This window comes from Thalassospira sp. MCCC 1A02898, assembly GCF_001618185.1.
Lineage (GTDB): Bacteria > Pseudomonadota > Alphaproteobacteria > Rhodospirillales > Thalassospiraceae > Thalassospira > Thalassospira tepidiphila.
This window is the reverse complement of record NZ_LPXK01000010.1, coordinates 1-57671: the sequence shown is the minus strand read 5'-3', so window position 1 is coordinate 57671 and position 57671 is coordinate 1. Positions and strand designations below refer to the sequence as shown.

Below are 57671 nucleotides of genomic sequence, written 5' to 3'. Positions count from 1 at the left end.
AATTCAAAGGCTTAGAGGTTCGCCCTCTAAGCCTTTTTTGGTCTAGGTAGCAAAAAAAACTGCCCTATCCGGGGACATCGGAACGTGGGATGATGTCGCATTCTTGGCCAAGGTTTTCTCGCTCATACTGCCGCAAAGCCTTGATGCCGTATCGGATTGCGCCGGCGGCCTTCACTGGTTTGGGGGCCGTGCCTTCGCTTCGCCAGAAGGCCAGGGTCGCAGTTGAGATCGGCTTATTACATCTTCCAAGAATACCAGCCTGCGCCCAGCGGTCAGAAACTTGCTGCGATGTCAAAAACAAAGGTGTGCTCATGCAGAATTTCCTTTTGCGGGCTCGTGCTCGGGCGCTAGCCATTTTGGTCTTTTCGCCTCGGGGCTACAGTTTGGTCACTCCGTGTTCTCTCATTAGGGGAACGCCGAAACGTGGAAGTGAATTTTCTTTTTTCGAGAGCGAAGCGGCGATCGTCTTTTTTCTCTTTGCAGATTTGCTTGCCGTCCGGGAGTACCTGAATGCTGAATGCGGCGTTTGAGCATATCTTGGCTCTGCTTTTACGCCGAAGCACTACAAACTTCGCAGATATGGTCTCCTTGTAACCTCCATTTTGTTGGTTCGAGCATCTCCGAGATGCAGAAACCAACAAAATAGGAGAACATCTGATGTTGTGAATTTATTAAGTTTGGGGGCTTTCTGTTGCTCGGAACCAGCTCTGATATCCAAATTTCGACCTATCTATAGTCACTCCCCATCTTTTGGGTGGTTGCGTCAATGTGATTGATCGGTATTGTTTCTAATAGCAAAAATAAAAAGTCTTGGGGGAGTCACCGACAGTTTTTTGAGGGGCTCCGCACAAAATGAAAGAACCTCAGGTTCTTAATGCCGGTTTGGATACGGGGGTGGCGTCGTTGGCTTTGGTGCTAGCGATGCAAGGCTATTCTTCTGATCCGGATCAAATCAAATATGATGCCGGTTTGGGTGAAGCCAAACTGGGATGTGCAGATATTCTGCGGCTTGCCAAGCAGTATGGTGCGCGCGCAAAGCAAATCACGCTTGCGGCCAAGGATTTTGCGAACGCTACCCTGCCACTGATTGCGTTGATGAGTGACGACAGTTATGTCGTCGTCGCACGTCAGGCAAATGATGGCAGGTTGCTGATACGTGATCCCCGTCAGGAAAAGCCGGTTCTCGTTGATCAAGAAGCTTTTCTGGCAGAGTTTTCCGGAACGGCACTGCTGATCGGGCGCAGCAAGCGTGCACCGGATCAGGATGGGGCGCTTGGCCCAAGTCAGCCATTCGGGTTTAAATGGTTTCTTCCGCTTCTTAAAAAGCATCGGGCGGCATTGTCGCATGCCATGGCGGCATCGCTTTTCATTCAGATTTTTGCGCTGATCACACCGCTTTTCGTCATGGTGATTATCGACAAGGTGCTGAGTTCCGGCAATATGTCGACCCTTGATGTGCTGGTGATCGGCCTTGTCGCGATTGCAGTGTTTGATCTCGTGATTGGTGGCTTGCGGCGTTATGTCTTTTCACTAACGACCAACAAGATTGACGCAGAGTTGGGAGCAGCTGTTTTCCGGCATCTCACCCGTCTGCCCATGGCGTATTTTTCGGGCAAGCGCACCGGAGATACGGTCGCGCGGATCAAGGAGCTTGAATCCGTTCGTGCCTTTCTGACCGGCTCGGCACTGACCGTTTTTGTCGATTTTGGATTTACCGCGATTTTCCTGATCGTGATGTTCGGCTTTGCACCGATCCTGGCAACCATTGTGGTCGGGTTCGTCGCGGCCATCATGATCATTTATGGACTTATCGGGCCATTCATAAAAGACAAGCTGCAAGAGCGTTTCAAGGATAACGCAGACTCCCAATCCCTTCTGGTCGAGGCGGTTTCGGGGATGGAAACTGTTAAGGCGCTTGGGATCGAACCCCAGATGCAGCGGCATTGGGAGGATCAGGTTGCAGCACGCACAGATTCTGCCTATGGCGCGGATAAGGTAAGCTCCGCGACACAGCAGGCGGCCGGATTCCTCAATAAGGTGCTGATTGCCCTGACCCTGTGGTTGGGTGCGCGGATGGTGATGGATGGCGGGCTTACCGCCGGGCAGCTGATTGCGTTTAACATGCTGGTCGGGCGTGTCACTGCACCGGTAATGCGCATCGCCCAACTGCTTCAGCAACTTGCACAAACCAAGGTCGCCTTGCGACGCGTGGCGGACATCCTTGATGCGGTACCGGAGCCGGGACGAAATGCCAGGCGCTCTCAAATGCCACGCGTTTCGGGTGGCGTGAAGTTTGAACATGTCACGTTCCGCTATGCGCCCGATGGTCCGAAAATCCTTGATGATGTCAGTTTTGATATCAAGCCGGGGCAGGTGATCGGTCTGGTGGGTGTTTCAGGTGCCGGTAAAACATCGCTTTTACGACTGATCCAGCGCTTCTATCCGGTCGAGGGCGGCCGTATCCTGATCGACGGCATGGATATCGCCGCTGCTGATCCTGCCTGGCTTCGTCGCCAGATTGGTGCGGTGCTGCAGGACAACTTCCTGTTTAACCGAACCGTGCGTGAAAACATCGCGATCGCCATGCCCGGTATGCCGATGGAACGTGTGATTGCTGCTGCCAAACTTGCAAATGCGCATGAGTTCATCAGTCAGCTGCCACAAGGCTATGACACAGTGATCGGGGAGCGCGGCGGTATTCTGTCTGGCGGGCAAAAGCAACGCATTGCCTTGGCGCGCGCCTTGGTCAGCAATCCGGCAATCCTGTTGCTGGACGAAGCCACCAGTTCGCTTGATAGCGCGTCGGAGCGCGCCATCCAGACCCAGATGCAGGCAATCACGAAGGGACGCACCGTGTTTGTCGCAGCCCATCGTCTTTCAACCTTGCACCATGCTGATCGCATTCTTGTGCTGGATAACGGGCGCTTGGTCGAGAGCGGAACGCATTCGGATCTGCTTAAGCTTGGCGGGGCCTATGCAAGGTTGCATGCCATTCAGGCCGGGTTGAACCGGAATACTAATCCAGACAAGGCTTCGGCAAAATCGACCAAGAAAGCACAGGAGGCGGCAGAATGATCAAACAGGATCACAGCGCTTTCATGCCGGGCATCCTTGAAGTGACGGAACGTGCCCCAAATCCGGTGGCTTGGGTGCTGCCAATCGTTCTTATGGTCTTGTTCCTGGTTGCGGCCCTGTGGGCATGGATGTCCGAAGTTGCCATTGTCAGTCCGACACAAGGAACCTTGGTGCCAACCGGCAAGGTCAAGGTCATCCAGCCGTTTGAAATCGGGGTCGTGCGGGAAATCAATGTTCGTGATGGCCAGCGGGTCAAGGCGGGTGATTTGCTGATCGTTCTGGACGGCACCGATAGTACTGCTGACCTGACAAGGACAGAGCAGGATCTTGCCAGCACGGGGCTCAAGCTCGCGCGTTTGAATGCGTTGCTTGCTGATATCAATAAACCGGCCAGCCATTTCCTGCCACCAGCAGAAGCATCGGAACGTCAGGCAATTGCCGAATTTGACGCCATGATCGGGCAGGCCCGTGCGCAGCAACAACGTGTTGAAACGCTTGAACAGGAAATTCTTCAGCTTCGTGCCGTCCGTGATGGCATTGCGGTGTCGATTGATCGGGTTGAAGCGATCCTGCCGCTGATCACGGAGCGTGTTGAAGGCCGCCGATCCCTGGCATCGGACGGATATGCCACCCGAACATCGCTTCTGGAGCTTGAACAGGAACTGGTCGAACGCCAGCAGGAGCGCCGCCAATTGCAATTCGATCTGCAAAAGGCCAATGCAGATATCGCAATGGCGCAGGAACGCCTGCAAAGCACAGTGGCAGACTTTGAAGAAAGCCTGTTTGATGAACGTGCCCGGCTTGATCAGGAATACGGATCATTGGTGCAAGAGCGCATCAAAGCCGAACGCCGCCGCGATCAGCAGGTGCTGCGTTCCCCGATTGATGGTGTGGTCCAGGAGCTGGTCGTCACTACCATAGGCGGCGTGGTGGAAGCCGCGCAAACCCTGATGAAAATTGTCCCGGATGACAGCAAGCTGGTGGCCGAGGTCAAACTCGCCAACCGTGATGCCGGATTTGTCGATATCGGCCAGAAAACCCGGATCAAGGTTGAAACCTTTGAATTCACCAAATTCGGCGCAATTGATGGGACGGTAATTGATGTGTCGCCGGATGCGGTGATTGATGAAAAACTCGGGCCGGTTTACTTGGCTAAGGTCGAGTTGGCGCAACAATACTTGACGGTGCGCGGGCGCGAAGCGCCTTTGCAGTCTGGTATGACGGTTACGGCTGATATTCAGACTGGCGAACGGCGTTTGCTGGAATACGTTTTGGGACCGATGTTGCGGTACCGGGATGAGAGTTTGAGGGAGAGGTAATGTGTCGAGATTTGTTGTGAATATTCTATTGTTTATTGCATTTATGTTTTCCCCTGCGTTTTATATTTTAACTTACAGTAAAAATGGAGGGTTATCATATCAGTTTATTTTGTCTTTCGTTTTTTTTAATTGTTATATGTATGTTTTATTTAAGTTTGGTTTTTTTGTAAGTGTTTTGAGAAGAAATAAATTTAATAAATCAAATTATTTGTTTTATTTTGTTTTCTTATGTTTCTTGTTTTTGTTTGTTTATGGTGTTTTTTATGGTGATGTTTATGGGGTTTTTCTGGGGAACTTTGGGGTATTATCTTCTTTTTTTATTTATATGAGTATGAGGCGTCGTGCGTAGGAGGGGATAACTATTTTTTCTGTTCGGGCTTAAAATTAAAAGTTTGAAGGTGTTTTATTATGTCCCATGGCTCTTTTGGTTCAGGTGACTCTAGTCGAGGTGACTATAGTAGAGGAGATACCACGGCTGCCAATGGCGGAAGGGGAGACGGAACAAGGGGGTCCGGGGACAGAAGCGGGAACTCGGGATCCGACGGTCAGGATGAGTTTTCCGAGGCAGTTTGTGTTGCAGAAGAAGAACATATTGGAGAGCTTTCAGCACAGGATTTGCTGTCTGAACTGTCTGAGTACGCACCAGTTGGCGTTAACATTGCAGGCTCTTTGGTCGGCTACTGGGGGACGACAACAGTTGAGAATTACTATGAGTCGGTGAAAGGTTATAAGACTTTCCAGCCTGGCTACAAATGGGGAGGGGTGATTAATGAAAATCCACTCTCCATGGCGAATTCTAGCCAGCTTGGGCTTGGAAAGGCGGCCAAGTTTGCAGGGCCAGTAGGTGCCATTGGCAGTTATGGTTTGGGGGCTTACGGAGCTTACGAATCAGGAGGTTGGGAGGCCGTCAAAGATTATTCTGCGGATGCAGGTGTGGACTTCGGACTTTCTATGCTGGCCTCAGGACTTGGTACATTGGTTGGTGGACCACTGGGTGCTTTGGCTGCCAGTGTCGCCTATTCATACTTAGACGCAAAATATGATCTCTCAGGAAAAGTTCTAGGTTTTTTTGATCCAGTGCTTCTCGATCTTTCGAACGATGATTTCGAGCTAATAGATCTTTCTGAGAGTGCTGCTTTTTTCGATTACGATGCTGATTCTTATCTTGAAAACGTCGGTTGGGTAACGGGAAATGACGGAATCCTGTCAATTGACTTGAATGGTTCAGGCACGATTGACGAGGCGTCTGAGTTCGTTTTTGCTGGTGAAACCCAGGCTGAAGATACGGACCTTGAGGCGCTCGCGGAACTATATGACAGCAACGACGATGGTGTCCTGAATGCCGAGGATGAGGCATGGGAAGATTTTCGTGTTTGGCAGGACTGGAACGGCGATGGACAGTCACAGGAAGGGGAAGTCAGTACCCTTGAAGAGCTGAACATTACCGAAGTCGGTCTGGTTTCTGATGGGATCGAGGAAGAAATCGCCGGCAATACTGTTCACGGTCGGGCAACTTTCACGCGTGAGGACGGTACAACTGGTGATGTTGGTGACGTTTCCTTCAAAGCTTCCAGTTACGGGTATCGCGAGACCGATGACGGGATCGAGATTGTCGATGGCGATGCCCTGATCGTTGAAGGCAATGATGATCAAATCCGTGACTTGGCTGATAGTGACTATGAGGGGCTGATCACCGGTGGGGGCGACGATACTCTTGCCAATAGTTCCGGCGAAGATGGCTATCTTTCATCTGGTGCTGGGGACGACACCGTTGTTGGAGGAGACGGAGACGAGTGGCTCTCGGGCGGGGAAGGTATGGACACCATTCTCGCTGGTGGTGGGCATGATGTCTTGTTTGTTGATGCGGATGATACCATTGACGGTGGTGCCGGGTTCGACGTTGTTCTGGGTCAAGGGGAAGAAGATCTTTCTATTGACCTCGGTGCGACCAATACCGAGGCCGTTTATGGTGCCAAAGGTAATGATGATCTTCGTGCCGGTAATGGCCAGCATGTAACAATTGATGGCGGTGCCGGTGATGATCAGGTCATTGGTGGGGATGGAAATGACCTTCTGTCGGGCGGAGAAGGTGCCGACACCCTGCGCGGCGGTGCCGGGAACGACACGCTTGTCGTCGATGAAAATGACGATTTCAATGGCGGTGCAGGTGAAGACCGCGTCATTTTCATGGGCGATGCGGACCTTGATATCAACATAACCGACTATGAGATTGAAATTTTCAACTCGGGTGGTGGTGATGACATTATTCGGACTGATCAGACCCATGAAGCAGCCATCGATGGCGGTGAAGGCAATGATACCATTTATGGCGGTTGGGGCGATGACTGGCTAAGTGGTGGTCATGGCAGTGATAGCCTTTTGGGTGGATATGGCGATGACACCTATCTGTTTGGTCGCGGCGATGGATCCGATGCGATCCGGGATTTTTCCCACAATACGAGAACAGATACGATTTACGATCTGTATTCTGATGGCTCTAAAAGAAACGTTAGACACCGCACCGTAGATGTTCACCAAGATGCGGGCAATGACACAATCCTGTTCGGGCCGGATATTGATCCCGATGACCTGATGGTCAAGGCCGATGGTCAGGACATTATCATTGCGCTCAAGGATTCGGATAATCCCGATGCATCGTTTGATGAACTAAGTGACCAGTTGCGGCTGGTGAATTGGCAAGATTCCCGCGACAGGATTGAGGGCGTTGAATTTTCCAATGGTACTGCGCTTGATCTTACAGCCATGCTGGGAAACCTTGGCTTTGCAGCAGACGGAACGATCCTTGATGTCGGTGCAGCGATGGCAGCGAAGCTGGGTGACTTGGCAGCGGCTGTTGGCGTGGACGGGATTGGCCTTGCCGGGGCCTCTGCCGACGAGGTTTTGTCTGGCGGTGAAAGCGATGATGTTATCGCTGCAGGTGGCGGAGATGACCTTGTTGCCGGCGGTGAGGGTGATGATCAGCTGTATGGTCAAGACGGTGATGACATCATTCATGGCGGCGAAGGTTCAGACCTTCTGGATGGCGGGGCAGGTGATGATGTTCTGCTATCAGATGGCGATGACACCCTGCGCGGTGGTGCCGGGACCGATACTGTAGAGTTCTCCAACAACGATGGTGTTCAGTTTGATCTGAGTGATGCCGAGGTCGAGAGCGTTCTGGGCTCGCTTGGCGATGATGAGCTGAGCGCGCTTGGTCTAGAAGAGGCCATTTACATTAACGGTGGTGCGGGGAATGACACCATTACGTCCGGGGCCGGCAACGACAGTTTGCTGGGCGGTTCGGGCGACGACGTGCTTGATGGTGGCGCTGGTGACGATGTTCTTGATGGTGGTTCGGGCAATGATACCTTTGTCGGGAATGTTGGTGCGGATCGCCTGATTGGTGGCGATGGCGAAGATGTTGTTGATTATTCCGCTGGTGACGAAGGCGTTGATCTGTCACTTGAAAATGGTGGAACAGGTGGTCTTGCTGCCGGTGACAGTTTTGATGGCATCGAGAACGTAATTGGCACGAGCCATGACGATGAGATCGCCGGTGATGATGGTGCCAACACGCTTGATGCAGGTACGGGCAATGACAGCCTTTCAGGTGAAGGCGGCGACGACCTCTTGCTGGGTGGTGATGGCGATGATGTGCTCGACGGTGGTACAGGCGATGATACGCTCGATGGCGGAGCAGGTGACGATATCCTCGAAGGTGGCGCGGGTCAGGATACGATCTCTGCCGGGGACGGGAATGACGAAATACATGCCCTTGGTGATGGTGACGTAATTGATGGTGGCGCGGGTCAGGACACGCTGGATTACAGTGCGGCGGTGGATGGTGTTCGCCTCGATATGTCCGACACCACTGGCTATCAGTCTGACGAGACGGAAGACCGTGCGGCAAATGTTGAGCATGTGATTGGCTCTGATGCCGGCGATGATCTTGCAGCCAGCGGAGGCAGTGACGAAGTCGCTGGTGGTTCCGGAGATGATGTTCTTAGCGGTCGCTTGGGAGATGATGCGCTTTCAGGTGATGCTGGTGACGACACGATCCTGGGTCAACAGGGCGACGATACGCTTTCCGGTGGGGATGGTAACGATATCCTCAGTGGCGGGAGCGGCGATGATATCCTGCTTGCGGGGCAGGGCGATGACCTGATCTTTGGCGGGGAGGGCGAAGACACGGTTGTCTTTGCCGGTAATCGCGATGATTACTTGCTGTCGCGGGATGGTGACACCCTTGTTGTTATCGGTGAAAACGGGTCTGCACGAATCGAAGATGCTGAAACCATCCGGTTCGATGACGGTGAATTTGCTGTTGAAGATTTGCTTGACGACGATGATCTGCCAAGTGTGACGGATACATCACGCCAGCGGCGCGATGAAATGTATCAGACGTCGTTTGCTGCCTCTGTGGCGGCTGCGGCGGCCTTGGGTGGACTGGCAAGCAGTTTTGATAACACCGCGCAGGCAGCCGAGCTTTTGCAGGCTGCCGCAGATGAAGATGCAGCCAATGCAGATGAAGGTAATATCTGGTTGGTGACGCCACTCTCAGAGGAAAATGGTGCGAGCGGTGCAGATGCAATCAGCGGCGGCAGTGATGGCGATGTACTGGTAGGTGCCGAAAATGGTGCGCAGGATGTGATCGCGGCCTTTGGCGAAACAGACAAGTTTGCGGCACTAATTGGTGATATAGTCTTAAGCAGCCAGAATAGTAGTGGTGTGCCGGTTGCACCTGTCTTTGCCGAAGAGCAGTTGCAAGCCGCATTGTATGAAATTGATGCGGATGACGAGGGCGCGCAAACCGCTTCAAGCGCCAGTGATGGCTCGGAAGAGGATGAGGGACCTGGTGGCGTTTCTGATGAAGCGTCCGATGAGGATAGTCTTGCAATTGGCGAGGAAAGTAGCTCCAGTCTGCCGGGGACGGCAGTCGACTTTGATAACGCTGCGCCAAAGCCCGTTGCAGATCATGTGTTCGGCCTCGAAGATCAACAAATCCGGGTTTCCATTGCTGAACTGCTTGCCAATGATTTTGATCGCGAAGCCGATCGGCTTATGTTCGATGGGATCGTCTCTGTAGAAAATGGCACGGTTTCGGTCGAAAACGGGTACATGATCTTTACCCCGGATGCTGATTACAACGGTACAGCAAAAGTGACCTACCGGGTGCATGACGGCATGGGAAACCATGTTGAGGCGCAACTGAACGTTCACTTGTCACCGGTAAACGACGCACCAGAAATAACGACTGAAAGTGCGCGCGCTCATTACGCGACAACGGTGAGCTTGTCCGATTTGATCGCAGCGACGGACCGCGATGGAGACGCAGTTTATGTTGATCTGCGGGATGCCAGTGGCCTTGGGCATTTTGAAGTGGATGGTGTCTCGGTTGCCGATGACACCACCGTGCGCGTCTTGGCCTCGGAACTTGATCGGGTACGGTATATTCCTTCGCAAAACCTGAATACCGCAGAGACCCTGATCGCACGGACCTTTGACGGCGAGCTGTACTCAGATTGGGTGTCATTCGATATTACTGCTGACAACACGCGTCTGGGCAGTGACGGTGATGATGTGCTCAATGCGGGTGCCTTGGGCGATATTCTGGATGGATTTGCCGGGAATGACACCCTTACAGGTGGGGATGCCGACGACCTTCTTCTTGGCCGCGCAGGGAACGATACGCTTGATGGCGGTGAAGGAAACGACACTCTGTATGGTGGCGATGGAAACGACAGTCTGATTGGTGGTGCAGGGGACAATACCCTGTTTGCCGGTGATGGCGACGATACGCTTGAGATTATAAATGTTGCCGACTTGGACCGGATTTTTGCTGGATCTGGACGTGATCGTTTAATCATTCACAACGTGAACGACCTGACGCTCAATCTTGCGGATTACGATCTAGAGGAAGTCGTTGCAGGTTCAGGCGATGATTATCTTTATTCCTCTGAAGATATTGACCTTTATATCGATGGTGGTGCCGGGAACGACGTGCTTCTCGGGGGTGATGGCAACGACACTTTGATTGGCGGATCCGGCAAGGACAGGATCGAAGGTGGCGCGGGTGATGACCTCATTGAGGTCGGGCTGGGCGATAACATGGCCGATATCGACGGTGGTTCTGGAAACGATACACTGACGGTTGCAGACGGCATCGACATAACCATCGATATGACGGGCAGCAACATCGAGAATGTTGTCGGCGGCAGTGGCTCGGAAACCGTTACCGATCTTGCCGCGGATGGGGGCAGGGTTTCCCTTGGTGGCGGCGACGATACCGTTTTCGCAGGTTCAGGCGCTGACAGCCTAGATGGTGGTGAGGGTTCTGACACGCTGGATTACAGTCAATCTGCAAGTGCTGTTCAGATAGATCTCGGAACCAAGACAGTTTCGGGCGGAGCAGCCGAAGGCGATACGATCTCTAGCTTCGAAAATGCTAATGATTCGTCATTCGATGATGTGATTGTCGGCAGCGATAAGAATAACCGTCTGTACAGTTCTTCTGGCAACGATGACCTTACGGGCGGCAAAGGTGCCGATACGTTTGATGTTAATATTGGACCTTCGGGGGCTGGAGTGGTGCGCATTCGCGATTTCACGCCGTCCAAGGGGGATGTCTTTGCACTATCAGGTGTCGGTGGGGCAACCCTGATTGCTGCAGCGACCAACGCGTTGGCAAATCAGACAATGGATGCGGATGGCAATGTTTCGGTCGTGTTTGATAACGGGCGAGAGGTTGTGTTTGAGGGGCTGGGCAAGCCACTGACGGCCGAGATGCTTGATGCGCCGGTCGTTGTTGCGTCCGAAACGATTAGTGACGAGCAGACTGGCGAAATGACGGTTGCAGTTGAGCTTTCCAAGCCGGTCGATGAGGATGTAGTCTTCGACTTCTCGCTTTCGGATGGTAGCGGCACTGTTGCGGATGACCTTCTTGCTACAGGCGGTGCTATTTCCGTTACGGCCGGTGAAAGCAAGGGCTCTAAAATTATTGGTACAAATGTTGACGGCTTGGTTGAAGGAACGGAAAGCTTCGGCGTTTCAATCGATCAAGTGTCGTCTGCATCACAATCTGCCATAGATATTGATGATGTGACGTCGACAGTCTATCTGGTCGATCAGGGCAACACGGATAATCAGGTTGAACAATCGGATTACGGTTTGGATGAGAGCCAGGTAAAGGAAGAATTTGCCGAAGGTGAGAATACATCAGTTGGCGTGATCTATTCTGGATATGTTGATACGGATCATCCCGTCGGTATTTATAGAGTGGTCGGCTCGACAACCGGTGAGATTGAAGCTGGCGGAGCAGACTCGCTAGATTTCGACTATCATTTTTACATCTCGAATAACTATCATTGGACCAGTGGCCGCTTCCATGCCTATTACCGCTATGAAAACGAGGATGGTTCAGGATGGTCCGATTGGAACTATACCGGCGTTATAAGAAGCTATGGCGGTGCTTGGCAGTCGATTAATTTCTCTGGCAACTACCATATGGACTTTGGCGCGGTTTTGCCGATGGGGGCTACGGTCGAAGTTCGTGTCGATTACTATCATGATGGTGTCAGCGGGCGCGGTAATTACCAATTAGGTGGCGGGTTCCTGGATATTGGTACGATGCACAGCGAAGTGCAGGTTTCCAATCATGTGTTTAGTGTTGGTGACCTCAACGGCGATGGCAGGTCAGATGTTGCTTACTTCGATTACAATCAGGGTAAGTACGTTTTCAAATACGCTGAAATCGGAGCCGCGACTTCAGATGCATTCAATGTTGTGAATGATACTGGCGATGATGTCTCTGGTATTATTGGGCATTCCAGCAGTACCGAAGAACATGTTTCTTATATTGCAGCAGGCGACAAGCTATATGTTGTCCTTCCGCCAGATGGCACAAGTGATCTGAACCTTTCTGAGCAGCCCTACGTCACATTCGGAGCTGCCATAAAATCTCTGATGCTTTCCAAGGTAAGTGAAGCTCAGAGTGAAATGATCCTGGTTGGGCTTGATGGAGAGAACGGCCTCAAAGAGATTTTGCAACTTTCTCCCGCCTCAACTCTTTCACAAGAGCAAGTAGATAACGCCTCGCGCATAGAGCTTGGTGCTGGTTACTCCGATATCGTTGATATGGGAGATCTGGATGGGGATGGTATATCTGAAATTGGTTTGCAGAGCGAAGGCGGCGTTGTTCGGTTACCTAAGTCTGCATTTTCCAATGAAGGTATGATTGTTCGGATTGGTGCTATTGATGGCGATACGCTTACCTCTACTTTGCTGGATGAGGTACTGGTGGGAGTTACTGGAGATGACACATATTCCTTCTCCGGTAGCTTTGGGCATGACATCATTGACAACACTTCTGTCGGCACTTTCGACGCTGATGAGCTCGCTTTCGGCGCGGGGCTATCAGCCGAGAAGTTGTGGTTCTCCAAGTCCGGAGATGATCTGCTGATCGAAGTCCTTGGGGGTGATCAGTCAATTACCGTCCAAGATTGGTATGGTGACAACGTAGCAGCCAAGATGGATCGCATTAGCTTCGAGGATGGCAAAGAGTTGATTGATTACGAGGTCGAGCAACTTGTATCTATCATGGCTGGTATAGAGCGTTCGGGGGATGAGGAACTTATTAGTGATATCCTCTCGCAAGATGTCGTTGAAAATGAAGTAGAGCAACTCTGGTCGGCCTAAAGCTTCTTTCTGAGTTGTGCGTTCCGTACGGAATTTGTGAAAAGGTCAGGCAGAAATGCCTGGCCTTTTGTCTTTTGCGCGCCTGTTTGCCGCGGCCCCGGTTGCCTTTGACGGGTGATCGACTAGACTGCCCGAAAATATCAATGTTCGGGGCGATATGGGGCGGCATGGCGAAGCTCAAAGTTGATCAGGCAATGAAGCGCGCAAAGGCGCATATGCGCAAAGGCGAAATGGCCGAGGCGCGCGCCCTTTATGAAGCCATCCTCGCCGATTATCCAAAAAACGAACGGGTCAAAACAGCCCTTGCCGAACTCAGCGGTCCTGTGAAGGTACCTGCCCCTTCAAAGGGGGCTGCGTCCGGCGCGACCGAGCCACCGGCCGAAGTGTTTGCCAAACTTTCGCAAGCCTATCAGGCCGGTCGTTTGCAAGATGTGCATGCCATGACAGGCCAGCTTTTGGGGCAGTATGGCAATTCCGGCAAGCTTTGGAACTTTCGTGCCGCGGTCAGCAGCAATCTGAACCTGCTTTCCGATGCCGAGCAGGCCTTGCGAAACGTTATCCGTCTGCAGCCCGATATGGTGGCGGCCAAAAGCAACCTTGGGGTCATTCTGGAACGTCTGGGTAAACTCGATGAGGCCGAGGAATGCTATCGCGCGGTGATCGCGCACACCCCCGAATTCGCCGAGGCGCATAACAATCTGGGCAATATCCTTAAAAATGCCGGCAAGCTTGCAGAGGCGCAAGCCTGTTACCTGAACGCGATTGCGCGCAAACCCGATTATGTTGACGCGCACTATAACCTTGCCAATACGCTGCGCGAACGTGACCTGCTTGAAGACGCCAAGCAGCAATATTTCAAGACGCTTAAGTTGCAACCGAAATTGGCCGAGGCCTGGTATGGGCTTGGTCAAACCATGGCCGTCCTTAAATCCCTGCCAGAGGCGGTCGAGGCCTATCAACGCGCACTGGCGGTCAAGCCGGGCTATGTCCCGGCCATGGTCGAACAATTGCGCGAACAAAGCCATCTGTGCGACTGGCGGGCCTGTGATCTGTTTGCGCAACATGCCACTCAGCTTGGCATCACGGGCGATGCGGCCCTGCCATTCCCGCTTCTGCCGTTTGAAGATAATCCGGCGCATCAGCTTGCCCGGTCGCGCAACTTTGCCAAAAGCCTGCTGCTGCCAGCAGCCCCGGTTTCAACGATCAAGCCAACGTCGCCAGAGGGCCGCAGAATCCGGCTTGGCTATTTCTCGGCCGATTTTCATGATCACGCGACCATGTTCCTAATGGCAGGCATCTTGCGCCATCATGACAGATCAAAGTTCGAAATCTTCGTGTTCAGCTATGGCAAGAACAAGGATGGTGCGCAGCGTGATCAGGTGCTTGATAACGTTGATCAGTTCTTTGATGTGCGCGATATGTCCGACAGTGATCTGATCACGCTTGCGCGGGCGCAAAACCTTGATATCGCCATTGATCTAAAGGGCTATACCCGCGACAGCCGGCTGGAGCCGTTTGCCGCTCGTCTCGCACCGCTGCAAATCAGTTATCTTGGCTATCCCGGCACGCTTGGATGCGATTTCATCGATTATATTGTGGCCGACCCAGTCGTCATTCCGCCCGAACAGCGCAGCGGTTATCATGAGAAGATCATTTATCTTCCCGATTGTTATCAGCCCAATGACAATACCCGCGAAATATCAAGCAAGCCAATGACACGGATCGAGCTCGGCCTGCCCGAGGATGGCTTTGTGTTTTGTTGTCTCAACAACAATTACAAGATCATGCCAACCGAATTTGCCATCTGGATGCGGGTGATGAAGAAGGTGGAGGGCAGCGTGCTCTGGCTTTGGTGCAACAATGATGTGGCCAAGGAAAACTTGCGGGCGGCTGCGGAAAAGCATGGTGTTTCGGGGGATCGGTTGATCTTTGCCGGTTACATGCCGCAATCCGAACATCTCGCCCGCCTGCGCCACGCCGATCTGTTTATTGATACCTTCCATGTCAACGCCCATACCACAGCCAGCGACGCGCTTTGGGCCGGATTGCCGGTGGTGACACTGGCTGGGAAACAGTTTGCGGCCCGCGTTGCTGCCAGCTTGCTGTCGGCGGTCGGTCTGCCGGAACTGATCACGGATACACCCGCGGCTTATGAGGAACTCATCCTCAAGCTCGCGCAAAATCCGGACATGCTGTCCGATATCCGCACCAAACTTGCCGCCAACCGCCAGACCAAGCCGCTGTTTGATACCGAAGGCTACACGCGCGGGTTTGAGCAGGGGCTCGAGCGTGCCTTTGCGCAAAGACTGGTAGGAGAGGCTCTTTCGGATATCGCGGTGAATGCCTAGGTCCTCACCGGGGGCTTGTCCGATTGTGATCCGATGTCACATTCCTGACGAATTAATTCCAGATAAGAGATGCGTCTTCTAGCTTGCTTGGCTGGAAGGATGAGTGCGCATGTGATCCCGACCGCCAAGGACTGATGAATATGCCAAGCGACAGACGCCACCCGATGCTGACCCGCCGTGCCTTCTCAGTAACCCTTCTGGGGGCTATGGCCACTCCCTTTGTGGCCAGGGCCTTCGCACAAACACCAAGCGACATCCGTTCGCATGTTGCTAACATGTCCCAGCTTCATGCAATCATGGTGCAACGCGGGGAAGAGATCATTGTTGCCGAAGCACCGCGCGGGCCGGGCCTGGATCGCGTTGCGAACATCAAGTCCTGCTCGAAAAGCATCATCGGCCTGCTGACGGGCAACGCGATCGCGGAAGGCGCGATCCCCTCGGTTAACGCCACCATCGGCGAAATCGCGCCGTCTATCATTCCGTCCAATGCCACCCCCGGTGTGGAAGACCTGACCATCGAAGATCTGTTAACGCTCCGGGCCGGGCTTGAAGGCACATCAGGGCGTAACTACGGCGCTTGGGTCAATTCCGATAACTGGGTTTCCTTTGCGTTGCGCCGCCCGATGGTCGCAACACCCGGCAGGCGGATGATCTATTCCACCGGCACCACGCATATCCTTGGTGCGGTGCTAACGGTTGCGACAGGAAAAAGCTTGCTGGAACAGGCGCGCGCGGTCCTTGGTCGGCCGCTCGGCATTGAAATTCCATCTTGGACACAGGATCCGCAAGGCTATTATTTCGGCGGGAACCAGATGGCGATGACACCGCGCGGGATGTTGCGCATTGCGACCTTGATGCGGGACCAAGGTCGGTTCGATGGTGACCAGATCATTCCGGCCGATTGGATAGACCAATCAACCCAAGCCCATACGCGATCACCTTACTCGGGCCTTGCGTATGGCTATGGCTGGTTCCTGAGCCGCAGCGGCTTCATCATCGCACGCGGCTATGGCGGTCAGATCATCGCGGCACATCCGGAAAAGGACTTGGCGGTGGCCATCACCTCTGATCCGACGTCACCCGCACGCTCAGGCGGATATTTCGGGCAACTGATGGATCTGCTTGAGGGCCCGGTGCTTTCGCTGGCCTGACGGAAGCGACGCAGCACCTGAAAATTGGTGGAAGGCACTTTCGGAAACACTCGAAATGCATTCTTGCCCATGCCGCTTTAACATTCCCAATTCCGCGCCAATCTGCTAGGTAACGCTCCATATTTCCCAAACGGGTTCATTGCTTGCCAGGAGATCGCCGCATGTCGACAAATCGCATTACCCTTCGCCGTCCCGATGACTGGCATTTGCATTTGCGTGATGGCGAGATGTTGAAAGGTGTGATTGGCGAGACGTCCGAGCATTTTGCCCGCGCGATCATCATGCCCAATCTGGTGCCGCCGGTGGTCAAGACGGCTGATGCGGTGGCCTATCGCGACCGGATTACGGCGGCCATCCCGTCGGGCCATGATTTTACGCCCTTGATGACGCTGTATCTGACCGAGGGCAGCAATCCCGATGATATCGAGGAGGGCTACAAGGCCGGAGTAATCACTGCACTCAAGCTTTATCCGGCCGGGGCGACGACGAATTCGGACAGTGGTGTGCGCAATTTCGATAATGCCATGCCAGCGCTGGAGCGCATGGCAGAGCTTGGCATTCCGCTATGTGTACACGGCGAAGTCACCGATCCGGAGATCGATATCTTTGACCGTGAAGCAGTGTTTATCGACCGGGTTCTCGATCCGCTGCGCAAGCGTCTGCCGGAGCTGCGCGTCGTGATGGAGCACATCACGACTGAAGACGGTGTCGAATATGTCAAAGCCAATGACAAGAATTTGGGTGCGACGATTACGACCCATCATCTGATCATTAACCGCAATGCGATTTTGGTCGGCGGCATTCATCCGCATATGTATTGCCTGCCAGTCGCCAAGCGTGAAAAGCATCGTTTGGCGCTGCGGGCGGCGGCAACATCGGGTGATGTGCGTTTCTTCCTTGGAACAGACTCAGCGCCGCATACCGATGAACGCAAGGAAAGCCCGTGTGGCTGTGCCGGGATCTTTACCGCCAACAACACCGTGCAGCTTCTGGCCCACGTGTTTGAGGAAGAAGGGGCGCTCGATAAGCTTGAAGGCTTTGCGTCGATCCATGGCCCGCAATATTACGGCCTGCCGATCAATGGCGATCAGATCACGCTGGAAAAACGCGCTGAACCCGCCAAGTTCGCTAAGAAGATCGAAACCGGCGAAGGCCCGGTAACGGTGTTTAATCCGGGCTTTGATGTGTTCTGGCATTACGCCTAAGCGCAAACGCACAACAAAACAAAAGCGGCTCCATGTGGGCCGCTTTTTTGTTGGAGTATCGTCATTTCGGACGGTGCGCAGCGACGGGCCGGAATCTTTATGTTGTTGCCGATAATGGATTCCCGTACCCGCCTTCGCGGGCAGAGGCTCTGTGCTGGAATGACGGGGGAGGTAGTTCGGATGCTAACCACTGAGATCCACTTTGCCCGGCGCAGCATTGAGGCCAAGGGCCATGCGATAGCTTTCTGCCGCAGCACTGGCCTGTGAGGCGATCATTGCCGATATGTTCTTTGATGCGCCCTTGGCGACATTGAAATCAGCCGCCGAACTTCCGGGCACCGATGCCGCGCGCGAAATGGCGGCCTGATTGGCGATGGCTGCCACACCATCAAGCCCCTGAATGGGGCGGATGCTGACTTTGCCGCCGGTGGCGTAAAGCCGCCCGTCGGGGCCTGCGGTATAGCTATAGCTGATCATGCCAGCATTGGCCCCGGCAAGGGTTTGGTGGCTTTCTTCCTCTGTCCGGACAATCGCATCACGCGCACTGAGTTCGCGCACAATCTCGCGCTCCGACGCGGTCAGGAGGGCCGGGTTTGAGGTGGGTTGGCGCGCATTTTCCGGGGTGGCTTCGCGTTCCTGCTGCTGGCGCTGTGTCGGGCTTTGGGTGTCCGCTTCGTCCGGTGCAGCACCATTGATATCGCGCGGATCAAGCTGTTGGATGATGGTCACAACCGAGGCCGCACTGTTGACCGGCGCGGTTTGCGCAGGCGCAGGCGCTGGTGGCGGTGCCGGTTGGCGCTCGCCCGTGCTGGAGGATTGCGACGGGTTTGCTTGATCTGTCCGTGCCGAAGGTCCGTTTGCCGCGGCTTGTGTGGCGGCGATGGTGCTCGAGAGCGGGACAAGCGCAACGGCGGCTGGCAATGTTTGCGGCGCAGACGCAACCGATCCGCCCGACCCGTTGGTCGGCGGTTGGCTCCCGGAGCCGAGCAGGGCGCGTGTGGCAATAATCTGACCAAGTTGCCCGCCACTGCCGGGGATAACCTGTATTGCACCTGCCTGTATCATGACGCCCAGTATAACCCAACTTGGGGTTAAATGTATATAAGCCGATCAAGGGGATGACCGGGCGATATGATAGTGATCACGCCGGTTTGATGCGCCGGTTTTGCCCGCAGCGGGTAAGGTGGGATCAGATATGTTGAAATCTGGTTTGGTGATCATGCGTGCGTTAAGTGTTGCCCTGTCTTTTTTGCTGATTGCTGTCGCGGTTGTTGCGCCTGTGCGCCCCGTGCACGCTGCGCCAGATGCCGATTTGTGGCCGGATTGGCAGGCGCATGATCCAAGCAGTACGGTCGAGATTGACCATGGCGATTGGCAGGCGGTGCTGGATCGCTATGTCACCCAGCATGAGCCGGGGGCGACCAGCTTTGATTATGCGGCGGCCAGTCGTGATGGCGGGGCGGGGATGGTCGCGGGCTATGTCGATGCCATGACCAAGGTCAACGTCGATGCGCTTAACCGTGACCAACAATTTGCCTATTGGGTGAACCTGTATAATGCGCTGACCGTTAAGGTGGTTCTCGATCATTATCCGGTCGAAAGCATCCGCGATATTGATATTTCGCCGGGGTTATTTTCTTCTGGCCCATGGGGCAAGAAGCTGATCACGGTCGAGGGCAGGACGCTTAGCCTTGATGATATCGAACATCGCATCCTGCGGCCGATCTGGCGCGATGCACGCATTCATTATGTGGTCAATTGTGCGTCGATCGGTTGCCCGGCATTGGCACCGGATGCCTTTGACGCGGATAAGCTTGAAGCGCAGCTTGATCAGGCGGTGCGCGATTTCATCAATCATCCGCGCGCGGTGCGTATCAATGCCGATGGCGGCCTTGTGCTTTCAAGCCTGTATGACTGGTATCGGGATGATTTCGGGAAAAGCGATGCGGAATTCATTGCGCATCTGAGAAAATTCGCCGGAGCGGAGCTGACGAAAGCTTTGGGCGATATCACGGAACTTGATATCGCCGACTACGAATATGACTGGGCGTTGAACACCCGATAGCACCGCCAAGGTGGGGCAGGTGCGTTACGCCGCCGTGTTGTGTAGCCCTGGTTTGACCGGGTTGGTCGGTGCCCATGCGTCGGCATGTGCGTCCTCAACCGGATTTTCTGGCCGATTCTGATTTACCTGCTCGATCGTGTGACGAACATCACTGGCAGAGACGCCATCATAGCGCATTAATGTTTGAACGATCGGGTCGGCAAGCATGTCTTCGACCGTCAATTCCTGATCAACATAACTCATCATCTCATATCCCGATTTTTTTGTTATGCGCAATGTAATGCAATTGCAATTCATTCGCAACAACTATTCTATGTCGATGGTGACTTTTTTTCATTTTTATCTCTGAAACGCTTTGATCTGCCTTAAGGCAGGGCATCTATGCGAGAATTTCGCAAACTGCATTCGGCGGCCTGCAGCGTGCTGTTATTGGGGCAAAATCTGTGAAAAGGTATTTCCTTGATTAAAAAGCGTATGGGTCTTAACGCTTGATCTGGTCTGTTCGTCATCGCGATAAGGCCCAATAAGTATGGCAAAAATGGGCTGATAAAATGAAACGTCCGGGAATTCGTGAATACGGCTTGCTGTTGCTGCTGGCATTGATGTGGGGGAGTTCATTCACCTTCATCAAAATCGGCGTGCATGCCTATTCGCCATTGGTGGTGGCCTGTGGCCGTTTGTCCTTTGCCGCCCTTGTTCTGTGGTGTTTCGCGGCTATTCGTAAATCCGAACTGCCCAAGGGGCGGGGCGCCTGGATTTCGACCTTTATGGTGGCGCTGATCGGCAATGCCATTCCGTTCTTTTTGATCAGTTTTGGTGAAACACAGGTCGATGCCGGATTGGCGGCGATCCTGATGTCGACCGTGCCGCTGACCACGGTGGTTCTGGCGCATTTCTTTACCCAAGATGAAAAGCTTTCAACCGGCAAGGTCGTCGGGGTGATTTTGGGAACGATTGGCGTGATTGTGCTGGTCGGGCCGGAAACGCTGTCGGGACTGGGGGGCGAGTTCCTGTTCCAATTGGCCATTCTGGTTGCAGCGATCGGTTATGCGATCTCATCGCTTGTGGCGCGCAATCTGCGTGATCAGCCGCGCATTGGATCGACGGCTGTGATCCTGACATTTGCCGCACTAATGCTGATGCCCTTTACCCTGATTATCGATCAGCCCTGGACAATGGACTGGGACCCTGAAGGCGCGCTTGCCATCATGTATCTCGGCATGTTTCCGACCGGCATTGCCATGTTCCTGATTTTGCAGCTGATTGCGGTGGCCGGGGCCAGCTTCCTTGTGTTTAACAATTATCTGGTACCAGCCGTTGGTGTGGTCATCAGCTTTATCGTGCTGGGCGAAGTGCCCCAGCCAAATGCATTGATTGCCCTGGCGGTCATTCTGGGCGGGATTGCCGCATCACAGATGCGTTTTGGCCGCAAACCAAAGGATGTCGAAGGGCCGGTTTTGAAGTCTGATCCGATGACACCGGTCATGGAAGTTCCCAAAGGCGACAAATCGGGCGGAAAGTGACGGTTTTATATGCCGGAAAATCCGCGAATTTTCGCGAAATTTCGAACTTTATTGCCCAACCTTGCGCGATAGGATTTGTCAATATTGTTTGTGCGGGACAAACCTGATACTTTCCGCCTTTCTGGTCCGGCATGTGCCTTCAAATAGGTGTATGTCACGCCGATTGAATCATTTCTGATCAAGCGTTTAAGAGGTCACGGCCTTTGTCCACCAAAGAGACCAATCCCGAGAACCGCGATATCTTCCCGGTTTCCATCGAACAAGAAATGCGCCGCAGCTACCTCGATTACGCGATGAGCGTGATCGTCAGCCGCGCACTGCCTGACGTCCGAGACGGTTTGAAGCCGGTACATCGTCGTATTCTGTACGCCATGCACGAGAACGGGTTTGAATATAACAAGCCGTTCCGCAAATCGGCCCGTGTGGTCGGGGACGTGATGGGTAAATATCACCCGCACGGCGACAGCGCGATTTACGATGCCATGGTCCGTATGGCGCAGAATTTCTCCATGCGCCTGCAACTGATTGACGGGCAGGGCAACTTCGGGTCCATGGATGGCGACAAGGCCGCCGCCATGCGTTACACCGAGGCCCGCATGGCCAAGGCCGCGCACTTCCTTCTGGATGATATCGACAAGGATACGATTGATTTCCGCGATAACTATGACGAAACCACCAAGGAACCGTCAGTTATCCCGGCCCGTTTCCCCAACATGCTGGTCAACGGTGCCGGTGGTATTGCGGTTGGTATGGCAACCAACATTCCGCCGCATAACCTTGGCGAAGTCATTGATGGCTGCATGGCCTATGTCGATGATCCCAATATTTCCGTCGAAGGTCTGATGGAATTTGTCCATGGTCCGGATTTCCCGACCGGTGGCCTTATTCTTGGCCGTTCGGGCATCCATTCGGCATTCAAGACCGGCCGTGGTTCTGTCGTCATGCGGGCACGTACCCATGTCGAGGAAATCCGTGCCAACCGCGAAGCCATCATCGTGACCGAAGTTCCCTATCAGGTGAACAAGGCGACCCTGATGGAAAAGATCGCCGAACTGGTCCGCGACAAGAAGCTTGAAGGCATTTCCGATCTGCGTGACGAGTCCGACCGTTCGGGCGTGCGCATGGTGATCGAGCTTAAGCGTGATGCCAATGCCGACGTCGTCCTGAACCAGCTGTTCCGCTTTACAGCGCTTCAGACCTCGTTTGGTGTCAACATGCTGGCACTGAACCGTGGCAAGCCGGAACTGATGAACCTGAAGGAAATCATTCAGGCCTTCGTCGAATTCCGCGAAGAAGTCATTACCCGTCGTACCATCCATCTTCTGAAAAAGGCGCGTGATCGTGCCCATGTCGTGGTTGGTCTGGGTATTGCGGTATCGAATATCGACGAAGTCATCAAACTGATCCGTAATGCAGCCGATCCGACTGTTGCGCGTGAACAGCTGATGGAACGTGATTGGGCGGCGGGCGATATTGTTCCGCTGATCGAACTGATTGCCGATCCGAACCAGGTTGGTTCAACCGATGGCATGTATCGCCTGTCCGAAGCACAGGCACGTGCAATCCTTGAGTTGCGTCTGCATCGCCTGACCGGTCTCGAACGCGACAAGATCGCGGGCGAATTGACCGAGTTGGGTGAGAAGATCAAGGACTTCCTTGATATCCTTGCCTCGCGTGAGCGCAAGCTGACGATCCTCAAGGATGAACTGACCGAAATGCGTAATGAATTCGCCGACCCGCGTCGCAGCGAAATTCAGGAAGCAGAGTTCGAACATGACATCGAAGACCTGATTGCCCGTGAAGACATGGTCGTGACCGTGTCGCACAGCGGCTATATCCAGCGTGTTCCGCTGTCGACCTATCGCGCACAGCGTCGCGGTGGTAAAGGCCGTTCGGGCATGGCAACCCGCGAGGAAGATTTCGTTTCCAAGCTGTTTGTTGCCAATACTCATACCCCGGTTCTGTTCTTCAGCTCCGAGGGGATGGTCTACAAGATGAAGGTCTGGCGCCTGCCGATGGGTACGCCGCAATCACGCGGCAAGGCGCTTGTGAACCTGTTGCCGCTGTCAGAAGGCGAATATATCACCACGGTCCTGCCGCTTCCCGATGAGGAAGAATGGCCGAACCTGCATGTGATGTTTGCGACCTCGACTGGTAACGTCCGCCGTAACAGCCTTGCCGATTTCGTGAATGTGAAATCAAACGGCAAGATCGCCATGAAGCTTGAAGAAGAACGTGGTGACAAGCTGATTGCGGTTCAGACCTGTACCGATGATGACGACATCCTTCTGACAACCCGTCAGGGCAAGTGCATTCGTTTCCGTGTTGGTGACGTGCGTGTCTTTACCGGCCGTAATTCGGTTGGTGTGCGTGGTATCCGTCTGGCCGATCAGGACGAAGTCATCGCGATGTCGGTGCTGTTTGGTAACCATGTTTCGATGGAAGAGCGCGGTGAATACCTCTCTATCACCGGCAAGTTGCGTCGCGAGGAAATCACGGCTGATAACCTTCCGCTCGAACTGCTGTCCGAAGAACGCTATCAGGAAATTCTTGGTGGCGATCAGATGATCCTGTCGGTTACTGAAAACGGTTATGGCAAACGGACGTCTGCCTATGAATATCGTGTGACCGGCCGTGGTGGTCAGGGCTTTGCCAATATCGAGATGTCGGAACGTAACGGTAACGTCGCTGCGTCCTTCGTGATCGAAGAAGGTGACGAGCTGATGATGGTCACCAATGGTGGCAAGGTCATCCGTATGCCGACCCATGACATCCGTATTGCCGGGCGTAAGACCCAGGGTGTGACGCTGTTCCGTACTGCCGAAGACGAACAGGTCGTCGCAGTCGAACGTCTGTCAAACCTTGGTGATGAAGATGATGAGATCATCGATGGCGAGGAAGGTGTGATCGAGGGTGCCGAAGGTGCCGTTGAAACCGCCGACCAGGCCCCGGAAGCATCTGATGAAGATGCGGCCGAGGCACCGGCATCTGATGAAGCGGACCGCGACGAATAACGGGAAGTTCGATGACTGAAACGTCTTCTACCGTATCGCGTATCGGGATTTATCCGGGCACCTTTGATCCGGTAACCCAAGGGCATATGGATATCATTCGTCGTGCGACCCGGATCGTCGATCAACTGATTGTCGGCGTTGCGATCAACGCCGGCAAAGGTCCGATGTTCGGGGTCGATGAACGCTGTGCACTGGTTGAAGGTGCGCTCAAGGCTGCGGGCGGTGAAGTTGCCGCCCGTACCTCAGTTAAGCCATTTTCATCGCTTCTGATGCAGTTTGCCCAGGAAAACGGATCCAGCACGATTATCCGTGGTCTTCGGGCGGTATCGGACTTTGAGTATGAATTCCAGATGGCCGGGATGAACGCCCGGCTGTCGCCGGAAGTTGAAACCGTCTTTTTGATGGCATCAGACAAACAACAGTTTGTCTCTTCGCGTTTTGTGAAGGAAATCGCCCGTCTGGGCGGGAATGTCACTGAATTTGTGCCGGCAAACGTGCTGAAACGGCTGCACGAAAAGCTGGCAGAAGAAAAGGAATAACGCAGGCCATGCGTCTTTTTCGTCTATTTTCAATTATCGCTCTCGTACTAGGATTTATCACCATGTCCAATGGAAACGACGCTGTCGCTCAGGATCTGGAAAACACGCTTTATCTTGACCTGAAAGATGGCCGCGTTGTGATCCAGCTTCGCCCGGATCTGGCACCGAAACATGTTGCCCGGATCAAGGAACTCACCCGTGAAGGCTTTTACGATGGGCTGAAATTCCATCGTGTGATCGAAGGTTTCATGGCGCAGACCGGTGATCCCAAAGGCAACGGAACCGGTGGTTCCGGCCAGAAACTTGATGCCGAGTTCTCGAATGAACGTCACGTTCGCGGCACCGTTTCCATGGCGCGTTCGGCCAATCCGAATAGTGCGGACTCCCAGTTCTTCATCGTCTTTGCCGATGCACCGCATCTTGATGGCCAGTACACCATCTGGGGCGAAGTGACTGAGGGCATGGAATATGTCGATATGATCAAAAAGGGTGCGCCCTGGGCTAATGGCAGCGTTGCCGACCCGGATCAGATCGTCAAAATGCAGGTTGCTGCCGACGCGCAATAATCGCGATATTTGAAGTATTGCAACCGAAAGCCGTCCCTTCATGGGGCGGCTTTCGCGTTTTTGGGGCTGAATGCGCAAAAAGAGCCAAAATATGGAAAACAGGTGTTGACCGATGGGGCCTGTGCCATTAAAACGCGCTTCACCAACCTTGAGGGCCCGTAGCTCAGTTGGTAGAGCAACTGACTTTTAATCAGTTGGCCACAGGTTCGAATCCTGTCGGGCTCACCAATAAGCCCCTGAAACCCAACCGGTTTCGGGGGCTTTTTTAATTTCCAGTCGTTTTTCAGTGCTTGCTTTGTTGATGAGGCAATCCTCTAATGCAGCAAAGGTATTTGTTTTGATCTGGAAAACATCGAAATGCTTGATGCTTCATATCTCCGCGACATGCTCAGCTTTGTTGAAGAAGGTTCCTATACAGGAGTAACGAACGAGGCATTGGTCAGGTGTTTTGCGCCAGATATTTTCGATAAAGCTGTCCAGCAATCAGAAGATTTCGCTAAGTTCAAATATCACATGGATGAAGCTTGGGGTGCCGGTCTGATACGCCGAAGGGATTCGCGGGGAGGAGACGATTGGGGGGTCAGGTTTGGTTCTTCCGGTTCGGTAGCTTTAACCCGTGTCGATTTGGTCCTCACGCCTATTGGTGGTGAAGCGTTGGCTGAAATGCGAAAGAGCAAGGGCGCAGAGAGACTTGTGGATGCTCTGAAAAGTGCCGGGGGAGTAGCTGGTCGGGAAGCGTTGTCACAAGGAATAGCCGCGCTATTGCGCGCAAGCATTTGAGCAGGCGCTGGCTAAATTCTTGGAAATTGCATAGCGACAGTAAAAGGGGGGTTGACCGATCCCGTCTGGCCCATTAAAACGCCGCTCACCAACGTTGAGGGCCCGTAGCTCAGTTGGTAGAGCAACTGACTTTTAATCAGTTGGCCACAGGTTCGAATCCTGTCGGGCTCACCAATTCAAAACCCCCGGAACCCAGAAGTTCCGGGGGTTTTGCATATCCGGCTTTTGCCATCATATTTCCCATCGCAATTCCCGATCGATCACGCAAACCCTGTCCCGCATTGAATAGGCCTGTCCGGGGCAGGGGATCAGCATGAAAATGTATTTCGGCCTGTTGGTTGCGATTGCATCGCAATTCTATTTCCTGTAAAGAATGCAAATCAGTTTCAAACGCACCAGAGCAGGACGTCTGGTGGTGATCAATTTTGTGATCGGGAAAGTTACATGTCTGACCCTGTGAATTCATCAGCCGCATCTTCGGATGCGCAAACGCCGCTTTCTTCCGATGGCGCACTCGTCCCGGTGGGGGCTGACTCTGCGACCGGAAATCTCAATGCGGACGGTTCTGTCATGGTGGACCCCAATACCGGGCTTGCCATCGATGCGACGGCAACGACCCAGTCGACCGGCATGCTCGATGGCTTTGTTGGCCTTCCGGTGATTGAACAGGTTGACCGGGCTGGCGTTGTTGGCTGGGTTCTGGCCGCGATGGCGCTGATCGGGCTTATGGTGTTCTTCTATAAGCTGGTCGGGTTCCTGCGCCGCGGTGTTTTTGCCGACGGCTTTGTAAAGGATGTCGAACGTCACCTGTCATCGGGTGACGAGCAGCAGGCGGCCGAAATTCTGGCCCGTCGTCGCCATCCGGCCGCGCGTATTGCCCTGTCGGGCATGATGCTTCCGGTAAGTTCGTCTGAGGAACGTGAAGCAGCATCGGATCTGATTGCATCGCGTGCGCGCAAGGAAATTGACGGTCTCAATGGTGGTCTGCGGATCATGTCGGCCATTGCCGTGCTAAGCCCGCTCTTGGGCCTTCTGGGTACGGTCATGGGCATGATCGAGGCCTTCCAGCGCATGGAAGGGGCAGGCAGCCGTATTGATCCGTCTGTGCTGTCTGGCGGTATCTGGCTGGCACTTCTGACAACCGCAATCGGCCTTGTGGTCGCGATCCCGGCAACCGCGTTTCATATGTGGATGCAGGGCGTGATTGGCCGTGCTGCCGCCACGATGGAAGATGTTTGTACGCTGGTGATCAATCGCGGTGAACTGGCCCGCAAGACGCTTAGCCGCGCATCAAACATTTCCGAACTGCGCCACGCCGCCGAATAAAACCCGTTTCCGAAAGTCGCCCCATGCAGCTGCGCGAACGCAACAGCGGTTCTACACCGATGATCGGTCTGACCCCGCTGATTGATGTTGTCTTTATCCTGCTGATCTTTTTCATGCTGGCTTCAAGCTTCCTTGACTGGAAGGGCTTTGAGATGTCGGTCAGCATCACCGATGGTCGCGCCACCAGCCAAAGCGATACCCGACCGGTCACGGTCGAGGTCGATGTTAATGGTGGCCTGTCGATCAATGGCAATGCAATTGCGCTGTCCAATCTGGCGCCAACGCTTCTGCGTGATCATGACGGATCACCTGTGCGCCTGCGGCCGATCAATGGTGCCAATCTGCAACGACTGGTCGAAGTCATGGATACGCTGGGTCGTGGCGGTGTTACGGATGTGGAGTTCATTGAATGAAACGCCGCATCCAGATCGCCGAGGACGGACCGGTTCAGGAACCGATGTTGCCTTTGATCAACATCGTCTTCCTGCTTTTGATCTTTTTCATGATTGCCGGAAGCCTGCAAAAACTAGGTCCCTTCGAAGTCGATCCGCCCGCCAGCCAAACGGCCGAAGGCCAACCGGAAGACACCATTGTCCTGTGGTTTGGCAGCAATGGCGAAATCGGGATTGATGATCTGACGGGTGGGCTTGATCGCCTGTCGTCGATGCTGCCAGCCGATTATATTGGTCGTCCGGTTGAAATCCGGGCCGACCGCGAAGTCGAAGGTGCTAAGGTCGTGACCCTTTTGGCGCGCCTTCAGGAACTTGGCATTGAGAAGGTCCAATTGATGACGGCCATGCAGCCGGGTCAGGAATAGCATGTCCAAACGCGTTGATCTTTTGATTGCGACCGGGCTGACCGGTCTTGTCCTGACTGGCGGGATCGTGCTTGCCATGCCCGACCCGCAGCCATCCGGCTGGGGCGGGGCAGGGGCCGTACAAAGTATCAGCATTTCGCTGGGTGCCGGGCAGGCCGAAACCGGCGAGGCTGAGACAGATACTCAAAGTGCCGACGCGGTCGACAGCATGGCCGCCGAAGTGCCCGAAGAAATCGTTGAACCGGATCCGGAACAGGAAACCCAGCCTGAACCGATCCCCGAGGAAGTGGCTGAGACGGAGCCAGAGCCAGAGCCTGAACCGGAAGTTCTTCCGGAACCAGAGCCGGAAGTTGTCGAGCAACAGCCAGAACCCATTCCGGAACCAGAACCGGTCATCGAACAAGTTGCCGAACCGGAGCCTGAACCTGTGCCCGAGCCGGTTGTCGAACAGCAGCTGGCAGAGGTCCTGCCGGTGCGCATGAAGCCCAAACCACCCCTAGAGCAGGCAGAGGCCCCGCAACCGACCAAGGCGCCAGAGCCGGTCGAAAAAGCCGCCCAGCCAACGCCACAGCCGTCCGGACTGACAAACTCGGTCAAGTCAGAGGGCACGACGGGTGAAACCACCCAAAGTCAGGCTGCCAGTTCATCGGCTGGCAGTGGTGGTGGTGCGGCAAGCCAGGCCAAGATGGTGGATTATCAGGCATCGGTTTTGCAAACACTGGCGCGCTACCGCGAATATCCCGAACGCGCTATGCGCCGCCGGATCGAGGGCGAAAACCGTATTCGCCTTGTCATTGCGCGCGATGGCACGGTGCTTGAGGCCAGCATGGTGAGTTCAAGCGGATCAAGCATCCTTGATCGCGAAACTGAACGCCTGATCGAACGGGTGCGGAAATTCCCGCCATTCCCCGACGAGATGACTGAACAACAAGTCGTCTGGACTGTACCAGTCGCCTATCAGCTTCACTAGAATGACAAACGCCAGCCCTTGAAGGCTGGCGTTTTTGTTTGCGTAGGGCGCGTTTAGGCGTCAGGCGTTTCGCCGTCTTCCCAATGATAATCAAGTGGTGCTTCGCGCCAGGCAAATTTGTCGAGATGGACGATAATCACACCCTTCATGCTCTCGATACCCTCGGACTTGTGTGACTGCCCGTCAAAGGTCAGGCGGTCCTCATGGGCGGTAATGACACACGGCCCCATGGGAAATGCCACATTGCCGGTGGTTTCGCCCAGATCGACCTCGACCTTGTGCGCGAAATGTTTGCACAGCTGGACAAGATACTTGGCGGCCTTATCGGTTTTGACCGATCCCTTTGTGGTAAACATCTGGCGATCTCTCTGTTTGTGTTTGCGGGAGTGGGTCGGTTTATGGCGACGGCGCGTCGTTCAGGCCGATCCAGTAGACACCGTTCAGATCAACCGCCTGAAAGTGCTCAAAGAACGTTGCCAGTTCGGCGTCGGGATCAAGGTCGGCATAGATGTCGGGATGCAGCCACTTTGCCATCGCCTGCAGGGCAAACACATTGATCGGGTTGTTATAAATGTGATGCCAGACGGAATAGACCTTCCTGTTTTTAACAGCACTCAAAAGTGGCAGGCCGGTCCGCTCCATGCTGTGTGCCAAGGACGCACGCGCCTGATCGGCATTTGTGTTTGCACCAAGGACAATACGGCGTGCATTTGTTTCCGCATCCAGCCCGGACGATCCGATGGCCGTGGTGACATAGACGTCCGGGTCGGTGAAGATCACCTGTTCGACCGATATCTGGCTGATCACGCCGGGAATGGTATCGGCAAAGATGTTTTCGCCGCCGGCCAGGGTAACGAATTTACCGATCATCTCGTTGCCCATGGCTTCGCAGCAGTTCTCGGCAAGACCGACACGGCTTTCAAGCAAAACACTGGGCTTTTCGGTTATCTTTGCGGCGCGCGAGGTCACCTTTCGAAGGTTCTCCTCATAGAATTTCACAAAGGCTTCTGCCTGTTCTTCCTTGCCCATCAGCTTGCCCAGAAGGCGGATGCTTTTGGGCGTGTTTTCAAACGGCTTGGCCCGAAAATCGATCATCACCACCGGGATGTCGGCTGCCCCCATGACAGACAGAACTTCGTGGCTGGTGGAACCGGGCCCATGGCCGCCCGACATGCCAAAAATTGCCACGTCGGGTTCGACTGTCACTGCCTTTTCAACAGAAAACGTTTCCTCGTTCTGACGACCAACCAGCGGAATATCATCAATTTCGGGGAATTTTTCGCGATATTGTGCAAAGGATGCCGGATCAAGCGATTTGAAGTCGCCCATCATTCCGGCAACCCAACGCACCGGATTTTCCGGATCAAGAATGCCGATCGACGGCAGGAAACGCCCTTCGCCAAGGATCATGTGTTTGACCGGCACCTCGACGGTGACTTCACGTCCGGCAATATCAGTCAGTGTGACCGTTTCACCAGCGGATGCGTTTGCAGCCCAAATCAGTGTCGCCGCAGCAAGGGCAAGGAGATTGCGAATTTTCATGTCAGGTTATCCTGAAGGTTTGTCTTGTCGTGCATTCCAAACGCCAAAACGAGCAGCATCTGATGTGCCGCCCATTTCGGTTTCATCTGTGTTTCTTCGCGTCCTAGAAATCGACCTTCGCCGATATCAGGAAAGTGCGTCCGGGTTCGTGGAACGGTTCGCTGATGCGCGTGCTGTCATAACCGGTTGTTGCGCGGTCGATGTAATCGCGATCAAGGATGTTCAGCGCATCCACGCGCAGGGTAACTGCATCGTTCAACACTCCGGGCACCCATTCGGCATAGAGATTGGCAACGAAGTAGCTATCGAGTTTTTCGTTGCCACGTTCTTCGGGGCTGTCATCGGCAAGGGCGAATTCCGCATTGCCGCCAACGCGCAGCCCATAGCTATCAAAGCTGTGACCAGCATCGAAGTTGAACATGTCACCCATGATTACGCCCTGATAGGAGGCCTCGGTGCTCAGCGGGACGCCGCCGTCGGTTTTAACGTTGGTGTGGGAATAGGTCAGGCGCGCAAAGCCCGGACCATAGGAATACATGGCAGACAGGTTGACACCACGGGTATCGAGATCGACGGTCGAGTTACGGGTCGCACTCGACAAATCGTGGGATTCATCGATCAGGTTGTAGAAAAGGTTTGCATCCAGCGTCCAGTCATCGAGCGCAAGGCGCGAACCGACCTTTGCGTTATAGGACCGCGAAGGGGCAAAGCCGTCATAATTCCAGTTGCCACTGAATTCATAAATTGCCGATTCACCAAGCGGGAGGCCACCAAACGTCGTCCCGGCACCACCATAGACCATCAGCTGTTCGGTCAGGTCATATTCGGTGTTGGCATTGCCGCTCAGTCCGAATTCGGAAAAGTCTTCACCAGTCAGGCCTTCGAACCATTGCTGATCGGCACGGCCGCCGAACGACACACGCCACTGATCGGTCAGGGACAGGCGGGCTTGCGAGAATGCGCCAATATCGGTCGAGGTTTCCGAATAGCTGCCGTTTCGCGGGGATCGGTTGTGATATCCGGTTGCCTCATCGCGATAGAAATCAATCCCGGCGGTGATCACACCATTATCGACTTCAAAATTGTTGGCAGCCTTGCCGTTGATGGACTGGATATCGGATTTGACGTGATAGAAGTTCGCACCACCCTGAAGGGCCGGGATGTTCAGAACCGTACGGCTATAGGCCAGGCTGAATTCCGGATCGAACTGGCCAGACGGCATTTCATCGACATAGCTCACCCCAACCGACGTATCGCGATAGGACAGCCATTGTGGCGCTGCGCCGTTGGCCAGAACCGCATAGTTCGGGCGGGACGGGCGGACACCTTCATCTTCAAGATGGCTGGCAAACGCTTCGAAACGGCCACCGTCATTGCCGGTAAAGGCAAGCTTGCCCAGTCCGCTTTCGCTGCCATCGGCGGTGCCAATCGCCTCATCACCGTCGCCGTCTTTGTAATTGCCCTGATTGCTGTTTTTCAGATACGCCAGCGCTTCAAACCCGTCTGACTGTCCGGCAACGGTCAGCCATTCGGCAAAGCCCTTGGTGTTTGAATTATACTGCAACTTGCCCCAGCCACCGAACGTGTCACCGGCCTCAAGGACGTCACGGGCATCACGGGTTTCATAAGACATCGATCCGCCCAAGGCATGTGGCCCGGCATCCGCCGGGGCGACACCGGATTCAACATTAACGGATTTCAGCATCGCCGGATCAATGATCGCTGTTCCGATATGGTGGAAACTTGAATCTACCTGACGAGCGCCGTCAACCTGAACGTTGAGCTTGGTATTCTCGATACCCTGCACATAGACCTTCTGAACGATGGCGGTCGGCCCGCCGACTTCGACCGACGCGTCCGATGAAAAGACATCCTTCATGGTCTGCGGGTTTTTACGATCAAGTTCTTCCTGGCCAATCGAAACGCCCCCCGGAAGGCCCTGTGCCGATTTGGCCGATGCGGTGACTTCGAGGGGCTTGGTCACGGTTTCATCTTTGTTGGCCTCTTGGGCAAAGGTGATCGAGGGCAAAACCGCAAGCGAAAAACCGGCAAGAACGGTCGTGCGCAAAAGGGCGCTGATCCGGGGCGATGGGGTTGGTGTGGGTGACTGTGGCATGTTCATTCCCTGAGAAATATAATTGCAAATGCGAATGATTTTGAATATTATTTTCGCAGGCGGGGATGCAACAGGAATGATGTTTGTCAAATCGCCGGACATGTTTGCGAAATCGTCAGCATGTCTTTGCAAAGGCCGTTCGGCGCCGATTGCATGTTCAAAGATGCTTTGTGACTTCAAAATGATGCAGGAGAGGTTTGTGGGGGTAACAGCACACCGGCAGATAACGCGGCGTGACTCTATTACCAGGAGCCATCTGGAAAAACGCGGCACCCTTATCAAGGAAACAGGCGAGCTCGGCAACGCCTTGGCAAGTCGCGGCGCGTTGATGAGCGGGCGCATGTCATTTAGTGATACGCAGTCGTTTCTTGATATTCACACCTCCGACACGATGGAGATGAAGGATGCCATCGCCGACTATCATGTTGGCGCGGCTGTGAAGGTTGCCATTATGCTGAAGGGACGGCTGCAGGCCGAGTTTGACGGCGTGCCGGTTGACCTTGATGCGCGGGATCATCCGGTCGGCTTTATCTGGGCAGTGCCGCAACCCTCTAAGGTCAGGCGTTATATCCACAAAGGCAGCGAAATCAGCAAGGTGATGATTTCGGCACAGTTTGACTGGGTCTTGCGCCAGCTTGGCAAGTCACCGGCCCGCTATCGTGAAATCGCCGATTTCTTCAATGCAGGTATTTCTGTGCGCAGTTGGCGTCCGTCACGCCGTGTGCTCGCACTTGCTGATCAGTTGATCTATCCGCACGCAACGGATCCGCTTATGCGCGAGTTGTATGAAGAAAGCCGCGGGTTGGAGATTTTTGCCGAAGCACTCTCCGCCATTCAGAACGGTACGGACCAAACGGCAACGCTTGGCAAAAATTCCGGCCCGGATGCGCTGGATCGCCATCATCGTGCACAGGAAATCCGTGATTTCATTCTGGCCAGTGACCCGGAACAACAAACCCTTTCGACCATTGCAGCCGCCATCGGGATCAGTGTCACCAGCATGCAGCGCATCTTCAAGGATGCCTATGGCATGACGGTAAAGGATTTCATCCGTGAAAGCCGCCTCGTCGCGGCCCGCGATGCCATGGAAAAGGACGGCCTGACGATTTCGCAGGCCGCCTGGGCGGCGGGCTATAAAAGCCCGGCCAATTTCGCAACCGCCTTCAAGCGCGTTTTTGGTATCACACCATCCGAGGCACGCGACCGCTAGCAAAGGGCTTAAGCAGCGCGGCCTCGGTGTGAGGCGGTGTTTGATCCTATGACGTCAGCTTCGTGATGAAGGCATCGACATCCGAGCGCAGTTTTTCGGAATTCTGTTTAAGCATGCGTGATACGTCCGAAACGTTTTGCGCCACCGTGCTGGTGCGTTGTGCGGTGCCGTTGACCGTTTCCAGGCTGCCGTTCACATCGCGATTGGCCGAAGACACCGCGTTGATATTGCCACTGATTTCGGTGGTGGCGGCGGCCTGTTGTTCGACTGCTGCTGAGATCGCGGTAACTGAATCAACGATGTTGCTGATCTGGCCGGCGACACCGTGAATGGCATTCACCGCGGCAACCGTGCTTTGCTGCACATTGTTGATTTGTGCTGTGATATCGCCGGTGGCCTTGGCGGTCTGATTGGCAAGGTTTTTGACCTCACTTGCGACCACGGCAAAGCCTTTGCCCGCTTCGCCGGCACGCGCTGCCTCGATCGTGGCATTCAGGGCCAGAAGGTTGGTTTGGCTTGCGATCTTGTCAATCAGGTCAACCACAGTGCCGATCTGCTCGGCAGCGGCATTGAGGGTTTCGATCGTGTCTGATGTTTGTTGTACAGACACTTCCACTTCGTTGGAAATTGTCGAGGCCCGCGAAACCTGGCTTGAGATTTCGCGAATGGAACTATCAAGTTCTTCCGCCGCACCGGCAACGGTGGTGGCATTATCGGCAGACAGTTCAGCAGCACCACGGGCCTTTTCAACTTCGCCCTGGGTTTCCTGCATGCTGGCCAACAGGGTTTCAGATGCCTGTGACATATCTTCGGCCGAGCTTGAAACGGCAGAAACAACCGTTCCGATGGTTTTTTCAAACTCGTCGGACATTTGCTGAAGTTTGTCGGCATAGGTCTTTTGCGTTTCTTCGTAATAGACCGTAATCGCCATTTCGACATCGATCAGCAGCGCATTGGTCGAGCCGATGATCATCAACGGCAGTTGTGAATCACGACTGAAGTTTTTGCACAGGACGGCGGTGATTTCGCCAAGCATGAAGTTATAGGCCGAAACATATGCTTCGGGCGTCAGTCCAATCCGTTCGTGGGCCTTACCGATGCGGCGCACGTCGTCGTAAAAGGATTGATCGAATGCGCCGTCAAAAAGTTTGGCCCAGTGTTTGGCCTGGGCATTCTTCAGGCGATCAATGTTTGACGGATCACCGACAATTTTTGCCAGAGCCGCGTTATTCATCACCTTATGGTAAAACTGATCAAGCATGCCCGGCAGGTTTTTTTCAATCACGGGCCATGCACGTTTGAGCTGTTTGATCTTTGGTTCGTCCAGTCCGATAAAGTCGAGACGGCTTTTAAGTTCAGGATGTACCACGTTTGATCCCCCGAGAAACAACAAGCAATGTGAACGCTTAAAAGATGCTGTTTCTTTAGGTTGGACCTGAATGGTCTAGTTTAACTATCCAAAAGGTTAGTGCGTTGCAATTTTATGTAATTAAAATACTGTTTCCATGTGTTAAATTGCGCGGATAAAGAGAAAAAACAGAAAAGATTTCTCATTTCCCGATCTGCTGCGTCATAGGGGTCCTTATACCATTGGTCGAATGGAGGCTCCTATGCCAATCAATGCCACGCAGCTTCGCACCCTTGTCGTCAAACCGGTTCTGGCGGCCCTTGGATTGCCTGCATCAGATGTCGCGGAAAACCTCATCATGGGCACAGCCGCCCATGAAAGTCATTTGGGCGATTATATTGAACAGGTCGGCGGTGGTCCGGCACTGGGAATTTTCCAGATGGAACCGGCAACCTTGCATGATTGTTATGAAAACTATCTTGATTACCGGGCGGACCTGAAAGCCAAGGTGGACGGGTTTCTTGCCCCGCAGCCAGCACAAGCAGATGGCACGCCAGACAAGGACGCACAACTGGCGACCAATCTGGCCTATGCCACAGCACTTTGTCGTATTCGCTACTACCGGGCACCGGCCGCGATGCCGACCGATCCCAACGACATCAACGGGCTGGCCGCCTATTGGAAGCAATATTACAACACGCCGCTTGGGGCGGGCACGGTTGAACAGTTCGTCGCGGATTACAATCGCTACCTTGGGTCGTAAGACACTGTTGGCGGACTGAAGGCCAGCATTCCGTAGCGGCAAGAAAAAATATTTCCTGATTTCGGCAAAAATAGTGGAAAAGGACAGTCGTTTTCGACAAAATTCCCCTCCGCAAGTTGGTGGTTGCGCAAAAAACCACCAAAACACAAGAATTTAAGGGGATCGGAATGAAACGTCGTCAGTTTCTAAAAGGGGCCGGACTGGGCGCGGGTGCGCTTGCTGCCTCGGTTGCAGCACCGGCTGTTGTATCCGCACAGGAAACGCTGAATTGGCGCATGGTAATGCCATGGCCAAAAGGAACCCCGGGACTTGGCACCAATGCCGAAAAGTTCGCCGCCATGGTCAAGGAGATGTCGGGTGGTCGCCTGAACATCACCATCTATGGTGCTGGCGAACTGGTGCCGCCGTTCGAATGCATGGATGCGGTCGAACAGGGTGTCGCCGAAATGGCGCACGGTACCCCGTATTACTGGCAGGGCAAAAACCCGGCCCTTAACTTCTTCTCGACCATTCCGTTCGGTCTGACCGCGTGGGAGCTTTCAAGCTGGATCCGCTTTGGCGATGGTCAGAAACTTTGGGAAGAAGCCTACGAAGAATTCAACGTTGTGCCGTTCTATGCCGGTAACTCTGGCATGCAGGCCGGTGGCTGGTTCAACAAGGAAATCAATTCGCTTGATGACCTTCAGGGCCTTAAAATGCGCTATGCCGGTCTTGGTGGCGAAGCCATGCGCCGTGCCGGTGCCAACGCGACCATGATCCCGCCGGGTGAAATCCTGCCGGCGATGCAGTCGGGTGCGATTGACGCGGCCGAATGGGTTGGCCCATGGAACGATATGGCGTTTGGCCTGTATCAGGTTGCCAAATACTACTACACCCCGGCCTTCCACGAACCTGGCCCGGGTCTTGAGATCTTTGTTGGCAAAGACAAGTTTAACGCGCTGACACCGGATCTGCAGGCGATCATTCGCTTTGCCGCACAGGCGATTGCCGAAAACACGTTTGCCGACTTCACCTTTAACAACATCCAGTCCTATCAGCCGCTGATCGACAAGGGTGTTGAGGTGCGTCAGTTCCCTGACGAAGTCATCATGGCGCTGGCCGAACATTCCAAGGCCGCTGTTGATGAAATTGCTGGCCAGAATGACCTCGCTGGCCGAATTGCTGCAAGCTACCTTGACCTCGTTAAGAAAGCCGCACGGTATGGCAAGGAATTCGAGGCAACCGGTCTGATGCACCGTGCAAAGGTCTGGGGCTACTAAGACTAGCCTTTAAATCCTTATCAGACCTTCGGTTCGATCCCCGATCAGGGACTGCCATTCTGGCAGTCCCTTTTTGTTTGGCTCTATGGTTGAAAATTTATCGACGAAATGTCGATGTCATGCGCTCAGTGCGATGCTGCATCCCGCAATCGTTAATTGTTGCCTGCGCCAAAAACCGTAACTTTGGACCCAAACAAGGTTACGAAATTATCTTCGTGAACTTTTTACGCAAAATTTTACCAATATTGGGAGCCCCACAATGAAACGTCGCGCGTTTCTGGGCGGTGCAGGCGTTGCCGCAGGCGCATTTGCCGCTACTGCCGCTGCACCATCAATCGTCAAAGCAAATGAAACCATCAACTGGCGCATGGTCATGCCCTGGCCGAAAGGAACACCAGGTCTAGGTGCGAACGGCGAACTGTTTGCCGAACGTGTGAACAAGATGTCGGGCGGCCGCCTGAACATCACCGTTTACGGTGCGGGTGAACTGGTCCCGGCGCTTGAATGCATGGATGCGGTCGAACAGGGTGTTGCCGATCTTGCGCACTCCACCCCGTATTACTGGTTTGGCAAGGACCCGGCTGTTTCGTTCTTTACCACCATTCCGTTCGGTCTGATGGGCTGGGAGCTCTCGGGTTGGCTGCGCTTTGGCGGTGGTCAGGCGCTCTGGGATGAGCTTTATGCCCAGTTCAACGTCAAACCGTTTCTGGCTGGCAACACAGGCCTTCAGGCCGGTGGCTGGTTCAACAAGGAAATCAACTCGGTTGAGGACCTTAAGGGCCTCAAGGTCCGTTATGCCGGTATCGGTGGCGAAGCCATGCGCCGTCTGGGTGCGACCCCGTCGCTTCTGCCGGCCGCCGACATCCTGCCGAGCTTGCAGTCCGGTGCGATTGACGCCGCCGAGTGGGTTGGTCCGTGGAACGATTATGCCTTTGGCCTCGCATCGGTTGCCAAATACTATTACACCCCGGCATTCGCCGAACCGGGTTCGGGCATCGAAGTCTTTATCAACAAGGACAAGTTCGCTGAACTGCCCGAAGACCTTCAGGAAATCGTCGCGGTTGCCGCACAGGCCAATGCCGAACAGACCCTGTCGGACTTCGCGTTCAACAATATTCAGTCCTATCAGGCGATCCTTGAAAAAGGCACCGAGATCCGTCACTTCAATGACGATCTGATCAATGCTTTTGCCAAGGCCTCCAAAGAAGCGCTTGAAGAAATTGCTGCGAAGAACGAGCTCACCGGTCGCATTTATGCGTCCGTGATGGATTTCGCCAAGAAAGCCGCGCCCTACGGCAAGGAATTCGAGGCAACCGCGCTTAACCAGCGCGCCAGTGTTTTTGCCAACGGCACGTACTAAGCCATCAGGCATCTTAAATGAAAAAGGCCGGCACCTTCGGGTGTCGGCCTTTTTTGTTGTCAGGTGTTCGCTGCTATAAACGGCTTAGTGCACGGTCGGCGCTTTTGGTGCTGCGGGCAAATCGAACGTGAACCTGTCTTGATCCTTAAGCTCTTCATTGGCGGCCCGTTTGACCAGTTCGGCGGCGAGGACCAGCGATGTTTCAATCGCCCATTTTAGCTGTTCGACTGCACCTTCGTTCCCGGCATTAAGCGCCTCTGGCAGGATGCGTTCCTGAAGGAACTTGGCGACACCGGCAAAGGCGCGTGCGGCACTTTCGCAATTGTTGCGTTCGACCATGAAGCGGCCGCTTTGTTCAATCGCATCGGCAATCCCGGCCAGATGGCCCATCATGATGCGAATTTCGGCGTCATCGGTTTCCGTCTTTTTTGCGACGAACCGCAGGATACCGGCGTAAAAGCCATAATCAGAAGCCATCTGAACCACGCTTTCCTTGATCTTTGGTCTCAAATCGATTTGCGCCGTTTTAGACAATTCGCCCGCCGTGGTATAGTCCCCGATAACAGATAATTGTGACCGCCTGGACAGGCGGCGATAACAAGGGCGTTTGCGTCGATGCTTCAGGGCGGACTGATCTTTATTGTTGCCATGACCTATATCGGGTTGTTGTTTGCCATTGCCCATTATGGCGACAAATATGCCGACAAGTGGCGCGCATCCAGATTAAAGCCGACGATTTATGCCCTGTCGATGGCGGTCTATTGCACAAGCTGGACCTTCTTTGGCTCGGTGGGCTCGGCGGCCACCGGGGGCTGGGCGTTCCTGCCGATCTATATCGGGCCGATTTTGGTGATGATTTTCGGTTTTGGCATCATGACCAAAATCGCCAGGGTCTGTCACAAGCAAAACATTACCTCGATTGCCGATTTCCTCGGTTCGCGCTATGGCAAAAGCCAAAGCCTTGCCGCCCTTGTGGCGCTGATCGCGGTGGTTGGCGTGCTGGCCTATATTTCGCTTCAGCTCAAAGCGGTGTCGATGTCGTTTGATGTGCTGATCGGCGATCTCGGCCAACAGGTTGTCCGTCATTCCGAAGGCCATTTTTCCAAGGATACGGCGTTTTATGTCACAATCCTGATGGCGGTGTTCGCCATCCTGTTTGGCGTGCGATATATCCACGCATCCGAACATCATGACGGCCTGATCCTGGCGGTGGCATTTGAAAGCCTGATCAAGCTTGCAGCCCTTCTGATGGTCGGCTTTTTCGTCGTTTACGGGATGTTTGACGGCTTTGTCGATATCAATCAACGTGCCCTGTCTGATCCTGCCATCCGCCAGATGTTTATTCCCGATACCTGGCTGACATCAAACTTCTTTATCGCCACCATGCTGGCGGGGTTTGCCATTTTCTGCCTGCCGCGCCAGTTCCATGTGACCTTTGTTGAAAATGATGACAGCCGCAACCTGACCAGCGCGCGCTGGCTGTTCCCGGCCTATCTGGTTGCGATCAACATCTTTGTCGTGCCGATCGCGATTGCCGGTCTGTTCATGTTTGGCGATAACCCGGCGGTCAATCCCGATACCTTTGTTCTGACCTTGCCGTTGCTCGGCGGGCAGAACTGGCTGGCGGTATTTGCCTTTATCGGCGGGTTGTCGGCCAGTACCGGGATGGTGATTGTGTCCTGTGTCGCGGTTTCGACCATGGTCTGTAACGATCTGGTCATGCCGCTTTTGCTGCGTTCTGAACGGCTCCAGAAACGCATGTCTGGTGATGTCAGTCAGGTATTGCTGAAAATCCGTCGGGCCGCCATCATTGCCATCCTGTTTCTGGCCTATGGTTTCTATCGGTTCCTCGCGGAAAACTATGCGCTGGCCGATATCGGGATGTTGTCCTTTGCCGCCATGGCGCAGTTCGGGCCGGCGGTTCTGGCCGCGATCTACCTTAAAAACATCAACCGGACCGGGGTGCGGCTTGGCCTGACGTCGGGCTTTGTGCTTTGGGCCTATACGCTTTTGATGCCGGCCTTTGTACAGGGCGGGTTGTTGCCATCCTCGCTCCTGACCGACGGGCCGTTTGGCATTGGTATCCTGAACCCGCAGGCCCTTCTGGGCGTCGGGATCGAAGATCATCTGACCCACGGGGTTGTGTGGTCACTTGGCGTGAATTTTGTTTTGATGTTTGTTGGCTCTGCCGTGGGTGTGCAGGGTGTCACCCAACGCCGTCAGGCGCAGGTCTTTGTCGATGTCTGGCGCAAGGATACCAAGGCGCGCAACGATACCTGGCCGGGCCGTGTGACGCTGGGCGATCTTGAAGATCTGGCCGCAAGGTTCCTTGGCAAGCATTGGGCGCAGCGCGCCTTTCGCAATTACCTGCAATCGCGTGATGTCGAAACCAAGCGATCCGATCTTGCCGATGTCGATGCCGCCAATTTTACCGAACATCTGCTTTCCGGTGCGGTCGGCGCCGCATCATCGCGCGTGGTGATGGCATTGTTGCTGCCCGACAAGGCCGTATCACGCCGCGATGCGATGGAGCTGCTGGACGAGGCATCCGAGGCCATCAAGTTCAACCGCGACCTTTTGCTCAATACGCTTGAAAACATCTCGCAAGGGGTCGGGGTGTTCGATCAGAACCTGCGTCTGGCCACGTGGAACCACCGTTTCATTGATTTGCTTGGCATTTCGACCAGCGACATTCAGGTGACATTGCCGCTGTCGGAGCTTGTTCATATCTGCCGCGATAACGGCAACCGGGCGGTCGACATTGATATCCTGCTGGGGCGCAATGCCGCACCCCAGATGCGCCGACTGCCCCATACCTATGAGCGCAAGCGTGCCGACGGTATGGTGCTTGAAGTTCGCACCAACCCGATGCCCGATGGTGGGTTTGTGGCGACCATTGCCGATATTACAGCCCGCGTGCGCACCGAGGAAGCCCTGCGTGATAGCGAACGCAACATCCGGATCTATACCGACAACATTCCGGTGATGATCGCCTATGCCGATAAAAATCAGCGCCTGCGCTTTACCAACCGGCCGTATGAGCGGATGTTTGGCCTGCGTCGGGTTGAGGCCCACGGCATGTCGGTCCGCGAAGCAGTGGGCGAGGAACGCTATGTCCATCTCGCCCCTATGATCGATCTTGTTTTGCAGGGCTATCGCCAAAGTTTCGAGATCGAATTTCCCGCGATTACGCGCAACCGAAATGACGAACGCGCCACGCTTGGCGTGCGCGAAGGTCGCTATGCCGAAGGCACCTATATCCCGCACTTTGACGAAACCGGTGAAGTGCTGGGCTATTTCTGCATCTATCACGACATCACCGAACGCAAGACCGCCGAACAGGCGCTTAAGGAAGCCAACGAAGGCCTCGAAGCCCGCGTGACCGAACGAACGCACGCGCTCGAAGTCCTGAACTCCGAGCTCTCGGACGCCAAGGAACAGGCCGAAACCGCCAACGACACCAAGACCCGCTTCTTTGCCGCCGCCAGCCACGACCTTTTGCAGCCGCTGAATGCCGCACGCCTGTTTACGGTCGCCCTTGGCGGCAAGCAGGGGCTGGCGGATGACATACTTGATCTCGTCGGCAAGGTGGATCTGTCGCTCAAGGGGGTTGAAGAACTCCTCAACGAGCTTCTTGATATCTGCAAGCTGGACGCTGGCGCGATGCAACCGACCATTCGCGACTTTGCCATCAATGATGTGCTGGGCGCGCTTGAAACCGAATTCGGGCCGATTGCCGAAAATGCGGGGTTAAGTTTCAAGGTCCATAAACGCGATCTGTGGGTGCGAAGTGACAGTCGTTTGCTGCGTCGTATCCTGCAAAACTTCATTTCCAACGCCATGCGCTATACCCGCACCGGCGGGGCGGTGGTCGGCTGCCGCGTGCGCGGGGACACGCTCAAACTCGAAGTCTGGGATAGCGGGCCGGGCATCCCCGAAGACAAACTGAAAATCATCTTCCGTGAATTCCATCGCCTCGAAGGCCCGGAAACAACCGATGTGAAGGGGCTGGGCCTTGGCCTTGCCATCGTGGATCGCCTTGGCAAGTCGCTCGGCCATCCGGTTTCGGTGCGCTCCCGCCCCGGTCGCGGTACGGTCTTCTCGGTCGAAGTGCCGCTGGGTGTTGCCGATACCGCCGCCACACCCAAACCCAAACGCCGCATGGCGGGCGAGTTGGGCGGTCTTCGCGTGCTGTGTCTTGATAACGAACCAGCGATCCTTGATGGCATGCGCGCCATGCTTGAAAACTGGGATTGCGTCGTGGTGACGGCTCAATCCGGCACGGCTGCCGAAAACCTGCTGACCCAGGAAATTGACGGCAAAAAGCCATTCTCGCCAGACATCATCCTTGCCGACTACCACCTTGATTCCGGCCAGACCGGGCTTGATGTCCTGATTCGGCTTCGTGATGTTCACGGCGTTAACGTGCCGGGCGTCATCATCACCGCCGACCGCGCGTCCGAGACCGCAGACCTGATAGCCGCCCAAGGCTACTCCCTGCTCAACAAACCGCTCCGCCCAGCCAAGCTGCGCGCGCTGATGACACGTGCGCTTAATCGGTTGGGGAGTGATGCGGCGGAGTAAGTAAATTCCTCTCAGGTTCACTCAAATAAAGAGTAAAAGTATGTCCGTTTATTCACCTGAACAAATATTGCAATTGGAACAAGCTAGTGCTGCTGTTCAGGGGAAATATGAGAAGTTACTTGGAGCATACTATTCCAAAAAATATCGTACTCCTAAGGGATACGAGTACGCACTACATGGGTTCGGTCGACGGTTACGTGTTATGACACGATGCATCGAGAACATATTTAGAGAGCTTCCACCCAGCCAAACTGTAAAACCGGATGATAGTCAAAGGCTTGATGCAACAATTAACATCCAATCCTTTGTTTACAACGCATATGGGTGCTGTGAGAATTTAGCTTGGATATGGGTTCATGAGAGAGAGATCAAAATGCCGAACGGTGATCCACTCTCATACGGAGCGGTAGGGTTTAGGAAAACCAACAGGGTTGTTTGGTGGTCTCTCCCAATTGACTTTAGAAAGCACCTTGGAACGTTGGATGAGTGGTTTGCCAACTTGAGGAGTTTTCGGGACGGTTTGGCACATCGTGTTCCATTGTACATACCGCCATCTCTTGTCGATCCTCAGAACAATGAAAAGTACGCTGAGCTTGAACGCCAAGCGACAATTGCCGAGATTACTCAAAACGACAAAGCCTTGAGGAAAGCAGAGGCAAAACTAGCTCAGATTGAGTTCTTTAGGCCGGTGATGACACACTCAGTGACAGAAGAAGCACCATTAATTCGCTTCCATGCTCAAGTGCTGGCAGATTTCAACACGGTGGAGGAAATCGCTACGAAGTTCTACAAGATTTTGTAGCAAGAGTACCGGATTCAAGCACTCTCCCGAACCGGCTGTATTAAAATATCCGCTTGAATACCCCAAACCTCATTTAGTTTTCTGATCTGCGTCAGCGATAGGCTGCTCTTGTGATTGAGGAACTCTGATGCACGGGAACGACTGCCAAGAATTTTGCCGAGTTCAGCACGGTCTAGTCCGTGCTGCTCCATGTAAAACAACACGGCCTCGACGGCATCCGGGGCGGCAATCGGGAATTGTTGCGCTTCGTACTGGTCAATCAGTATACCAAGCACTTCCAACTGATCAGCCTCTGGCGTGCCGGGTTTGACATCCCAAAGGTTTTTGAGCTGTTCCATTGCTGCGTCATAGTCAGCTTCGGTCTTGATGGGCTTTATGGTATCGGGCGTTTGCATGGTAAGGCTTCCTTCAGTCATGGGTAGAATACCATAAGGCAGTGGTTGGGGCGCAATGTTGTTCTAGCGGCTTGAGAACACAAGTTTGGCACCCATCGCAATAAAGGCGACGGCAAAACCCTTACCCATCCATGCCATGACCTTGGGGCGTTCGATAATGTGACTGCGGAGGGCGCCTGCAAAGCAGCCATAAACCACAAACACACCAAACGTCATCGCCATGAAGATCAGGCCGAGCAGGGTCATTTCGAGCGTTGTATCGGGCGTGTTCGCGCTAACAAATTGCGGCAGGAAGGCGAGGAAGAAGACTGAGAGTTTCGGGTTTAGCAGGTTGAGCAATATGCCGTCGCGGATGATTTTAAGAATGCCCGTGGTGCTTTCATTGGCGGTGACTTTCATCGCACCGGTCCCAAACCACATGCCCCAGGCCATATACAGCAACCAGGCCACACCAAGATAACGCACGATTTCAAAGGCGACTGCGCTGGCATGGAGCAGGGCGGCGAGGCCAAGGATGCTGGCAGTCATATGCGGGACGATACCAAGCGTGCAGCCAAACGCCGCCCAGATGCTGGCCTTCATGCCGCGTCCAAGCCCAAGTGCCAGGGTATAGATCACACCCGTGCCGGGCAGGACAACGATGATAAGCGAGGTTATCAGGAAATCGAGGCTGATCATTTTGTATCCGTTCGTTGAATGTTGTTGCCCTCAATCTAGGGATGGCGAGCCAAGCATTCTTGAACGGAATTGCAGGATATGAGGATTGCTCAGTTTCCGCGAACGGCGCGGGCATAGCGGCCCGGTGTCAGGCCAAAGGTGCGGACAAAGTGGCGGTTCAGATGGCTTTGATCGGCAAAGCCCGCGGCACTTGCGATATCAGCAAGGGTATCGCCGGATTTGATCATGGTCCTTGCAAGGTCAATGCGCCGCTGGATCAGATAGGCGTGCGGGGTGAGGCCCGTCGCACGGGTAAAGTCGCGAAGCGTCTGAAACTTGCTTAAGCCCGTTGCGTTGGCGAGGTCATCAAGGCTGTGGCTGCGTGTCGGGCTGTCATCGAGCAACGCCTTGGCGCGTTTGATCCGGGCATGCGCAACAGCCGTTCGGGCGTTTGAGTTCGGGGTGGATTCACCGGGGCCGATCATGGCGTGATGGAGCATCATCAGCAGCATTTCTTCCCGCCGAAGACGTGCGCTTTCTTCCGATCCGTTGGTGATGGCATCGAATAATGCGCCAAAGCAGTGCCGAACGTGGGGGCTGTCCATCACGGGCCGGGTGAATTCATATTGATCGGTTGCGGTTTCGGAAAGGTCACTTGCCGCGCGCGCGATCACGTCCGGGTCGAAATACAGCATGTTCCAGCCGCGCGGAGCATTGCCAATCGGATGGCCATCATGCACTTCGCGCGGATTGACCGTGATGATGTTGCCTGCCCCGGCCTCGACCATGCCGCGCCCGGAGGCGGATTTTTGCGCGCCGGAATACATGAAGCCGATGCCAAACGCCTCATGGGTGTGCTTGGCAAAGGAATGGCGTGTTTCGGCCATGACGGCTTCCACACCCAGACAATCATGGGCAATGACTTCGACCTTGTTCATCGCACAAAACTGGCAGCGTTTACAGATTTTGGCAATGGCGTAGGGTTTGGTGTTGGCTGATAACGCTACTTGCCATTTGTCGGAATGGTGCGGTCGGGAGTGTTACTGGCTGCATGCGGGCCCAGCAGTTCGCGAAGCCCGCCCAGACCTTCGACGTGATTGGAAATGACGCTGGCAACGATCAGAAGCGGGACGGCAACCAGAATGCCGACAAAGCCCCAGAGCCAGCCCCACAGTGCAATGGCAAGCACAATCGCGACCGAGTTGATTTTAAGCCGGTTGCCAATAAGCATCGGCGTGATCAATTGCCCTTCAAACACCGTGCAGGCCAGATAAAGTGCCGGTGCAATCAGGGCCTGTCCGGTGGTTTGCATCGACACAAGCGACACCACACCAACAATCACCACACCGGTCATCGCACCAAGGATCGGCACATAATTCAGCACCGCCGCCGCGATCCCCCAAAGCACAGGGTTGGGCAGACCGATAATCGCCATCAGAGTCCCGATCACGATGCCAAGCAAGATGTTGATTGCAGTAATCGTCGCAAGATAGCGCGAAACCTCGCGTTCCACGTCATGGGCGATGCGCAATCCCTTGCGTCGGTCACCAAAGGTCGGGAGCGAGCGGATCAGTTTCTGATAAATCCGATCACCCCCCGACAGGATGAACAGCAACAAAACGAGCATCAGCGCAATGCCCGCCAGAATATCAGGTGCGCCTTGGGCGGCCTGGCTGATCAGGTTGGGTTCGGCAACAACGACCCTTTGAACGTCTTCATCGCCATTATTCTGATCGGTGGCCTCGGAGACCTGCTTTTGGGCTTCGCGGAGTTTATCAAGCGGTTCGCTAAGATCGGCAAGGCGCAGGCGCAATTGACGCTCTATATTTGGCGCTTCATCGATCCAGCCCGATACCGGGCCGCTCAGGCCATAAATCCCGGCAATCACAGTCGCGCTGAGTGTCAGAACAATGGCAAAGGCCGTAACGGCATTGGGGATGTAAAATTTCGCAAAGGTGCGGACAACCGGCGAAAACACAAGCGACAGCAAAAACGCCAGAACAACCGGCAGCAAAAGACTTTGCGCGACGTAAAGACAACCCAACGCCAAAACCACAAATGTCCCGATCACTGAAATCGTCCGCGCCCGGCGGTACACCCGCGCACGCGCATTGGTGCGGCGTTCCGCATCACTGGGGACAGTCGCATCCGTTTCTGCCGCTGTGCCATTGGCGGGCGGATTGGCGTCCGGTGTTTCGGAGGCTTCAGGTGTTTCTGGCGAATGCGCGCCGCATCTGGCCGACATACAAGGACTCCCGACAGGGCAGGGCAACCGCCTGCAAACGTGTTTTTATCTGGATGTATGGATTAAACGGCTGAGCAGCGGGGAAGTTCCGCGGGCTGAAACCCCAAGGTGGATTTAGCCAAATTCGACCAATCAGGCCTCGATCGCCGGTTCCTGCAACTGCAATTCGCGCGCGATGATAACGGCCTGTGTCCGGCTATGGACCGAAAGTTTGCGCAGGATGGCCGATACGTGGGCCTTGACGGTCGCCTCGGTGACATCAAGCTCATAGGCGATCTGCTTATTGAGCTTGCCTTCAGTCAGCATATTGAGAACACGCAATTGTTGCGGGGTAAGCTGGCCGATCTTTTCGGCCAATCCGGTGGCCTCATCATCGGTCGGGCCGTTTTCCATGGCGTCCCGCGCCCAGTCGGGCATCCACATGCCACCATCGAGCACGGTCTTGACCGCAAGCCCGATTTGATCGACCGGGGCTGATTTTGGAACAAAGGCCGATGCGCCATACTCAATGGAACGGCGCACGACAGGTAGTTCCTGACTGGCGGAAACGATGGAAACCGGAATATCGGGATAGGATGCACGCAGGGTAAACAGGCCGGTAAAGCCGTTCATGCCGGGCATATGAAGATCAAGCAGGACAAGATCGATATCACCCTTGTGGGCTTCGATCTGATCAATGGCTTCATACAGGCTGCCGGCTTCAAGGACCGATACGTTTTCCAGTTCCGAGCTTAACGCCTGTTTGAGGGCTCCGCGCACTAGCGGATGGTCATCGGCGATCAGAATCTGGAACGTTTCGGACATTGGCGATTTTTCCCCTGAAAGTTATCATTCCCCGACAGGTCGCAATTATTCTATCCCGTTCAAGCGGAACTCACAAATTATTAGGTGAGAAAAGGATGGGATATTTTTGATTTTGGTAGGGTGCGACCCGGTGGACGCCGATCTGCATGAGAAGATGTTTTGTCTGGAAAACCGGCAGAAAGGTTGAGGGAAACCAAAGATCACTCTCGCCCCACGAAATGTGAAACTTTGGCCCCCCTCGCGCCACCGTTTGAGAGTATGCCCATTAAAATCGGCGCCGTAAACTCCGCATTTGAGGAAAAATGAAATTTATCCTATCAGTGTTATCGCTGACCGAAATTCAGTTCTGAAACACCACACTGCATTGCGAAATTGGCGATTTTATACAATCCGTTCCAAAACCGCGCAGCCCAAGGAAAAAAGGACCCTTAAATGTCTGAACAGCCGCAAGAGATTCGTCGCGAAGACTATAAGGAACCTGACTTTATTGTCGAAAAGGTCGAACTGGTTTTTGACCTTGATCGTGACGTGACAAATGTCAAATCGCGCCTGTTTATGGCTGCGAATCCTGTGCGCGGTACCGGAAAGGGGGACGAGGTTTTCCTCCATGGCGAGGATATGAAGCTTCTTTCCGTCACCCTCAATGAAGCCCGCCTGGCGTCCAGCGATTTCACGGTCGATCAGGAAGGCCTGCGTTTTAAGGCACCGGGGCAAAACTTCATTGCCGAACTTGAAACCCAGATTTCGCCAGCCAACAACACCCGGCTTGAAGGCCTTTATGTTTCGCAAAGTGCCTTTTGCACCCAGTGCGAGGCCGAAGGGTTCCGGCGTATCACTTATTTCCCGGATCGCCCGGACGTCATGGCGACCTATAAGGTCACGATCAATGCGAATAAGGAAAGCTGCCCGGTTTTGCTTTCGAACGGCAACCTGATCGACAGTGGCGATCTTGACGGCGGCCGTCATTTTGCCGTGTGGGAAGATCCGTTCCCGAAACCATCCTATCTGTTTGCGCTGGTCGCCGGTGATCTGGCCTGTGTCGAAGACAGTTTCAAAACCATGTCGGGTCGCGATGTGGCGCTGCGCATCTTTGTCGAACACGGCAATGAAGATCGCTGCGATTATGCGATGGACAGCCTGAAACGGTCGATGAAGTGGGACGAGGAGGTCTATGGCCTCGAATACGATCTCGATCTGTTCAATATCGTTGCCGTTTCCGACTTCAATATGGGCGCGATGGAAAACAAGAGCCTGAATGTGTTTAACGCCAAATTCGTTCTGGCCCGCCCGGATACGGCGACCGATGGCGATTATGAACGGATCGAATCCATCGTTGCACACGAATATTTCCACAACTGGTCTGGCAATCGTGTCACCTGTCGCGACTGGTTCCAGCTGTCGCTCAAAGAAGGTCTGACCGTGTTCCGTGATCAGGAGTTCTCGGCCGATCAACGTTCCCGCCCGGTGCAGCGGATCAAGGATGTCAACGCGCTCCGCGCCGCCCAGTTCCCCGAGGACGCAGGCCCGCTGGCCCATCCGGTGCGCCCGGACAGCTATATGGAAATCAACAATTTCTATACCGCCACGGTCTATGAAAAGGGCGCGGAACTGATCCGGATGATGCATACGTTGCTGGGCCCGGATGGCTATCGCAAGGGTATCGACCTTTACTTTGATCGCCATGACGGGCAGGCGGTGACCTGTGATGACTTCGCCAAGGCGATGGAAGACGCCAATGCCATCGATTTCACCCAGCTCAAACTCTGGTACTCGCAGGCCGGCACGCCGAAACTCAGCTGGCAGGGCGACTATGACGCGGATGCCAAACAATACCGTCTGACCATTTCGCAGAAAACCGATCCGACCCCGGGGCAGCCCGATAAGAAACCGCTGCACATGCCGATCTCAATCGGGCTTCTGGGCGCGGATGGTTCACACCTCGTCGCCAAAACGGTGGAACTGTCTGAGGCCAGCCAGGAATTCGTCTTTGATGGTGTGACTGAGGCGCCGGTGTTGTCCTTTAACCGGGGATTCTCGGCACCGGTCAACATCACCACCGATCAGCCCGATGACGAGCTTGTCTTCCTGATGGGCAATGACAGCGATGCTTTCAATCGCTGGGAAGCCGGGCAGAAATACGCAACCCGTTTGATGTTGTCTGCGATTGCCGCTTATGAGGCGAATGGTGGCGACGTTAATGCCGCCTTTGCCGATGAACAGGCCCGCGTTGATGCCTTCATTGCGGCGATGCGCGCGACACTTACCAATGACGATCTTGATAAGGCGTTCCGTGCCGATGCGCTTGTCTTGCCGGGCGAGGCGTTCCTGTCCGAACAACGCAAGCCCGCCAATCCCGAGGCGATCTATCAGGTGCGCACGGCCCTGCGCAAACGCATTGGCCAGGCGCTTTCCGATGATTTCGCCAACACCTATCACCAGAATGCCTCAAACGCGGCCTTTACCCCGGATGCGACGTCGGCGGGGCAGCGTGCCTTGCGGGCAACGGCCCTTGCCTATCTGGTGGCAAGCGGGGCGGCTGAATTTGCCGACGTGGCGGTCGCACAGTATGGCACGGCTGATAACATGACCGATCAGATGGCAGCCCTTTCGGTGCTGAATAACCTTGATCATCCGGGCCGCGAAACCGCATTGGCCGATTTCGAGGAACGCTTTGCCAATGACGGTGTCGTTCTCGATAAATGGTTCTCGTTGCAGGCGATGTCATCGCGTGATGATACATTGGCCCGCATCAAGGATCTGATGAGCCACCCGGCCTTTACCATGCGCAATCCCAACAAGGTGCGTGCGCTGATCGGGGCGTTCGCCATGGGCAACCCGCGTCACTTCCATGCCAAGGATGGATCGGGTTACGCCTTCTATGCTGATCGCCTGATCGAACTTGATGACATCAACCCGCAGGTCGCCGCACGCCTCTGCGCCCCGCTTGGCAAATGGGCAAAATACGATGCGGAACGTGCGGACAAGATGAAGGCCGAACTCAACCGGATCCTCGCCAAGCCGGAAATCTCGCGCGATTTGTATGAAATCGCCTCGAAATCCGCGGCAAGCTGATCACGCGATCATATATGGTGAAATGACAAAGGGCGGCACCCACAGGATGCCGCCCTTTGTGTTGGCAAATATCACAAAGCCGATCAGGTCAGCTTCATGCGCTCGCTGAACTCGCGCATTTTCTCTGACAGGTTGCGCGCCACTTCCGAAAGGTTATGGCTGGCCGTGTTCAAATCATGCGCGCTGCGCCCGGTGCTTTGTGCGCCGTCATTCACAAAGGTGATCATTTCGTCCATCGATCCCGCACCGGCCGCGATGCGTTGAACGTTTTCGGAAATCTCACCGGTGGCACGGCGTTGTTCATCAACCGATTGGGTGATGGTCGACTGGATGTCGTTGACCTGATGAATAACTTCGCCAACCGTGCTGATTGAATGGGCCGCCTTTTGCACTTCTTCCTGAATGGCGGCCGTCAGGTCACCAATCTGGCCGGTGGCACTTGCGGTTTGATCGGCAAGCGATTTGACCTCGTTGGCAACCACGGCAAAGCCCTTGCCAAGTTCACCGGCACGTTCGGCTTCAATCGTCGCATTAAGCGACAAAAGCTTGGTGCGATGGGCAATGTCGTTGATCAGATCAATGATCGATCCGATCTCGGAGCTGGCCTTTTCAAGCGATCCGATATTGCGCTGGCTTTCTTCGGCTTCTTCACGTGCCCGTCCGGTCACGGTGGAAGCCTCGGTTGCCTGGCGGTTGATCTCCGCGATTGAGGACGAAAGTTCCTCAACCGCGGTGGCAACATTTCGGGTATTCGATGCCGCCTCGCGCGAGACATCCAGTGCTCCACCCGATTGCTGCACCGTGTTTTCCGACTGGTTTGTCAGTTCACTTGCAAGGCTCAGCAACCCTTCGGACTGTTCGGTCACGGATTGGGCCACACGCGCAACCTCGGCCATCAGTTCGGTGACCGCGATCTTGCTTTCCTCACGCTCTGACACGTCGTTCCAGGCCAGCATGGTGCCCAAAAGGACATTGTCCTTGTCGCGGACCGGGGCGGCAAGAATATCAAGATAACCACGGTCGGTCTGGATGATCTCGGTGAAGGGCAGGTTGTTCGGATTGGCAAGCTTGGCCTGGAAGTCTGATCCAAGATTAAGGAAATCACCCGAAATCGTTGCCGTGGTCCCGCCAAGATAGTCTTGCGCACTGGCGTTAAGATAACTCAGCTTGCCATCAGGCAGGATCATCGCCGTCATGGTCGGGGTATTTTCGACCATGTTTTGCAAGATCAAGGCCTGACGAACCGATTCACGCAAGGCAATCAATGCCTTTTTCATCTCGCCGATTTCGTCATTGCCGACATTGGGCAGATTGACGTTGGTATCCCCGTTCGAGATTGACGTCATCGCACCGGCAAAGGCGCGCAGATTGCGCAGAACCGTGGTGCGCAACAGGATCCAGCCAACAATCCAGGCCGCCAGAAGCACGCCGACAAGGATTTCGATCGACAGCAGGCGCAGGCTATCTGTCTGGGCATAGAAATCAGACACGTCGCGGTCAAACCGGGCCTCTGCCCAGACGCCGCCACGACCATCACTGATCATAACCTCGACTGCCGCGCGGTGCGTATCACCTGCTTTGGCGGTTTCGGGCGCTGGCGCTTCACTGCTGGCTTGCGGCGCCGCATCCCCGGCGTTTTCTGTGGCGGCATCGCCCTCTGCTGGCGGGGCAGCTTCTGCTTCTGCCTCTGCCGGGGCCTCAAGGCTTTCAAACAGCACGTTGCCAGAATTATCAAGAATCTGGAAGTTGCCACCCAAAACCTTGCCAATGCCCGCAAGCTGGGGCAGGGGATCGGTGATGACTTCAAGGAAACCAACAGCGCGGAACCCGCCAACCGGCAGGATCAGGCTAAAGACCGGACGCCCGTCCGGGGTTGCCCACATAAAGCTTGCCGGTTTGCGGGCTTCGGCCTTGTCGCGACCGATCAAATAGGCTTTGACGTCCGGGTCATCCGTGACGCTGGCACCCAGATTGGCTTCGGACGTCGCCAGTTGATTGAATTCCTGATCATAGGAAATTGCCGCAATCAGGTTTACATCGCCCTGAACCACTTCACGTGCGTTCGACAGGATGTTGAGTTCGGCTTGCATGCGCGTCTGGTCATTTTCCTGATAACTTTTGACCAGGCTGCCAAGCCGCGACCATTCATTGGCAATGGGGGTAATTTTGTCGGCATAGTCGGTGGCAATACGCGACCCGACAAAGAAATTGACTGTACCACTGACCGAATTGTTCAGTGTTTCAATCGCAAAGTTTCGATAGGTATCACCGGTCCAAAGAAGCATCCATGTCACTGCACCTGAAACCAGTAATCCTGTTACGAGCAAAATCCGTCGTAACGTCAGAAGGCTGGTAGCACCTCCTGCAATAGCCGTCTTCGCGGCCTTGTCTCCCGTCATTTTTGTCACTCCAGAGCAAACCAAGTTTATTTTTTGTCTTTGGTCATATTGGCTCGCGTCTCTCCCGCTCACACCTCTACTTCTCAAGAGTAGTTGTTTTGATCCAAGCAGAGCTTGGTTTGGAACACAATCCCTTATTTCTCGATTTCCATAGGATTGCTGCGGCACTCAGCCGGTTTGAAGCGGTCCGAAATCTGGAAATTCTCGTTTTGGTTGGGGGGCTTAGCCCCGATTTACGCGCGCGATTTCGACACATTGAAATTTTTTCTGCGAATGTGTGTGATAATCGTTTGCAATTGCAAAAACGATGCTCTATGACTGTGTTTGTCAAATGCAGACGACAACGTCGTTTGTGACCGGCCATCGGGCCTACATGGCGTGCCTGATGGCTTCTATCTTCGGGACTCTCTCTCCCCGAAGGTCGATCTCTCTCACTCGAGGGGGCTGGTATCCGGATCATTGTGCGGGACAATGCCGGAATTCATACCAGTCCCCCTTTTTTTATCCAAAACACATTGACCCATATCGATCTTTGGCACGCTGCCCGGTTGCATCCGTGCACGGCTTTAGCGTTTTATAAAGGTGCTGTTGGTTACAAAAGCAGGGTAACTTTGATGTCGTGAAGGATGGCCAAGTCCATGGCTGGCGAAGACAACACCAACAAACCCGATTTGCGCGCAACCCCGGAACCGCAGACTGATCCGGATGCCGGGCAAAAGGATGCACCGCTTCCGGCCTTTATATATGGCCGGGACGGGCATGGTGATGGCAGCGCACGTGGGGCAGAACGCTCCGGTGATCGGCAAAACCTTAATGCACGGATAGCGGATATGGATCGCAAAACCCTTCTTGGCCTGGTCACAGGCGCAGGCATGCTCGGCCTTGTCTTGTTCTTTGCCGGAATGCTGGTCGGCGCAGGCTTGTTCATGGATTCTGAAGACGGTGCGCGCACCACCCAGACAGAGCAGCCGCAGGTCGAAATGCTGGCCTCCGCCCCGGAAGAACCAACCGAAATTCCCGATGCCACGCCTGAGTCAACCGAACCGGCAGCAACAACACCGGCACCGGAAATCAGCGCTGATAGCGAAGACCCGGTTGGCGATCTGATCGCGCAGCGCACAGAGGCACTTTCGGATGATGCCACGGCTGGCAGCGAAGCCGCATCGGATGCAACTGAAACCGAAGAAACCGCAGAAGCCGCAGGTTCGGAAGATCAGGCGATTGCAGCCCCGGAAATTCGCGACGTAACCGGCGATACCGATGCACCAGCCGCACCGGAAGCCCCGGCCGTTGAAGACGCGAAAGACTCTGCTGCGACCGAGGCTGCGCCAACCGATGAACAGGCACCCGCGCCAGAGGCATCCGAACCGGCGGCCGAAACCGCCGAAACCACGCCGGCACCAGCACCAGCAGCCCCGGCATCAGATGCCAGCAAGCCTTTCTCGGTTCAGGTTGGTGCCTTCAAGGTGCATGAAAATGCCAGCCAGCGTGCCGAGGAACTGCGCGGCAAGGGACTTGAAGTCGCCGTTGTCGTGCGCGGGCCAGAGGACGAAGGGGCTTGGTACTATGTCCGGATCGGGTCCTATGCCAACCTTGCAGCAGCTCGCGATGATGCCGCCAAAATCAAGGCGGATCATTCGATTGACGGTTTCCCGGTTCGTGCAGAGCCAAATGACCGCGTGGTAGACTGATCAGATCGGGGGCGCATCCCGGGTACGGTGAAGGCGCACACTATATATATAGATGTAATACTGCAGAGCGGGGTGGTCATATGGACTGCCCCGCTTTTCTATTGGGCTTGGCGCGTTCAATTGCCAAATTGATGTCATCGGGTTTGTTTTTGTCCTTTGATTGGGGCATTCTTCTTGCCATCTTTGGGTAAAGGCGCTACGCGCTAGGTTCTCAAACACCAGACCGGCAGCCGCTTGATTGGAACGGCTGCAAAGCAAGACAGGATGGCCGATAGCACATGAGCACGCACAAGGATTTCCCGAACCTTCATATTCTTGATCATCCGCTGATCCAGCATAAGCTGAGCCACATGCGCAAGGTCAGCACTTCGACCAAGACCTTCCGTCAGTTGCTCAAGGAAATCGCCCTTCTGATGGGCTATGAAATCACCCGCGAGCTTCCTGTCAGCTATGAAGACATCGAAACACCAATTTGCGCGATGAAGGCGCCGGTCATTCAGGGCCGTAAACTGGCGGTGGTTCCGATCCTGCGCGCCGGTTCGGGCATGGCCGATGGCCTGATCGAACTGATGCCGTCCGCGCGCATTGGTCATATCGGCCTCTATCGCGATCCGGAAACCCACATGCCGGTCGAATATCTGGTCAAGCTGCCCGAAGTCGAAGGCCGTACCTTTATTCTGGTCGATCCGATGCTGGCAACCGGGAACTCGGCAGTGGCGGCGATCGATACGCTCAATAAATACGGTGTTGCCGACAAGGACATCCGCTTCATGGCGCTGGTTGCCGCCCCCGAAGGGGTCAAGGTCTTCCAGGATGCCCATCCGGATGTGCCGATCTATACTGCCGGCCTTGATGAGAAGCTCAATGAAAAGGCTTATATCGTTCCGGGCCTTGGCGATGCCGGCGACCGACTGTTCGGTACGCGCTAGGTCCATCGACCAGCCATTGCGTTTCGCATTAAAAAAGGGTGCCGTTTGGCACCCTTTTTGTTTTTGAAGTTTTCGGCGGTCTGGTCGGGCTGGCAATCAGCCCTTTGGCGATACCGTGATATCAACCACCGATCCGCTAAAGGAGCCCCCGGTCAACTTGATGGTCGCAACCCGGTTTTCACGGTCATAGACCAGAACTGAAATATCGGCGCGGACCACCGTCACCTTGCTCCAGCCAAAGTTTGGCATTTCGCGTTCATAGAAATCATACATCTGCGCTTGCGATCCGCCGGCATTCAGGACAAGCCGCCCGTGCCAGGCATCGGATGCGCCAAAGATGATGCTTCTGTCCATATCGAGTGACGAATTGGACGGCATCGGAATATCTGTGAACTGGGTGAAAGACGGACCTGGTTGGCCACCTTTGCCTTCACTGCTGCCCGGGCCCGTATTGGGCACAAGATTGGTGCCAGAGCACCCGGCAAGAGAGAGCCCCGCAAAGGCGGCGGCACATATAAGATATTGTCGCAGTCTCATCATCTTCCTTCGGTCCCCTGATGCCCGTCTTATAACGAGGGGTATGGATATCTCGCCCTATCATCGGGTCATAATGTAAAGGAAAGGTTCACATATTTGCTTTTGCGCCATTTTGCGGCCTTGCCCGGATGATATGTCCTTTTGGACTAAATTGGCGGAACTATCACGGTTAATATGACCTTTAATATGACCTTGCGCATTGCATCACATCAAACGGGTTGAACCGGACTTTGGGCCTATAGGGCGAATCAACGGCCCGTAATCTTGGTTTTTTCGAATCATTTTGATCCGGCGCAATGTTTTTTGCCGGGTAAAAGCCCAGTCTTTGCGGGTCTTTTTCAGGACCTTTGCGGGATTTTTCAACCAAGAGTCTGATGGGGACTGGTGTCTGACTTTTATGGTTGGATATGGCTTTTCGACTATGTTGTTGAAAAATAACAATATTCAGAAAAGTTCCCATTAAATGCATTTTTTTCTGAAAAAGGTGTTTACAGGTTCGGATTGGGGCCCTATAACCCGCCTCCACCGACGGGGTGCGGCGCCAACGAGACGGCGACGCGGACTTT

General features: G+C 54.5%; 41 protein-coding genes and 2 tRNA genes. 27 read left to right on the top strand and 16 right to left on the bottom strand.

What is annotated here, in order from left to right; translation table 11 throughout:
- Nucleotides 1–64 precede the first annotated feature (64 nt).
- Entirely contained in the window at nt 65–313 is a 249-nt protein-coding gene (locus AUQ41_RS09290) for a hypothetical protein (protein WP_063088109.1), read from the bottom strand.
- Nucleotides 314–852: 539 nt separating this feature from the next.
- On the opposite strand from AUQ41_RS09290, the gene AUQ41_RS09280 reads away from it, so the two are divergent.
- The 6 genes from AUQ41_RS09280 (at nt 853) to pyrC (ending at nt 17792) form a co-directional block, all read left to right on the top strand.
- Entirely contained in the window at nt 853–3075 is a 2223-nt protein-coding gene (locus tag AUQ41_RS09280; RefSeq protein WP_083952928.1) for a peptidase domain-containing ABC transporter, read from the top strand.
- Nucleotides 3072–4394 (top strand): HlyD family type I secretion periplasmic adaptor subunit, encoded by a 1323-nt coding sequence (locus AUQ41_RS09275; protein WP_063088105.1) that lies wholly within the window; start codon nt 3072–3074, stop codon nt 4392–4394. Before AUQ41_RS09280 ends, AUQ41_RS09275 begins: the two co-directional genes overlap by 4 nt.
- 1077 nt (nt 4395–5471) lie before the next feature.
- Nucleotides 5472–13088, top strand: coding sequence for a cadherin-like domain-containing protein (locus AUQ41_RS09265; protein ID WP_063088101.1), 7617 nt, complete (start codon nt 5472–5474; stop codon nt 13086–13088).
- A gap of 167 nt (nt 13089–13255) precedes the next feature.
- Entirely contained in the window at nt 13256–15436 is a 2181-nt protein-coding gene (locus tag AUQ41_RS09260; protein WP_168173438.1) for a tetratricopeptide repeat protein, read from the top strand.
- A 140-nt stretch (nt 15437–15576) separates the two neighbouring features.
- Nucleotides 15577–16587, top strand: coding sequence for a serine hydrolase (locus AUQ41_RS09255; RefSeq protein WP_232308353.1), 1011 nt, complete (start codon nt 15577–15579; stop codon nt 16585–16587).
- A 161-nt stretch (nt 16588–16748) separates the two neighbouring features.
- Complete coding sequence (gene pyrC / locus AUQ41_RS09250) at nt 16749–17792, top strand: dihydroorotase (RefSeq protein ID WP_063088097.1); 1044 nt, start codon at nt 16749–16751, stop codon at nt 17790–17792.
- A gap of 183 nt (nt 17793–17975) precedes the next feature.
- On the opposite strand, the gene AUQ41_RS09245 is transcribed toward pyrC, so the two are convergent.
- Nucleotides 17976–18857 carry a putative metalloprotease CJM1_0395 family protein gene (locus tag AUQ41_RS09245; RefSeq protein WP_063088095.1) on the bottom strand — a complete coding sequence of 294 codons (882 nt, stop codon included), beginning with the start codon at nt 18855–18857 and terminating at the stop codon, nt 17976–17978.
- Between the two features lie 130 nt (nt 18858–18987).
- Here AUQ41_RS09245 and AUQ41_RS09240 point away from each other — a divergent pair, with 130 nt between their 5' ends.
- Nucleotides 18988–19857, top strand: coding sequence for a DUF547 domain-containing protein (locus tag AUQ41_RS09240; protein WP_143588786.1), 870 nt, complete (start codon nt 18988–18990; stop codon nt 19855–19857).
- Nucleotides 19858–19881: 24 nt separating this feature from the next.
- Here the strand turns inward: AUQ41_RS09240 and AUQ41_RS09235 are convergent, their stop codons facing one another.
- Nucleotides 19882–20103: a hypothetical protein gene (locus AUQ41_RS09235; RefSeq protein WP_143588787.1), complete on the bottom strand. Its 222-nt coding sequence runs from the start codon at nt 20101–20103 to the stop codon at nt 19882–19884.
- Nucleotides 20104–20408: 305 nt separating this feature from the next.
- Here AUQ41_RS09235 and AUQ41_RS09230 point away from each other — a divergent pair, with 305 nt between their 5' ends.
- The 11 genes from AUQ41_RS09230 to AUQ41_RS09180 all read left to right on the top strand — a co-directional run bounded on the left by AUQ41_RS09230 (nt 20409) and on the right by AUQ41_RS09180 (nt 29392).
- Nucleotides 20409–21380, top strand: coding sequence for a DMT family transporter (locus AUQ41_RS09230; protein WP_063088091.1), 972 nt, complete (start codon nt 20409–20411; stop codon nt 21378–21380).
- 203 nt (nt 21381–21583) lie between these two features.
- Nucleotides 21584–24394 carry a DNA gyrase subunit A gene (gyrA, locus tag AUQ41_RS09225; protein ID WP_063088089.1) on the top strand — a complete coding sequence of 937 codons (2811 nt, stop codon included), beginning with the start codon at nt 21584–21586 and terminating at the stop codon, nt 24392–24394.
- An 11-nt stretch (nt 24395–24405) separates the two neighbouring features.
- Nucleotides 24406–24933 carry a pantetheine-phosphate adenylyltransferase gene (gene coaD / locus AUQ41_RS09220; RefSeq protein WP_008890703.1) on the top strand — a complete coding sequence of 176 codons (528 nt, stop codon included), beginning with the start codon at nt 24406–24408 and terminating at the stop codon, nt 24931–24933.
- Between the two features lie 62 nt (nt 24934–24995).
- Nucleotides 24996–25499, top strand: coding sequence for a peptidylprolyl isomerase (locus tag AUQ41_RS09215; protein WP_063088087.1), 504 nt, complete (start codon nt 24996–24998; stop codon nt 25497–25499).
- A gap of 152 nt (nt 25500–25651) precedes the next feature.
- Nucleotides 25652–25727 (top strand) — tRNA-Lys (locus tag AUQ41_RS09210).
- A 129-nt stretch (nt 25728–25856) separates the two neighbouring features.
- Nucleotides 25857–26279 (top strand): hypothetical protein, encoded by a 423-nt coding sequence (locus tag AUQ41_RS09205; protein ID WP_063088085.1) that lies wholly within the window; start codon nt 25857–25859, stop codon nt 26277–26279.
- A gap of 98 nt (nt 26280–26377) precedes the next feature.
- Nucleotides 26378–26453: transfer RNA gene (locus AUQ41_RS09200), tRNA-Lys, on the top strand.
- Between the two features lie 270 nt (nt 26454–26723).
- Nucleotides 26724–27605: a MotA/TolQ/ExbB proton channel family protein gene (locus AUQ41_RS09195; protein WP_063088083.1), complete on the top strand. Its 882-nt coding sequence runs from the start codon at nt 26724–26726 to the stop codon at nt 27603–27605.
- A gap of 23 nt (nt 27606–27628) precedes the next feature.
- Nucleotides 27629–28018, top strand: a complete 390-nt coding sequence (locus AUQ41_RS09190) for a biopolymer transporter ExbD (protein WP_008892303.1) — start codon at nt 27629–27631, stop codon at nt 28016–28018.
- Nucleotides 28015–28422 carry a biopolymer transporter ExbD gene (locus tag AUQ41_RS09185; protein WP_008892304.1) on the top strand — a complete coding sequence of 136 codons (408 nt, stop codon included), beginning with the start codon at nt 28015–28017 and terminating at the stop codon, nt 28420–28422. The genes AUQ41_RS09190 and AUQ41_RS09185 overlap by 4 nt, the downstream gene beginning before the upstream one ends.
- A 1-nt stretch (nt 28423) precedes the next feature.
- Nucleotides 28424–29392 carry an energy transducer TonB gene (locus AUQ41_RS09180; RefSeq protein ID WP_063088081.1) on the top strand — a complete coding sequence of 323 codons (969 nt, stop codon included), beginning with the start codon at nt 28424–28426 and terminating at the stop codon, nt 29390–29392.
- Between the two features lie 53 nt (nt 29393–29445).
- Here the strand turns inward: AUQ41_RS09180 and AUQ41_RS09175 are convergent, their stop codons facing one another.
- From AUQ41_RS09175 to AUQ41_RS09165, 3 genes are all read right to left on the bottom strand, one after another.
- On the bottom strand, nt 29446–29748 hold the full coding sequence (locus tag AUQ41_RS09175; protein ID WP_008892306.1) for a DUF2218 domain-containing protein: 303 nt from the start codon (nt 29746–29748) through the stop codon (nt 29446–29448).
- A gap of 40 nt (nt 29749–29788) precedes the next feature.
- Nucleotides 29789–30934: an ABC transporter substrate-binding protein gene (locus tag AUQ41_RS09170; RefSeq protein ID WP_063088079.1), complete on the bottom strand. Its 1146-nt coding sequence runs from the start codon at nt 30932–30934 to the stop codon at nt 29789–29791.
- 103 nt (nt 30935–31037) lie between these two features.
- Nucleotides 31038–33050, bottom strand: coding sequence for a TonB-dependent receptor domain-containing protein (locus tag AUQ41_RS09165; protein WP_063088077.1), 2013 nt, complete (start codon nt 33048–33050; stop codon nt 31038–31040).
- A gap of 340 nt (nt 33051–33390) precedes the next feature.
- Between AUQ41_RS09165 and AUQ41_RS09160 the strand changes: the two genes are divergently transcribed.
- A complete protein-coding gene (locus tag AUQ41_RS09160) occupies nt 33391–34260 on the top strand; it encodes an AraC family transcriptional regulator (protein ID WP_232308352.1) in 870 nt (289 codons plus the stop codon).
- A 46-nt stretch (nt 34261–34306) separates the two neighbouring features.
- Here the strand turns inward: AUQ41_RS09160 and AUQ41_RS09155 are convergent, their stop codons facing one another.
- On the bottom strand, nt 34307–35629 hold the full coding sequence (locus AUQ41_RS09155; RefSeq protein ID WP_008892310.1) for a globin-coupled sensor protein: 1323 nt from the start codon (nt 35627–35629) through the stop codon (nt 34307–34309).
- A 241-nt stretch (nt 35630–35870) separates the two neighbouring features.
- Here AUQ41_RS09155 and AUQ41_RS09150 point away from each other — a divergent pair, with 241 nt between their 5' ends.
- The 3 genes from AUQ41_RS09150 to AUQ41_RS09140 all read left to right on the top strand — a co-directional run bounded on the left by AUQ41_RS09150 (nt 35871) and on the right by AUQ41_RS09140 (nt 38990).
- Complete coding sequence (locus AUQ41_RS09150; RefSeq protein ID WP_008892311.1) at nt 35871–36371, top strand: hypothetical protein; 501 nt, start codon at nt 35871–35873, stop codon at nt 36369–36371.
- Between the two features lie 167 nt (nt 36372–36538).
- Nucleotides 36539–37630, top strand: a complete 1092-nt coding sequence (locus AUQ41_RS09145) for a TRAP transporter substrate-binding protein (protein ID WP_063088472.1) — start codon at nt 36539–36541, stop codon at nt 37628–37630.
- 259 nt (nt 37631–37889) lie between these two features.
- A complete protein-coding gene (locus AUQ41_RS09140) occupies nt 37890–38990 on the top strand; it encodes a TRAP transporter substrate-binding protein (protein ID WP_063088073.1) in 1101 nt (366 codons plus the stop codon).
- A gap of 84 nt (nt 38991–39074) precedes the next feature.
- Here AUQ41_RS09140 and AUQ41_RS09135 read toward each other — a convergent pair whose 3' ends face one another.
- Nucleotides 39075–39467, bottom strand: a complete 393-nt coding sequence (locus tag AUQ41_RS09135) for a hypothetical protein (RefSeq protein ID WP_008892314.1) — start codon at nt 39465–39467, stop codon at nt 39075–39077.
- A 138-nt stretch (nt 39468–39605) separates the two neighbouring features.
- Here AUQ41_RS09135 and AUQ41_RS09130 point away from each other — a divergent pair, with 138 nt between their 5' ends.
- Nucleotides 39606–43574, top strand: a complete 3969-nt coding sequence (locus AUQ41_RS09130; protein ID WP_063088071.1) for a PAS domain-containing hybrid sensor histidine kinase/response regulator — start codon at nt 39606–39608, stop codon at nt 43572–43574.
- 40 nt (nt 43575–43614) lie between these two features.
- On the top strand, nt 43615–44376 hold the full coding sequence (locus AUQ41_RS09125) for a hypothetical protein (protein WP_063088069.1): 762 nt from the start codon (nt 43615–43617) through the stop codon (nt 44374–44376).
- A 14-nt stretch (nt 44377–44390) separates the two neighbouring features.
- Here the strand turns inward: AUQ41_RS09125 and AUQ41_RS09120 are convergent, their stop codons facing one another.
- The 5 genes from AUQ41_RS09120 to AUQ41_RS09100 all read right to left on the bottom strand — a co-directional run bounded on the left by AUQ41_RS09120 (nt 44391) and on the right by AUQ41_RS09100 (nt 48477).
- Nucleotides 44391–44771, bottom strand: a complete 381-nt coding sequence (locus AUQ41_RS09120) for a type II toxin-antitoxin system HigA family antitoxin (protein WP_063088067.1) — start codon at nt 44769–44771, stop codon at nt 44391–44393.
- A 63-nt stretch (nt 44772–44834) separates the two neighbouring features.
- A complete protein-coding gene (locus AUQ41_RS09115) occupies nt 44835–45449 on the bottom strand; it encodes a LysE family translocator (protein ID WP_143588792.1) in 615 nt (204 codons plus the stop codon).
- 89 nt (nt 45450–45538) lie between these two features.
- Entirely contained in the window at nt 45539–46366 is an 828-nt protein-coding gene (locus tag AUQ41_RS09110; RefSeq protein WP_063088064.1) for an AraC family transcriptional regulator, read from the bottom strand.
- Between the two features lie 65 nt (nt 46367–46431).
- On the bottom strand, nt 46432–47673 hold the full coding sequence (locus AUQ41_RS09105; RefSeq protein WP_232308351.1) for an AI-2E family transporter: 1242 nt from the start codon (nt 47671–47673) through the stop codon (nt 46432–46434).
- A 132-nt stretch (nt 47674–47805) separates the two neighbouring features.
- A complete protein-coding gene (locus AUQ41_RS09100; protein ID WP_063088062.1) occupies nt 47806–48477 on the bottom strand; it encodes a response regulator transcription factor in 672 nt (223 codons plus the stop codon).
- A gap of 432 nt (nt 48478–48909) precedes the next feature.
- Between AUQ41_RS09100 and pepN the strand changes: the two genes are divergently transcribed.
- On the top strand, nt 48910–51549 hold the full coding sequence (gene pepN, locus AUQ41_RS09095; RefSeq protein ID WP_063088061.1) for an aminopeptidase N: 2640 nt from the start codon (nt 48910–48912) through the stop codon (nt 51547–51549).
- Between the two features lie 83 nt (nt 51550–51632).
- Here the strand turns inward: pepN and AUQ41_RS09090 are convergent, their stop codons facing one another.
- A complete protein-coding gene (locus tag AUQ41_RS09090; protein ID WP_232308350.1) occupies nt 51633–53948 on the bottom strand; it encodes a methyl-accepting chemotaxis protein in 2316 nt (771 codons plus the stop codon).
- A gap of 638 nt (nt 53949–54586) precedes the next feature.
- Here AUQ41_RS09090 and AUQ41_RS09085 point away from each other — a divergent pair.
- Together AUQ41_RS09085 and upp are read left to right on the top strand one after the other, a co-directional pair.
- On the top strand, nt 54587–55639 hold the full coding sequence (locus tag AUQ41_RS09085) for an SPOR domain-containing protein (RefSeq protein WP_063088056.1): 1053 nt from the start codon (nt 54587–54589) through the stop codon (nt 55637–55639).
- A 278-nt stretch (nt 55640–55917) separates the two neighbouring features.
- A complete protein-coding gene (gene upp / locus AUQ41_RS09080) occupies nt 55918–56568 on the top strand; it encodes a uracil phosphoribosyltransferase (RefSeq protein WP_008892328.1) in 651 nt (216 codons plus the stop codon).
- A gap of 96 nt (nt 56569–56664) precedes the next feature.
- Here the strand turns inward: upp and AUQ41_RS09075 are convergent, their stop codons facing one another.
- Nucleotides 56665–57108, bottom strand: a complete 444-nt coding sequence (locus AUQ41_RS09075; protein WP_231959834.1) for a hypothetical protein — start codon at nt 57106–57108, stop codon at nt 56665–56667.
- A gap of 178 nt (nt 57109–57286) precedes the next feature.
- On the bottom strand, nt 57287–57671 hold a 385-nt coding region (locus AUQ41_RS21175), incomplete at its 5' end, for a hypothetical protein (protein ID WP_232308349.1).

What these genes read in the sequence shown, in the direction of transcription:
- AUQ41_RS09205 (WP_063088085.1), top strand. Translation starts at nt 25,857, where the DNA reads ATGCTTGATGCTTCATATCTCCGCGACATGCTCAGCTTTGTTGAAGAA.
- AUQ41_RS09135 (WP_008892314.1), bottom strand. Translation starts at nt 39,467, where the DNA reads ATGGCTTCTGATTATGGCTTTTACGCCGGTATCCTGCGGTTCGTCGCA.
- AUQ41_RS09255 (WP_232308353.1), top strand. Translation starts at nt 15,577, where the DNA reads ATGCCAAGCGACAGACGCCACCCGATGCTGACCCGCCGTGCCTTCTCA.
- AUQ41_RS09075 (WP_231959834.1), bottom strand. Translation starts at nt 57,108, where the DNA reads ATGATGAGACTGCGACAATATCTTATATGTGCCGCCGCCTTTGCGGGG.
- AUQ41_RS09290 (WP_063088109.1), bottom strand. Translation starts at nt 313, where the DNA reads ATGAGCACACCTTTGTTTTTGACATCGCAGCAAGTTTCTGACCGCTGG.
- AUQ41_RS09230 (WP_063088091.1), top strand. Translation starts at nt 20,409, where the DNA reads ATGAAACGTCCGGGAATTCGTGAATACGGCTTGCTGTTGCTGCTGGCA.
- AUQ41_RS09150 (WP_008892311.1), top strand. Translation starts at nt 35,871, where the DNA reads ATGCCAATCAATGCCACGCAGCTTCGCACCCTTGTCGTCAAACCGGTT.
- AUQ41_RS09105 (WP_232308351.1), bottom strand. Translation starts at nt 47,673, where the DNA reads ATGTCGGCCAGATGCGGCGCGCATTCGCCAGAAACACCTGAAGCCTCC.
- AUQ41_RS09240 (WP_143588786.1), top strand. Translation starts at nt 18,988, where the DNA reads ATGTTGAAATCTGGTTTGGTGATCATGCGTGCGTTAAGTGTTGCCCTG.
- AUQ41_RS09165 (WP_063088077.1), bottom strand. Translation starts at nt 33,050, where the DNA reads ATGCCACAGTCACCCACACCAACCCCATCGCCCCGGATCAGCGCCCTT.
- AUQ41_RS09190 (WP_008892303.1), top strand. Translation starts at nt 27,629, where the DNA reads ATGCAGCTGCGCGAACGCAACAGCGGTTCTACACCGATGATCGGTCTG.
- AUQ41_RS09090 (WP_232308350.1), bottom strand. Translation starts at nt 53,948, where the DNA reads ATGACGGGAGACAAGGCCGCGAAGACGGCTATTGCAGGAGGTGCTACC.
- AUQ41_RS09260 (WP_168173438.1), top strand. Translation starts at nt 13,256, where the DNA reads ATGGCGAAGCTCAAAGTTGATCAGGCAATGAAGCGCGCAAAGGCGCAT.
- AUQ41_RS09275 (WP_063088105.1), top strand. Translation starts at nt 3,072, where the DNA reads ATGATCAAACAGGATCACAGCGCTTTCATGCCGGGCATCCTTGAAGTG.
- AUQ41_RS09125 (WP_063088069.1), top strand. Translation starts at nt 43,615, where the DNA reads ATGTCCGTTTATTCACCTGAACAAATATTGCAATTGGAACAAGCTAGT.
- AUQ41_RS09120 (WP_063088067.1), bottom strand. Translation starts at nt 44,771, where the DNA reads ATGCAAACGCCCGATACCATAAAGCCCATCAAGACCGAAGCTGACTAT.
- AUQ41_RS09110 (WP_063088064.1), bottom strand. Translation starts at nt 46,366, where the DNA reads ATGAACAAGGTCGAAGTCATTGCCCATGATTGTCTGGGTGTGGAAGCC.
- AUQ41_RS09195 (WP_063088083.1), top strand. Translation starts at nt 26,724, where the DNA reads ATGTCTGACCCTGTGAATTCATCAGCCGCATCTTCGGATGCGCAAACG.
- upp (WP_008892328.1), top strand. Translation starts at nt 55,918, where the DNA reads ATGAGCACGCACAAGGATTTCCCGAACCTTCATATTCTTGATCATCCG.
- AUQ41_RS09100 (WP_063088062.1), bottom strand. Translation starts at nt 48,477, where the DNA reads ATGTCCGAAACGTTCCAGATTCTGATCGCCGATGACCATCCGCTAGTG.
- AUQ41_RS09180 (WP_063088081.1), top strand. Translation starts at nt 28,424, where the DNA reads ATGTCCAAACGCGTTGATCTTTTGATTGCGACCGGGCTGACCGGTCTT.
- AUQ41_RS09145 (WP_063088472.1), top strand. Translation starts at nt 36,539, where the DNA reads ATGAAACGTCGTCAGTTTCTAAAAGGGGCCGGACTGGGCGCGGGTGCG.
- AUQ41_RS09085 (WP_063088056.1), top strand. Translation starts at nt 54,587, where the DNA reads ATGGCTGGCGAAGACAACACCAACAAACCCGATTTGCGCGCAACCCCG.
- AUQ41_RS09235 (WP_143588787.1), bottom strand. Translation starts at nt 20,103, where the DNA reads ATGATGAGTTATGTTGATCAGGAATTGACGGTCGAAGACATGCTTGCC.
- AUQ41_RS09140 (WP_063088073.1), top strand. Translation starts at nt 37,890, where the DNA reads ATGAAACGTCGCGCGTTTCTGGGCGGTGCAGGCGTTGCCGCAGGCGCA.
- AUQ41_RS09160 (WP_232308352.1), top strand. Translation starts at nt 33,391, where the DNA reads ATGTCATTTAGTGATACGCAGTCGTTTCTTGATATTCACACCTCCGAC.
- AUQ41_RS09245 (WP_063088095.1), bottom strand. Translation starts at nt 18,857, where the DNA reads ATGATACAGGCAGGTGCAATACAGGTTATCCCCGGCAGTGGCGGGCAA.
- AUQ41_RS09215 (WP_063088087.1), top strand. Translation starts at nt 24,996, where the DNA reads ATGTCCAATGGAAACGACGCTGTCGCTCAGGATCTGGAAAACACGCTT.
- pepN (WP_063088061.1), top strand. Translation starts at nt 48,910, where the DNA reads ATGTCTGAACAGCCGCAAGAGATTCGTCGCGAAGACTATAAGGAACCT.
- AUQ41_RS09130 (WP_063088071.1), top strand. Translation starts at nt 39,606, where the DNA reads ATGCTTCAGGGCGGACTGATCTTTATTGTTGCCATGACCTATATCGGG.
- AUQ41_RS09115 (WP_143588792.1), bottom strand. Translation starts at nt 45,449, where the DNA reads ATGATCAGCCTCGATTTCCTGATAACCTCGCTTATCATCGTTGTCCTG.
- AUQ41_RS09280 (WP_083952928.1), top strand. Translation starts at nt 853, where the DNA reads ATGAAAGAACCTCAGGTTCTTAATGCCGGTTTGGATACGGGGGTGGCG.
- AUQ41_RS09170 (WP_063088079.1), bottom strand. Translation starts at nt 30,934, where the DNA reads ATGAAAATTCGCAATCTCCTTGCCCTTGCTGCGGCGACACTGATTTGG.
- AUQ41_RS09185 (WP_008892304.1), top strand. Translation starts at nt 28,015, where the DNA reads ATGAAACGCCGCATCCAGATCGCCGAGGACGGACCGGTTCAGGAACCG.
- pyrC (WP_063088097.1), top strand. Translation starts at nt 16,749, where the DNA reads ATGTCGACAAATCGCATTACCCTTCGCCGTCCCGATGACTGGCATTTG.
- coaD (WP_008890703.1), top strand. Translation starts at nt 24,406, where the DNA reads ATGACTGAAACGTCTTCTACCGTATCGCGTATCGGGATTTATCCGGGC.
- AUQ41_RS09175 (WP_008892306.1), bottom strand. Translation starts at nt 29,748, where the DNA reads ATGTTTACCACAAAGGGATCGGTCAAAACCGATAAGGCCGCCAAGTAT.